The organism is Pseudomonas sp. RIT-562 (genome assembly GCF_026241895.1).
Lineage (GTDB): Bacteria > Pseudomonadota > Gammaproteobacteria > Pseudomonadales > Pseudomonadaceae > Aquipseudomonas > Aquipseudomonas mandelii_F.
In genome coordinates, this window is sequence record NZ_JAPJIV010000003.1 from 56428 (window position 1) to 114098 (window position 57671).

Here is a 57671-nt window from a genome sequence, read left to right on the forward strand (position 1 = left end):
CTCGATGGGCTGTTCATCGGCGCTACGCGGGCTCGGGAAATGCGCAACGGCATGCTGTTGACGGTGGCCCTGCTGCTGCCCTGCGCCTGGGCGCTGCAAGGCTTGGGGAACCACGGCCTGTGGCTGACGTTTCTGCTGTTCATGTTGCTGCGCAGCCTGACGCTCGGCGCGTTTGCCTGGGCGCTGCAGCGCAACGATGGCTGGTTTGCCGGCAAGGCGCACTAAGCCAATGTCGCCACATTTCAGGGTTGGTTGTTCTGCCACAGGTGGCGCAGGCATGCGAGCTGTTCCCGCGGGGTCAGTCCCGACAGGGTGCGGGCCGGTGTGCGCGCAGGGTATTGCAAGCGCAGCCACAACCACTCGTCGAGCACTGTTCGCTCGCTGAAACCCAGCGCCAGGCCTTCCTGAAGATGGGCCCACAGGCGCTCGTAATCGGTCCTGGTGGTTTCACTCCATCGCCAGGCATGCTGCTCCAGCAAGCAGGTTTGCAGCTTGTCCAGCTGGCGCTGACTCAGGCTTTCCTGGATCGCCAGGGGGGCGGTTGCGAGCCCCGGGTTATTCAGCTGCTGCCAGCCCTCGCAGCCAATTGCCCGGTCCGCCCAGGTTCCACCGAACCAGCGCAGCTGGCTTATCGGCCCGAGCCAGCGACTCAATTCGCGGGCATCGCAAGCGTCGAAAAAGTAGCTCGCGGTGTGCGGACTGTAATAACTCAACAGCGCCCGATGATGCAGCCCGACCGATACCGTCATCATCCGCCGCAAATGCCTCAGCAACTGTGCGGTCGACGCTTCGCTGCACAGCAACAGGCCGCGCCAGATGTGCGGTTCGTTGCCGCAGCGCTCAGCCAGTACCGGGTAATCGTGCAGATCAACCAGCGCCGGACCTTGTTCGCGCAGCGCGTGCAGCTCGGTGCCCTCGAATAACCAGGCGCGCGATACATCTGCGAGCACGGCGTCTGCCTTGGGCGTCCCCGCCACGTCGAGCAGTAACCAGCGTGCAGTCGGGCCGCTCATGGCAATTCCCCCGCGCCCAGCCGCATGGTCAGCCGGCATGTACAAAGTGTCTGCGCGCAATGATTAAAACTGCCGCCGCCTGGCAGCATGCACAGCAACAGCAGCGGCTGTCCCGAGCGCAACTGTTGTATAAGGCCCTCGGTACTTGCACACTCGTCAACAGGGCGCTGGGCTTGCTGCGCCGTGGGTGAGTGGAGAAAGCCGGTGATGAGTGGGCGATCCGGGTCACCTTCGATAAAGCTCACCACCACCTCGTCCCCTTCACTCAGTTGCAGCAGCGAATCACTGCATAGCTGTTCGGACACTGGCAGCCAGCAATGACTGGGCGCTGCGCCCTCGCCCTCATACACCCAGTCACACTGCACCGCCACTGGCCTTGACGGATCAGTCCGGGCTTCATCAACCTCGACCACCCAGGCTCGCTGCAGGCTGTGCATGCGAGGTTTGACCGCGACTGCGGGTGATGCCGGCCCTTCGACAAACACCAGGCAATGGCCGCGCTTGTGGTGCTCGAAGTAGTAATGAATGTTTTCCTCGGCGCACAGGCGTTGCAGGAGCTGCAGGTCCGACTCGCGATTCTGCATGCAGAAATCCCGCAGAGGATAATCCCCACGCAAATCGAAACGCCGATCCTCCTCGGTGATCCCGTGTTCCTTGAGCACCTGGGCGAGAATCTGCGGCACCGAACGGGCACTGAAAATACGCTGGTTGTGGCGTTGGGACAGGCCGCTGAGCTTGGGCTGCAAGCGTACATGGCAGCGCCTCGGCCCCGGGCCATACTGCGACTGGACCAGCTCGTGCAACTGTCCGTGAACACCATTTCCAGGCGCACCGAGGTGCAGATATGCCGAGCGGTACAGCAGGCTGGCAAGGTCCAGCTCGGGATCATCGAGCAGCACTTCCAGCTCGTAGACGAACGGCTGGCTGATGGCTTCAGTACCAGTGAAGTCCAGGACTTCGAAGGAATGGAACAGACCTGCTACATCCAGACGAATTGCAGGCTCGGTGGCTGGATTGGACATCGGCGATTCTCTACTGGAGGGGTGCAGCCTGGATTCTCGCTGAGAGAGATGGCTGAGTAGAGTGCCGAAGTGCAACTTGGGAATTGGACTACGTGAAATGAGGAACAAACGCTTTTGATCGTAGGAAAGCTGCGTTTTTCGGCAGGGATGGAGAGAAACGTCGCACCGAGCTAACTGAAACTTCCTACGTTGCGCAGGAAGATTTCAGACAGTCTATCCGTATCGGCCAGGTGTGTCCGCGGCAGGCCAACCGGCCAACACACGAACACGACCTGGCACCCCTCACTCAGGACGACAAGTAGGACGAACGGGTCAGGCCCAGACGCAAGGCGTCGAGGAACTGGGTGCGCTCGGCGGCAGTGATGCGCGCGCTGGCGCACTTGTCGCGGTAGTGGGTCATCAGCTCTTCAGGCGACAAGTGCACATAGCGCAGCATGTCTTCGATGGTGTCGTGGGTTTCGATACCGGCGTGGTACACACTGCCGTCAGCGTTCTGGTAGATGTTCACCGAGTCGGTGTCGCCGAACAGGTTGTGCATGTCGCCGAGAATCTCCTGGTACGCGCCAACCAGGAAGATGCCCAGCAGGTAGTCTTCGCCCTCGTTCAGACCGTGTACCGGCAGGCTGGTCTCGATGCTCTGCTCGTCGACGTACTGCTTGATCTTACCGTCGGAGTCGCAGGTCAGGTCTTGCAGCACGGCGCGGCGCAGCGGCTCTTCGTCGAGACGGTGCAGCGGCAGGATCGGCAGGACCTGGCCGATCGCCCAGGTGTCCGGCAGGCTCTGGAATACCGAAAAGTTGCAGATGTACTTGTCGGCCAACTTGTCGTTGAGTTCGTCGAGCACCTGGCGGTGCGAACGCTGGCGGGCCTTCAACGAGTTGTGCAGGCGACGGCACACGGCGAAGTAGCATTGCTCGGCCAGGGCTTTTTCAGCCAGGGTCAGCTTGCCATCGGCGTACTGGGTAGCCACGTCGCTCATGTAGTGAGTAGCGCGCCAGTAGGTTTCGGTGACCATCTCGATGTCGGTCGGACCCAGCAGGTCCACCAGCCACTGCACGGTTTCCGGCAGCGCTTCCTTGTTCTCGATCTGCGGCACGTCGTCGTTGTGTTTCTCGACGTCGGTGACCTGCACCACCAGCATGGCGTGGTGCGCAGTCAGCGAACGACCGCTCTCGGAGAAGATGTTCGGGTGCGGCAGGCTCTGCGCATCGCAGAACTCCTTGAGCATCCCGACCACGACTCCGGCGTAATCGTCCATGTCGTAGTTGATCGAGCTGGCGTTGCGCGAGTGGGTACCGTCGTAGTCAACGCCCAGACCGCCGCCAACGTCGATGTGATCCACCGGCAGGCCGAGGTTGCGCAGTTCGCCGTAGTAACGAATCGCTTCCTTGAAACCGTGCTGGTAGTCCGCCAGGTTGGCGATCTGCGAGCCCATGTGAAAGTGCAGCAGGCGAATGCCCTGGTCCAGGCCGGCGGCGCGGAAACGCTCGACCACAGACAGCAGTTGTGCTGCCGACAGACCGAACTTGGATTTTTCGCCACCGGTGTCGGCCCATTTGGACGATGCCAGGGAGGACAGGCGCACGCGCAGGCCGACCTGGGGCTTGACCTTCAGCGAGGCGGCCTCTTCGATCACCAGCTCAACTTCGGATTCTTTCTCGATCACGATGAATACGTTGTGGCCGAGTTTCTGCCCCATCAGCGCCAGGCGGATGAACTCACGGTCCTTGTAACCGTTGCAGACAATGGTGCCGCCCTTCGGTGCCAGCGCCAGCACAGCCAGCAGCTCTGGCTTGGAGCCGGCTTCCAGGCCGATGGAGACATTCTGGGTGGCGATGATGTTTTCGATCACCGCCTCCTGCTGGTTGACCTTGATCGGGTACAGCGCGGTGTACTTGCTCTGGTATTCCAGGCGTTCGATGTTCGAATCGAAAGCACCGGTCAGCTGACGCACGCGGTCTTGCAGGATATCCGGGAAACGGACCAGCAGTGGCAAGGACAGCCCGCTCTTGCGCAGCTGGTCGACTTGCTCGAACAGGTCGATAGGCGAACTGGCAGGGCCGTTCGGACGAACCTCGACGCGACCGGCGTCATTGATCGCGAAATACCCGGCCCCCCAATGGCGGATCCCGTAAACACTGCGGCTGTCCGCAACTGTCCATTGGCTGCCATCGTCTTTGCGTGTGCGTCGTACGGACATTGAAGTCCCCTATAAAGAAGTCATAGAGCGTCGCCTGGGTTCAGGCCGGCGCAGTCTAAAGAATGAAAATGACGGTTCGTCAACGAGGGGGTAGACCTCGCCAACTGCAGTGAGTTTAGAAACCGGTCAGAACAGGCTCTGTGAAAACCATGTGGACGACACCAACCCTGCTGTCAGGGCTGGATCAAGTCGAGGGTGGTTTTCACAGAGGCTGCTAGCCGCCGGACTTCTTTGCCTTGAAACCGAGCTTGATCAGTTCGGCCAAGAGTAGCTCGACATGATCGCCCTGGATTTCAATGATTCCGTCTTTCAACGCGCCACCGGTCCCGCAACGTTTCTTCAACGTGGTCGCCAGGTCCTTGAGCGCGTCTTCTGCCAGCGGCACGCCGGTGATGGTGGTCACCGTCTTGCCGCCACGGCCCTTGCTTTCGCGACGCACGCGAGCAATGCCGTCGCCGGCCGGGATCACGGTCTGTTTGCAGATGCAGGCGTCCACCGGTTTACTGCACTCGGGGCAATGACGACCTGCGTCGGTGGAAAATACCAGGCCACCAAGGGCGGCGAAGGATGCGGCTTTTTTGGCCACCGGCAATCCTCTTGGGAGGACAAAGACTGGTCGCAGCGCATGGCTATCGACCGCGAAGCCCCACTCAGGCAGGGGCAGCGCTACTGAACCGAATAAACCGACGTAGGAGCTGACGAGTGCAACGAGGCTGCGATCTTTTGACCTCGAATCAAAGGCGAAATCAAAAGATCGCAGCCTGCGGCAGCTCCTACGCTGGACAATGCCGGTTCAGCTTTAAAAGGTCGCGCAGTGTAACGGCAAAAACGCCGATTGCTAAGAGCCAATCGGCGCCAATTTATAGCTCTTTTGCGACGTCTTTCCCGCAGGCGCGAAGATAGCGCTTCAATGCTGCCAGCGAGTCCGGGCAGTAAGGCTTCTGCTGGATTTCCTGCATGACCTGATCGATGGGCAGAAAACGCGCTTCAACCACCTCCTCCGGCTGCAGGACCAACGGCCCGTCCCACACTGCGGAGAACGCCGAACACCACAGGCGATTGCCGGTGTCTTCGAAAAAGAAATGGTCGTGGGCGGTCAATTCCACCCCGCTCACACCCAGTTCTTCCTCCAGCTCCCGTGCGGCTGACTCGGCGTAGGTCTCGGTGGCCAGCACCATGCCGCCAGCAGCGACGTCCCAGTAGCCGGGGTAGATCGCTTTGCTCAAGGTGCGGCGGTGCACGCACAGTTCACCTGCTGAATTGAACAGCATGATGTACGTGCCACGCCCGATCAGGCCACGTTCGCGCAGATCGGACCGCACCAGGGCGCCGAGCAGGTTGTCCTGCTCGTCGACCCAGGCAATCTGTTCGGCGTCCGAGGCCGCGCGGTGGGCGGCCTCATTGTTGCTGTCGACCATGACTCAGCCCTGGTTGAGCAATTGACGCAAGTCGATCACTGCGGCGTTCGCCCGGGAAATGTAGTTGGCCATGACCAGCGAGTGGTTGGCCAGTACGCCAAAGCCGCTGCCGTTAAGGATCATCGGGCTCCAGACAGGCTCCTGCGAAGCTTCCAGCTCACGGATGATCTGACGCACGCTGACCGTGGCATTTTTCTTCGCCAGCACGTCGGCAAAGTCGACTTCGATGGCGCGCAGCAGGTGGGACAAGGCCCATGCCTGGCCGCGTGCTTCGTAGAATACGTTGTCGATCTGCATCCACGGGGTTTCGACGATTTCCTCGTCAACCTGCGGCACCTGGCCTGGGGCCACGACTTCGGTTTTCAATGCGGTGTTGAGCTTGACCCGGCCAACACTCGCCGACAGGCGCTGCGACAGCGAACCCAGGCGTGTACCTACATCCCCCAACCAGTTATTGAGGTTGTCGGCACGGGCGTAGAACAGCGCATTTTTCTGCGAAGGGTCGGACAGGCGAGCCTGGTAGCGGCTCAGGGAATTGATGCCTTCCTGATACTCGGACTCGCTGGACGGCAGCACCCAGCTCTTGTTGTCGAAGTTGAAACGCGGCTCGGCCTTGGCCAGGTCGGAGTCTTCAGCCGACTGCGACTGCGAGCGGGCGAAGTCTTTACGCAAGGCGCGCGTCAGGTCGCGAACCTGCACCAGCACCCCGTATTCCCAGCTTGGCGTGTTGTCCATCCACAGGCCTGGCGGGAAACGGTCGTTGGAAATATAACCACCCGGCTTGGTCAGCAAGGTGTCGGCAACGGTCTTGAGGGTTTCAACCGTGGTGTAGCCGATGACCATCTGCTTGCCTTCCTTCTCGGCAGCGACCTGGGCGTTCTGCTGGACCGGAAACAGCGCCGGCTCCTGGCTCCAGTACCAGCCAAGGGCGATGGCCACCAACAGGTACAAGCCGATCAACGTGGCCAGCGCCCGGCTGAACAACAGGCCACCTATATAGCTGCGGGTGGCCGATTTTGGTTCAGCGGCACGTTCAGGGGCGCTGCCCGCGCGGTTCTTCCAGTCCAGCATGGCGATATCCTTTCAATCACTTGAGTTCATCGGTTCGACCACAACCCTACGCCATCGTGCCTCGTTTGCCGCGCATAATCTGGTCGATGCACAACTATAAATGAACCACGCGCCTTATGTCCGCGACTCGCCGGTCACAAACTGAATAGGCTCGCTTTGCAGATTATTGACATGCGACACTGATCCGCGCTCGGAAGAGATGCTAGCATAGAGCCACCAGTCGATCTCAGCATGCACCCTAACTAGTAGTCAGGATATGACCGAGCCAGAAGACCCCAGCCGTGAGCGCCTCAAGCACCACTTTGCCCAGCGGGTAATTCATCAGGCACGTCAGATTCTTGAGATATGGCAACGCCTGCAGCGCAGCGAGTGGTCGGCCACCGACCTGGCAGAGCTGGGCGAAGCCAACCTGCGCCTGCTGCGGTTCGCCGAGCGCTTCGAGCAACCGGAACACATGCAGCTGGCCCGCCAGATCGGTCTGTCCCTTGACGCGGTCGAGACCAATCGCGGTCGCCTCAGCAGCAGCCTGATCACCGACCTCAACCGCCTGATGCAGCGCCTCTCGCGTACCGGCCTGCGCCAAGGCGATCAGCTCGATCAAACGTTCCTGCCGCCACTGCGCAAACCGATCTACGTTTTGTTGCAAGATCACGACCGCGCCGAGCGCCTGGCCAAACAGCTGGAATTTTTCGGGCTCAGTGCCCAGCCCCTCGACAGTGTGGCGGCGTTTCGTTCCTCGATGGTCGAGCGCCTGCCCGCCGCGATCGTCATGGACGTGGACTTCAGTGGACCCGGCATCGGCCTCAAGCTGGCCGCCGAAGCCCAGGAAGGTCTGGAACAGCAACTGCCGCTGCTGTTCTTCAGCCTCAATGAAACCGACACCCCGACCCGCCTCGCCGCCGTGCGTGCCGGTGGCCAGGAATTTCTCACCGGCACCCTCGAAGCATCGAGCCTGCTGGAAAAGATCGAAGTCCTGACCTGCGTCGCCCAGTACGAACCGTTCAAAGTGCTGATCATCGACGATTCCCGCGCCCAGGCCATGCACACCGAACGCTTGCTCAATAGCGCCGGGATTGTCACGCGAACCTTGATCGAGCCTATCCAGGCCATGGCCGAACTCGCCGACTTCCAGCCCGATCTGATCATCCTCGACATGTATATGCCGGCCTGCACCGGCACCGAATTGGCCAAGGTGATCCGCCACAACGACCGATACGTCAGCGTGCCGATCATCTACCTTTCAGCCGAGGACGATCTGGACAAGCAGCTCGACGCGATGAGCGAAGGCGGCGACGACTTCCTGACCAAACCGATCAAGCCGCGCCACCTGATCACCACGGTGCGTAACCGTGCGGCGCGGGCGCGCAACCTCAAAGCGCGGATGGTGCGCGACAGCCTGACAGGCCTGTACAACCACACCCATATCCTGCAATTGCTGGAAGATTGCAGCTTTCGCGCGCGCCGCGAGAACAAGCCGCTCAGCTTCGCGATGCTCGATATCGACCACTTCAAGCGGGTCAATGACAGCCACGGCCATCCGATGGGCGACCGGGTGATCAAGAGCCTGGCCTTGTTCCTCAAGCAGCGCCTGCGCAAGACCGACTTCATCGGCCGCTACGGTGGCGAAGAGTTTGCCATTGTGATGCCCGACACAGACCTCGAGTCCGCCCACAAGGTGCTCGATGAAATCCGCCAGCGCTTCGCCGAAATTCACTATCCGGCGCAGCCCCAGGACCTGTGGTGCACCTTCAGTGCCGGGGTGGTGGACCTCGGTGAGCACTCCGACAGCCTGATGATGGCGAGCCAGGCTGACGAGGCGCTGTACCGGGCCAAGCATGCCGGGCGCAACCGCGTGCAGTCTTCGCGGGAATCAAAGCAAAAGGCCATCATTTCATCCGAATCCACCGAACTGGTCATAACCCTGTAACAGAAACGCAATAACTTCAGGCGCTTACCATTCTGCCGTTGGTAGTCCCGCGATGCGCCTGAAGTTGCTGACCAATCTCAACACCCTCCTTTTAGTCGCCGTGTGCGCCGCACTGGGCGCCACCCTCTGGTGGTCGCAAAAAGCCCTGGAACGCCCCTATTTATTGATGGAGCGCTACCTGGGCCTGTCCCAGCAGTTTCAGAACCAGGTGGCGCGCAACGTCCAGGATTACCTTGCCAGTGGCGATGCCCTGCGCCTGAGCAGTGCTGGCCAGGCGCTCGATGAGCTGAAAACCCAGCTGGATCAACTGCCGCCATCCCTGGCCGACTCCGTACGCCCCAGCCTTGCGGATCTTGAAGGATTCAGCAAAACCGAACTGCTGGCCGCCGGCAAGCTCGCAGGCGACCCCCAGGCATTGTTACTGCAGGCTGAGCGGGAACTGGGGGCGAATCTTGACCAGCTCAGCCAATATGCCAGCCGCAATGCGGACTACCTGACGCCCTTGCTGGCGGCCTCGCAACACTTGGGCAAACTGTCGTTGGCTCGGGACAAACTGGTTGGCAGTGGCCGCAGCGAACTGGCCGCGGAGGTCGAGCGCGAAGTCGGTAATATCCGCGCCCAGGCCACTACCCTGGAGGCCCTGCCGTTGCTGGGCATCGCCGTAAGCAGCGAATCGAACACCGATGATTTTGCCGCCATGATGGGCCTGGAGAACACTGAAAAGTCTGCCGCCGAAGATGCCGGCGTCGCACTTAAACGTGAACTCAACAGCCTGTTGACCCGTTACCCCGCCGAGCTCGCCCGCACTCGCGAGCAGATCGAAAAACGCAGCGAGCTCAGCGCTGCGACCCATCGAAAAATCACCGCCGTGCAGCAGTCCATCGCCGATCTGGAGCCGACAGTCCGCGCACAACATGGCCAGATCCAGAGTGAAGTGCGGCTGTTGCAAGGGTTGATGATCGGCCTGATCCTGCTGATTGCATTGCTCATCGACACCCTGCAAAGGCGCCTGGCGCGCACCCTGACCAACCTCGCACCGGCCCTGTCGACTTGGGCCGAGGGCGATTTCAGCCGGGACATCGAACTGGGCAAGACCAATCGCGAACTGCATGACATTCAGGCCTCACTCAACCGCCTTCGGGCTTACCTGGTTGACCTGGTGGGGACTATTCGCCTCAACGCCGAGCAAGTCGCTGGCAGCAGTCGCACCCTGGCCGAGTTGAGCAACGAACTGCACAGCGGCGCGGAGGATCAGGCGGGCGACACCGCGATGATTCGCGATTCTCTTGGCGAACTGGAGGCCACGATCCAGCAGGTTGCCGGCGATGCCAGCCAGGCCGCCGACGCCAGCCGCCATGCCGGACTGGCGGTGGAGCATGGGCAGAAAGTCATCGGCCTGAGCCTCGCCGGGCTGCATTCCCTGGTAGGAGAGGTGCAAGGCAATGCGCAGATGATTGAACATCTGGCCGAGGAGTCGGCCACTATTGGCGGAGTGCTGACGGTGATCCGCTCGATTGCCGACCAGACCAACCTGCTGGCCCTGAACGCGGCCATCGAGGCTGCTCGTGCCGGGGAGATGGGGCGCGGGTTTGCCGTGGTCGCGGAGGAAGTGCGCTCACTGGCGCAACGCACGGCGGGTGCCACGGCGCAAATTCAGACCTTGATCGCCGGGTTGCAAAGTGCCGCACGGCAATCGGTCGAAGGCATGCGCACCCAAGTCGAACATGCGCAGTCCACGGCCAACCAGGCCCAGGCGGCCGATGGCGCGCTGGATAAAATCGTCGGCGCAATCCAGACCATTTCCGACACGGCTGTGCGCATTGCCGATGTGACTGCGCAACAGAGCGGCGCTGTCAGCGAGATCCGCGATCACAGCGAACGGATTCACCAGTTGGGTGGGGATAACTTGCTGCGAATTGGCGAAGGGCGCGAACAAGGGGAGCATTTGCTGGTGCTGGGTGGGCGCTTGCGTACGGCCGTGCAGGCCTTTCGCGTCTGACAGTCCGCTATCGCGAGCAGGCTCACTCCTACATGGAGCAGCGCACGCCCCTGTAGGAGTGAGCCTGCTCGCGATAGCGTCAGCACATTCACCATAAATGACTGGTTTCAACAGGGCAGTCACATATCTGGCGCAATCATCGGCCATCGTGCTGGCTATTGCATAGAACTGGACAGTCACAAAGTCTTTGCGGCATAGTCGCCGGGTTCTGACAATTGCACTCGGATAACAAGGAACAGCACATGGCGACCTTCCTGGTTCTGCACGGACCCAACCTGAACTTGCTCGGCACCCGCGAACCGGGCACTTATGGCGCCACGACGCTGGCCCAGATCAACCAGGACCTGGAACGTCGAGCCCGCGAAGCCGGCCACCATTTGCTGCACCTGCAGAGCAATGCCGAGTACGAATTGATCGACCGCATCCACGCTGCCCGCAGTGAAGGCGTGGACTTCATCCTGATCAATCCAGCAGCTTTTACGCACACAAGTGTCGCTTTACGTGACGCGCTGCTGGCGGTGAGCATCCCATTCATCGAAGTGCATTTGTCTAACGTGCACAAACGCGAACCTTTCCGCCATCACTCTTACTTCTCCGACGTAGCGGTGGGAGTGATCTGCGGCCTTGGCGCCAGCGGTTATCGACTGGCCCTGGAGGCCGCACTAGAGCAGCTTGAAAGACAGGCAACGACTTGAACAACAAGCGTTAAACGCCCCTGACCGACCCTTGGGAGTTGATGATTCATGGATATCCGTAAAGTTAAGAAACTGATCGAATTGCTGGAAGAGTCCGGCATCGACGAGCTCGAGATCAAGGAAGGCGAAGAGTCCGTACGTATCAGCCGCCACAGCAAGACTCCAGCTCAACAGTACTACGCACCGGCTCCAATGCACGCTCCGGCTCCAGCGCCTGCCGCTGCCGCCCCGGTTGCCGCCGCCGCGCCTGCTGCTGCAGCAGCTCCAGTACTGAACGGCACCGTCGCCCGTTCGCCAATGGTGGGCACTTTCTACCGCAAATCTTCGCCAAGCTCGCCGTCCTTCGTTGAAGTCGGGCAGACCGTGAAGAAAGGCGACACCCTGTGCATCGTTGAAGCGATGAAGATGATGAACCACATCGAAGCTGAAACCAGCGGTGTGATCGAATCCATCCTCGTCGAAGACGGCCAGCCGGTTGAGTACGACCAACCGCTGTTCACCATCGTTTGAACCGCGGAGAAACTTTGATGACTGCGAAGTTGGAAAAAGTTCTGATCGCCAACCGCGGTGAGATTGCCCTGCGGATCCTGCGTGCCTGTAAAGAAATGGGCATCAAGACTGTCGCCGTTTACTCCAAGGCTGACAAGGAGCTGATGCACCTGGGCCTGGCAGACGAATCCGTCTGCATCGGTCCGGCATCGGCCGCCCACTCTTACCTGCACATCCCGGCAATCATCGCCGCAGCCGAAGTGACCGGCGCCACCGCCATTCACCCAGGTTACGGTTTCCTTGCGGAAAACGCTGATTTTGCTGAACAGGTCGAGAACTCCGGCTTCGCCTTCATCGGTCCGAAAGCCGAGACCATTCGCCTGATGGGCGACAAGGTATCGGCCAAGCACGCGATGATCGAAGCAGGCGTACCCACCGTTCCAGGTTCCGACGGCCCACTGCCGGAAGACGAAGAAACGGCGCTGCGCATTGGTCGTGAAGTTGGCTACCCGGTGATCATCAAGGCCGCTGGCGGCGGCGGTGGTCGCGGCATGCGCGTGGTGCACAAGGAAGAAGACCTGATCTCCTTCGCCAAACTGACCCGCACCGAAGCAGGCGCGGCGTTCGGCAACCCGATGGTGTATCTGGAAAAATTCCTGACCAACCCTCGCCACGTGGAAGTCCAGGTACTTTCCGACGGCCAGGGCCACGCCATCCACCTGGGCGACCGCGATTGCTCGCTGCAACGTCGTCACCAGAAAGTCCTCGAAGAAGCGCCGGCACCGGGCATCGACGAGAAGGCTCGCCAGGAAGTCCTCGCTCGCTGCGTCAAAGCGTGCATCGACATCAACTACCGTGGCGCAGGGACTTTCGAGTTCCTGTACGAGAACGGCGCGTTCTATTTCATCGAAATGAACACCCGCGTTCAGGTTGAGCACCCGGTTTCGGAAATGGTTACCGGCATCGACATCGTCAAGGAGATGCTCAGCATCGCCGCTGGCAACAAGCTGTCGTACACCCAGGAAGACGTGGTCATCCGCGGTCACGCACTTGAATGCCGGATCAATGCCGAAGATCCGAAAACCTTCATGCCGAGCCCGGGCACGGTCAAGCATTTCCACGCTCCAGGCGGCAACGGCGTTCGCGTCGATTCGCACCTGTACAGCGGTTATGCGGTTCCGCCGAACTACGACTCGTTGATCGGCAAGCTGATCACCTACGGCGCAACCCGTGACGAAGCGCTGGCGCGCATGCGCAATGCGCTGGACGAAATCGTAGTTGACGGGATCAAGACCAACATCCCGCTGCACCGCGATCTGGTCCGCGACGAAGGCTTCTGCAAGGGTGGAATCAACATCCACTACCTGGAACACAAGCTGGCTGGCGACAAGCACTAAGCTTTAGCTGGTAATCAACAAAGCCGCCTTCGGGCGGCTTTGTTGATTCTGGACGTTTCGATTTATGGACCACCACGCACACTACAGGGGGTGTCGCGTTTCAACCGAGCGGCGTTCGGAGCTGTCTACTCCCACAAACCCTCCGCGCTCGCGTAAACTTGCGCGCTTCTCGCAGCCCGCTAGGCTGCAATCTATATTTTTCAAAGGTGCCCGCCATGCCTTGGCTGCAAGTCCGTCTCGCCATCAGCCCAGAACAAGCCGAAACCTACGAAGACGCTTTCCTCGAAGTGGGCGCCGTGTCGGTGACCTTCATGGACGCTGAAGATCAGCCGATCTTCGAACCGGAACTCAACACCACCCCACTGTGGTCGCATACGCACCTGCTGGCCCTGTTCGAAGGTGGCACTGAAGCGGCCAGCGTGCTGGCTCATCTCGAGCTGCTGACCGGCAGCCCGCTGCCCGAGCATCACAGCGAAGTGATCGAAGACCAGGATTGGGAACGCAGCTGGATGGACGATTTCCAGCCAATGCGTTTTGGCCAGCGCCTGTGGATCGTTCCAAGCTGGCACGCCGCCCCCGAACCCGACGCCGTGAACATTCTGCTGGACCCGGGCCTCGCGTTTGGCACCGGCACCCACCCGACCACTGCGCTGTGCCTGGAATGGCTCGATGGCCAGGACCTGAAGGGTTGCAACGTGCTCGACTTCGGTTGCGGCTCGGGCATCCTGGCGATTGCCGCCCTATTGCTAGGCGCCAAGGAAGCCGTGGGCACCGACATCGACGTGCAGGCACTGGAAGCGTCGCGCGACAACGCCGGGCGCAACAACATTGCCGAGGCGCTGTTCCCGCTGTACCTGCCAGAAGACTTGCCACAGGTGCAGGCAGACGTATTGGTCGCCAACATCCTCGCCGGGCCGCTGGTTTCCCTGGCCCCGCAACTGTCCAGCCTGGTCAAGCCCGGCGGTCGTCTGGCACTCTCGGGCATCCTCGCCGAGCAAGGTGAAGAAGTCGCCAGGGCGTACGCCCAGGACTTCGACCTGGACCCAATTGCCAATCGCGATGGCTGGGTGCGCATCACTGGCCGTCGGCGCTAGAATGAGCGCCTGCATAAACCGGATCGACGCATGACCGACAGCTTCGTCACTCAGTGCCCGCATTGCCAAAAGAGCTTCCGCGTCAGCCATGCCCAGTTGAGCGTGGCCCGCGGGGTAGTTCGTTGCGGCTCGTGCCTGCAGGTGTTCAATGCCGCCAAGCAGTTGCTGGAGCAGCAGGCCGGCAAGGATTCAGTTACTACGCCGATGCCAGTCAGCGTCGAGCCGCCAGAGCAACGGGCCATCAGCCTGAAACAATGGACGGCTGCCGAGCTGGATCTGGACAGCATGGACCTGGACGAAGAACTGGCACGACTCGAACAGCGGGAGATCCAGCCGACCACCGAGTTCGGCCGGCACCGCGAAGACTCGTTGAGCGCACGACGGGACAGTGTTGAACATGACGAAGCGTCGTGGTCCGACAGCCTTTACAGCGAGTCGGCTGCCGACCGCGCCCAGGTCACGCACATCGATGAAGAGCCCGCACCGGTATTCTCCCCGCTGAAACCGGCCCGCACTGAACCTTCACTGACCTTGGAGCTGGTCGAGCTCGACGACGAGCCGCGCCCTCCCCTGGTACGCCAGGAACTGCTGCTGGAGCCCGAGCCCGCGCCGCAACGCCTGTCTGCAGTATCGGCAACTGATGATCTGGATGACGATCTGCCGTCAATCGAGCCGCTGCGTAAAAAGCGCAGCGAACCAGCGATGCGTGCCGAAGTCCTGCAGGACCTCACCGACGATCCGCTGCAACTCGACTGGCAAAAGCGCCGTTCGCCCTGGGGCCGCCGTTTCATCTGGCTGTTCCTGGTGGTGCTTGCCGCACTCGCATTGGGCGGCCAATACGTTGCCTATCATTTCGAAGAACTCGCGCGCCAGGACCAGTACCGCCCCTGGTTCCAACAGCTGTGCCCGCAGATCGGCTGCACCGTGCCGTCCAAGGTCGACATCGCGAAAATCAAGAGCAGCAACCTGGTAGTACGCAGCCACCCGGAGTTCAGCGGAGCCCTGGTGGTCGACGCGATCATCTACAATCGCGCGCCGTTCTCCCAGCCATTCCCTCTGTTGGAGCTGCGCTTTGCCGACCTCAACGGTCACCTCATCGCCAGCCGTCGGTTCAAACCCGGCGAGTACCTCAACGGCGACCTCGAAGGCATGGCGGAAATGCCCCCGCAGACGCCGATCCACATCGCGCTGGATATCCTTGATCCAGGCTCGAAAGCGGTGAACTACAGCCTCAGTTTCCATTCGCCAGAGTGAAACGGTTCACTGATCCGCCCTTGACGGCGGATTTCTGACTTCACCCGTCCGAACCAAACCGCTGGCGATAACAGAATAACTGTTCAGATTTTGTTCAATTCAGCCTTTATCCAGTCATCGAGAGCGGGTATCATGCCAACCCTTTTTCGAACTCTCATGATCCGGCCCCACAACAGGGAAGTCCTATGTCGGCGGTACGCATCGGTCCATATACATTGCACAACGGCTTGATTCTCGCCCCCATGGCGGGTGTCACCGACCAACCCTTTCGTCAGCTGTGCAAGCGACTGGGCGCCGGGCTGGTAGTTTCGGAAATGGTCACCAGCGACATGAGTTTGTGGAACACCCGCAAGTCACGCATGCGCATGATCCACGAAGGTGATCCCGAGCCCCGCTCGGTACAGATCGCCGGTGGCGATGCGCAGATGCTGGCCGATGCGGCACGGGCCAACGTCGAACTGGGCGCACAGATTATTGACATCAACATGGGCTGCCCGGCGAAGAAGGTCTGCAACAAGGCCGCCGGCTCTGCACTGTTGAAGGATGAAGCGTTGGTGACCGAGATCCTGCAGGCCGTCGTGGCCGCAGTCGATGTGCCGGTCACCCTGAAGATCCGAACCGGCTGGGACCGGGACAACAAGAACGGCCTGACGGTGGCGAAGATCGCCGAGCAGGCAGGAATCACGGCGCTGGCGGTGCATGGCCGCACCCGTGCCGACCTGTATACCGGTGAAGCCGAGTACGACACCATCGCTGCGATCAAGCAGGCGGTGTCGATCCCGGTGTTTGCCAATGGCGATATCGATTCGCCAGAAAAGGCCCGGTATGTGCTTGACGCCACCGGTGCCGATGGCCTGCTGATAGGTCGGGCTGCCCAGGGGCGGCCATGGATTTTTCGTGAGATCGAGCATTACCTGCGCACCGGTGAAAAACTTCCGGCGCTGGAACTGATCGAGGTGGAACGCATACTGCTAGAGCATTTGGCCGCGCTGCACGTTTTCTATGGAGACGTCATGGGTGTGCGCATTGCTCGCAAGCATGTGGGCTGGTATCTCGCAACCTTGCCGGGCGCCAGGGAGTTTCGCGCCCACTTCAATCGTTTGGAAGATACGGAAGCACAATGCGCCAACGTTCAGGGCTTCTTCGCCGAACGTTATAAGAGCCTGACAGGGGACGGAGAAGGGGTGGCCGCATGACGATGATGACCGAGACTTTAGTGAGTGGAACAACACCCGTGAGCGACAACGTGAATTTGAAACAGCACCTCAATACGCCTAGCGAAGAAGGCCAGACCCTTCGCGGGAGTGTCGAGAAGGCGCTGCACAATTATTTCGCCCACCTTGAGGGCGCTGCCGTCACGGATGTGTACAACCTGGTGCTCTCCGAAGTCGAGGCGCCCCTGCTCGAGTGCGTGATGAACTACGTCAAGGGCAACCAGACCAAGGCCAGCGAGCTGCTCGGACTGAACCGGGGCACGCTGCGCAAGAAACTCAAGCAGTACGATTTACTGTAAGCATTCAATCAAACCAGAAAGGCGCCCGCGTAAAACCGGTCGCCTTTTTTGCTGACTTCCTTTGCTTTTGATGGAAATTGAGATGACCGACCAGACTACCCGCCTGCCGATCCGCCGCGCCTTGATCAGCGTCTCCGACAAGACCGGGATCCTCGAATTCGCCAAGGAGCTTGAAGCCCTGGGCGTCGAGATCCTCTCCACCGGCGGAACGTTCAAGCTGCTGCGCGACAACGGCGTTGCCGCAGTGGAAGTCGCGGATTACACCGGTTTCGCAGAAATGATGGACGGTCGGGTGAAAACCCTGCACCCGAAAATCCACGGCGGCATCCTCGGTCGTCGCGGCATCGATGACGCCATCATGAGCGAGCACGGCATCAAGCCGATCGACCTGGTGGCCGTCAACCTGTACCCGTTCGAAGCCACCATCAACAAGCCAGGCTGCGACCTGCCGACCGCGATTGAAAACATCGACATCGGCGGCCCGACCATGGTCCGTTCTGCGGCCAAAAACCATAAAGACGTGGCCATCGTGGTCAACGCCAGCGACTACGCCAGCGTGCTTGAAGGTCTCAAAGCCGGTGGCCTGACCTACGCTCAGCGTTTCGACCTGATGCTCAAGGCCTTCGAGCACACCGCCGCCTACGACGGCATGATCGCTAACTACATGGGCACCGTGAACCAGGCCGCTGACACCCTCAGCACTGAAGGTCGCAGCGAGTTCCCGCGCACCTTCAACAGCCAGTTCATCAAGGCTCAGGAAATGCGCTACGGCGAGAACCCGCACCAGAGCGCGGCGTTCTATGTAGAAGCTAAGCCTGCCGAAGTCGGCATCGCCACCGCGACTCAACTGCAGGGTAAAGAGCTGTCGTACAACAACGTGGCCGACACCGACGCCGCGCTGGAATGCGTAAAGAGCTTCGTCAAGCCGGCCTGCGTGATCGTCAAGCACGCCAACCCGTGCGGCGTTGCCGTAAGCCCGGACGCCGAAGGCGGCATTCGCCAGGCCTACGAGCTGGCCTATGCCACTGATACAGAATCGGCGTTCGGCGGCATCATTGCCTTCAACCGCGAGCTGGATGCTGAGACCGCCAAGGCCATCGTCGAGCGTCAGTTCGTCGAAGTGATCATCGCCCCGTCCGTCAGCGAGGAAGCTCGCGCCATCGTCGCCGCCAAAGCCAATGTGCGCCTGCTGGCCTGTGGCGAGTGGTCGGCGGATCGCGCTGCTGCGTGGGACTACAAGCGCGTCAATGGCGGCCTGCTGGTGCAGAGCCGTGACATTGGCATGATCGGCAGCGAAGACCTGAAAGTGGTGACCAAACGCGCTCCGACCGAACAGGAAATCAACGACCTGATCTTCGCCTGGAAAGTCGCCAAGTACGTTAAATCCAACGCCATTGTCTACGCCAAGAACCGCCAGACCATCGGCGTTGGCGCTGGCCAGATGAGCCGCGTGAACTCGGCGCGTATCGCCGCGATCAAGGCTGAACATGCGGGTCTGCAGGTGCAGGGTTCGGTGATGGCATCCGACGCGTTCTTCCCGTTCCGCGACGGCCTGGACAATGCGGCCAAGGCCGGTGTTACGGCGGTGATCCAGCCGGGTGGTTCGATGCGTGATGCGGAAGTTATTGCAGCGGCCGACGAAGCCGGCATTGCCATGGTATTCACCGGCATGCGCCACTTCCGTCACTGAGTACACGATCAACTGTAGGAGTGAGCCTGCTCGCGATAGCAATTGACCAGTCAAAGCTGTAGTGACTGACACACCGCAATCGCGAGCAGGCTCACTCCTACAGAAAAGCATCTCTGCGGTGCTCCACAGAATTAGCGTCATCCGAGGTTTTTGAAATGAATGTTTTGATCATTGGCAGCGGTGGCCGTGAACACGCCCTGGCCTGGAAAGTGGCTCAGGATCCGCGCGTGCAGAAGGTCTTTGTTGCCCCAGGCAACGCCGGCACCGCCATCGAAGCCAAGTGCGAGAACGTTGCTATCGACGTACTGGCCCTTGAGCAACTGGCAGATTTCGCCGAGAAGAACGTTTCCCTGACCATCGTCGGCCCGGAAGTCCCGCTGGTGGCCGGTGTTGTTGACCTGTTCCGCGCCCGTGGCCTCGATTGCTTCGGCCCGACTGCGGGCGCTGCCCAGCTGGAAGGTTCGAAAGCTTTTACCAAGGATTTCCTGGCTCGCCACAAGATCCCGACCGCCGACTACCAGAACTTCACCGAAATCGAGCCGGCCCTGGCTTATCTGCGTGAGAAAGGCGCACCGATCGTGATCAAGGCCGACGGCCTGGCCGCCGGTAAAGGCGTGATCGTCGCCATGACCCTGGCCGAAGCTGAAGACGCCGTACGCGACATGCTCGCAGGCAATGCCTTCGGCGACGCCGGTTCCCGCGTAGTCATCGAAGAATTCCTCGATGGCGAAGAAGCCAGCTTCATCGTCATGGTCGACGGCAAGAACGTGTTGCCGATGGCCACCAGCCAAGACCACAAACGTGTCGGCGATGGCGATACCGGTCCGAACACCGGCGGCATGGGTGCCTACTCCCCTGCCCCGGTAGTGACCAGCGAAGTGCACCAGCGCGTCATGGACCTGGTGATCTGGCCGACCGTGCGCGGCATGGCCGACGAAGGCAATGTCTACACCGGTTTCCTGTATGCCGGGCTGATGATAGACAAAGCTGGTAACCCAAAAGTCATCGAATTCAACTGCCGTTTCGGTGACCCTGAGACCCAACCGGTGATGCTGCGCCTGCAGTCGAGCCTGGTATTGCTGGTCGAAGCTGCTTTGGCGCAAGCGTTGGACAAAGTTGAGGCACAGTGGGATCCACGTCCGAGCGTCGGCATCGTGCTGGCCGCGGGCGGCTATCCAGGTGATTACGCCAAAGGCGTTGCCATCAATGGTCTTGATGCTGCTGCAGCACTGGAAGGTAAAGTCTTCCACGCTGGCACCGCACTCAAGGACGGACAAGTGGTCACGGCCGGTGGTCGCGTGCTGTGCGCGACCGCCATGGGCGTCAGCGTCGATGCAGCCCAGCAGCAGGCATACCAGCTGGCGGCGCAAATCGACTGGGAAGGTTGTTTCTATCGCAAGGACATCGGCTACCGTGCCATTGCCCGCGAGCGTGGCGAAAATCAGGAATAGTCGCTCCATTCGGTCGGGCAAGGGCTTCAAGCCCTTGCCGGACTATTCCAGCGCCGCGCATAGTTATATTCTGGCATCAACCTACGAAGGGATTTCGCCGTGCGCTGGCTCAGGATTGCCGTAAGTCTCACCGTCACTCTGCTGACCTTGCTCTGCATGCTCCCGGCGCAAGCCGCGCAAGGCAGTGGCTGGGCCGTATTGCTCGACGAGCAGGGCAACCTGCAGCTCAGCGACATCCGTTCCACTCGCTACACCAATCAATTCAGCCCCATCGAACTTGAACGCCTGACGGCCGCCGAGCCCGATGGCGCACTCTGGCTGCGCTTCAAGCTGACCCCCGGCAAACACGAGCAGGTACTGAAGGTATTCGCCCCGGATCTGGCGCAACTCAATCTCTACGTGCTGGACGGCGACAAGCTCCTCGATCAGACCCATGCCGGCTCGGATCAACCGCAAGACGAGCGGCCCCTGGCCAGCAGCGATGTCCTGTTACCGCTGCCACAAAGCGACAAACCCCTGGATGTGTACCTGCGCCTGGTTTCCGAACACCAGATGCGGCCCCACATCACCCTGCAATCAGCAATTACCACCGCCGCCAACCAGACCCAGACCCTGATTTACGGTCTGTTGTTCGGTTGCATCGCCATGCTGATCCTGCACAACCTGATTCGCTATGCCTACACGCGCTCACGCAGCAGTCTCTGGCTTGCCGGGTGCGAGGCGTTGCTGATGCTGAGCCTGGCATTGTTGCTGAACCTTGCAGGCCCCTGGATGCCTGACTGGCATGCCATCCAGACACCGGGCGCGTATGTCGCCCTGCTGCTGACCGCGCCTTGCGGACTGATGTTCGCCTACCGCTTTTTTGCGCCCCTGGGTTCGCACCCGCTGAATAAACTGCTGCTGGGCGACATTCTGTTCATCATCGCCTGCGGCCTGTTGCTGCTGTTCGTCAACACGCTGCCGTTGAACATCATTACCTACGGGTTGGTCGCCCTCGCCGGCCTCAGCATGTTGTTCGCAGGCGGCTGGCACCTGCAAAAAGGCTATCGCCCAGCCCGTTTTTTTGTCGCGGCAATGGTGGTGTTCAACCTTGGCACCCTGATCATCCTGCCCGCACTGCTGGGGCTGACACTGGTGGAGCCCCAAGGCCTGATCACCACTCTGCTGGCGTTCATCTGCGTCAGCGGCTTGCTGATGAGCATTGCCCTGAGCGAGCGCCAGCGCAGCATTACTGAAAGCCGATTCAGCATCAGCCGCGACCTGGCCGCCAGCAATGCCGAAATCAATGCCAAAGCCGAATTTCTCGCCAAGATCAGTCACGAAATCCGTACGCCCATGAACGGAGTACTGGGCATGACCGAACTGCTGCTGGGCACGCCACTTTCGGTCAAGCAACGCGACTACGTCCAGACGATCCACAGTGCCGGCAACGAATTGCTCACACTGATCAACGAGATTCTCGACATCTCCAAACTCGAATCCGGGCAAATAGAGCTGGATGATGTGCAGTTCGATCTCAACGCGCTGATCGAAGACTGCCTGAGCATCTTCCGCGCCAAGGCCGAGCAGCAGAACGTCGAGCTGATCAGTTTCATCCAGCCACAAGTGCCGCGAGTCATCAGCGGTGATCCGACGCGCCTGCGCCAGACTCTTTTGAGCCTGCTGGAAAACGCCCTGAAGAAAACCGACGAAGGAGAAATCCTGATTGTCGTGGCACTGGACGAACGCAGCGCCAAACCGCGCTTGCGCATTGCCGTGCAGGACAGTGGCGAACCCATGGACGCCGAGGAGCGCGACGCGCTGATGCACGCCGAACTTCACAGCAAGCATTTCCTGTCGGCCAGCCGGCTGGGGGGCAACCTGGGATTGGTCATCGCTCGTCAACTGATACGGCTGATGCAGGGCGAATTCGGCATCAAGAGCGGCAACAGCCAAGGCAGCACTTTGTGGCTGACCTTGCCGCTGGATCCCGACCGCCTCGAACACCCAACTTCAGACCTGGATGGCCCACTCCAGGACGCGCGGGTGCTGGTGGTCGACGACAACGACACGTGCCGCAAAGTATTAGTGCAGCAATGCACCGCCTGGGGCCTGAACGTCAGTGCCGTGTCGTCCGGCAAGGAAGCACTGGCGCTGCTGCGCACCAAGGCGCACCTGCGGGACTACTTCGACGTAGTGTTGCTGGACCAGAACATGCCGGGCATGACCGGGATGCAACTGGCGGCGAAGATCAAGGAAGACCCGAGCCTCAACCACGACATTCTGCTGATCATGCTGACGGGCATCAGTAACGCGCCAAGCAAGATCATCGCGCGCAATTCCGGGATCAAGCGCATTCTCGCCAAACCGGTAGCCGGCTATACGCTCAAGACCACCCTCGCCGACGAACTGAATCAGCGCAACAAGGGCCTGGCTACCCCCTACCCGCTACCAACCGGCCCGACCCTGCCGGTGAAGGTGCCGGGGGATTTCCGCATTTTGGTCGCCGAGGACAACAGCATTTCCACCAAGGTGATTCGCGGGATGCTGGGCAAACTCAACCTGCAGCCCGACACCGCCAGCAATGGCGAAGAAGCACTCCAGGCCATGAAGGCCCAGCGTTATGACCTGGTGCTTATGGATTGCGAAATGCCGATCCTGGACGGCTTCTCGGCCACCCAACAGCTACGCGCCTGGGAGGTTGGCAACCAGCGCGTGCGCACTCCCGTGGTCGCCCTGACAGCGCACATCCTGGCCGAACACAAAGAGCGAGCGCGCCAGGCTGGCATGGATGGGCACATGGCCAAGCCGGTGGAGCTTTCCCAACTGCGCGAATTGATCGAGCACTGGGTCGCCCAGCGCGACCAGCAGAACCGCGCGACCACACAAACCACCTGAGCCGACAGACGCCACAGCGCCTGTTAGACTGCCCTTCGACTTTTTCTCTCCAGTGAGCTCGCACCATGCTCCACGTGTTGTTCAGTGTGTACCTGAAGATGCTGGTGCTCTACAGCCCGTTCTTCGTACTGTCCTGCTTTATCAGCCTGACTCGCGGTTACTCGCGTAAAGAACAACGCCGACTGGCCTGGAAAGTGGCGACCGCCACACTGGTTTCGAGCGTGTTGCTGTACCTGTTCGGCCGGGTGATTTTCGACGTCTTTGGAATCACCGTGGACGCCTTCCGCATCGGCGCCGGCAGCGTGCTGTTCATCTCGGCGTTGGGCATGGCGCAGGGCAAATCGGTGGTGCAGACCGACAACGTGCAACAGGACGTGACCATCGTCCCCCTCACCATCCCGCTGACAGTTGGCCCAGGCACCATCGGTGCCCTGCTGGTCATGGGCGTGAGCCAACCCCATTGGGACGACAAGCTGACTGCGATCGTCAGCATTGCCCTGGCCAGTTTTACCGTGGGAGTTGTGCTTTATCTGTCGAACCGCATCGAAAGAATCCTGGGCGACCAGGGCCTGCAGATTGTCAGCCGATTGATGGGGTTGTTCGTCTGTGCGCTGGCGGCACAAATCATCTTTACCGGGGTAAGAGGGTATCTGGTGACCTGAACATCAGGCACCAGCCCCTCGACCGGCGCAGGGTCATTTATTTGTGACGCTTGAACCTTTTGTTTAACTGAGTGCCCTGCTGCTGGTTAAGCACGCGTTCTATATCGTCTTTAACTTGCGAATAACGCAGCGGGTTGAAGGTGATGAACGATGCCGCGCGGAACACGTTCAGATCCGCCACCTTTGAATCGAAAAACAGCACACCCCCGTCAAGTTTGTCGGCATCACTGGAGATAGACGACAACATGATCATGATCAAGCCGTTTTTGAGTTGTTCGCAGGGCAGAATTGCCAATTTCACGCCTTTGGTCTTGGTGACTTCGTAGTTGAACACCTTGACTATCTCGGGCTGTTTTTGCACCGCATCTATCGTGGAGTCCGCGATTGCACCCAGCACCGTAGCCCCCGGAACAGCAGACTTGGCAGCTTCCACGCCCGCCTTGATTATCCCGGTAATCAGATTGGATACCGTCAGTTCCAAAGCGCTTCGATTGTGTTCCACGACTCCGCTGTCGGGGACATAACAGCCCAAATCCTCCATGCAACTCAAGAATGCCTGGTGCCATTCCTTGGGCTTTTTATCACCCGGAACCTCAAGGGTGGCCTCCAGTTTCGAGAATTTTATAATGTTCTCGATGATGGTCATGTTCTCGAGCGACACATTATCCCCGTAACCGATTAATGTATTACCCAAGACCAGGGCATCCAGTTCTTTTGTAGGACTGGTTTTTTCGGGGGCAACAAAAGACCTTGTGTAGGCGACATCAGTCGATAGAAACTGGCGCCTTTCAATACGCCAGGATATTAGATCCTTGGTTTCTTCTACACTGATAGAGCCATCAACATTTTGCATTCTGACATTCCTTATCGTCGATTAATTATGCCTCCAGGCACAATTGAAACTTAACTCACGCACACAGCTCCGCTCAAACACCTTTGAATTTCCATATGTGTTTTAGCGGATAAACATCGCAGTTAACTTGCCCGAGCCAGACGGCTCGAGCAGATTACAATTACTTGATATCGACCAACTTATCCCCGTAACTGCGCGGCGTATAAACCCATGACAAGCCATTGGCTCGGGGAAACACTCGAGTAGTGGAGGAGCCGATCAGCACCATGGTGCGCATATCAACCTGTTCCGGGCTCAACTGTCCAAGCGTCGTGACCCGCAACGTCTGACCAGGGCGCCCGATATCACGCCCCAATACGACCGGCGTCTCAGGGCTTCGGTGCAGCGCGACGATTTCCAGCGCACGGCCCAGCTGCCACGGCCTGGAGCGCGAGATCGGATTATAGAAAGCCATCGCCAGATCGGCTTCAGCGGCCAGGCCCAATCGCTTCTCGATGATCTCCCAAGGTTTGAGGTTGTCCGACAGCGACAGTACACAGAAGTCATGCCCCAGCGGTGCTCCTGCCTGGGCAGCGGTGGCCAAAGATGCCGATACGCCCGGAAGCATTTCCAGATCCACGTGATGCCATGCCGGATCCCGCGACTCGTGCAGCGCTTCAAGCACCGCTGCTGCCATCGCAAACACTCCAGGGTCACCGGACGACACCACCACTACCGAGCGCCCCTGCGCCGCGAGTTCGAATGCGTGACGCGCTCGCTGCATTTCTTCACGGTTGTCGGTGCAGTGCAGCACCTGATCCGCACGGAATGGGCCAGCCATTCGCACATAGGTTTCGTAACCCAGTACGTCATTGGCGCGTGCCAACTCTGCCTTGACTGCCGGCACCATCAAATCGGCAGCGCCCGGGCCCAGCCCGATAACGGCGAGGCGTCCGCGGGCGCGACCGATGTGCGAAGGATCCAGAGGGTGCTCAGCGACAGCCACGGTAATCGCGTTTTCGCTACGAACCATCAGCGGTGGTGCGGCCAGCTCGGCCAGTTGATCGGTAACAGTGCCCGCCCTGGAAAACCGCAATGGCAGATTCAGTTCATCGGCGGCATCTCGCAACGCCTGGCTAGCCATCAATTGCTCATTGGCCAACACACAGGCCAGTGACTGAACTGCAATTTTCGCATTGCCCAGGAGCTTGCGGATCGCATCGGCCAGGCCTGGGGTGTCTTCGTTGACCAGTACCAGCACACTTTTGGGATAAATCAGCAGCTCATTGGCGCAGGGATCGCGTTCGGCGCTGCCGACATGAATCGCCAGACGCGCCTGTGGATCCTGCGCCAGCGGGGTGCCCGCCAGCCATGGCGCATCGCCTTCAATTCGGACCGGTTCACCACCGAGCAGGTCGGAGACAAAGCGCTTGCCGAGTTCCAGGTCGCCCAAGGTGTAACCGCTAGGAGGGTTCAACAAACAGGTGCCGAAACGCAGTTCGCCGCTGGTAGTAATGGCCGCCGCGATACCCAGGCCTTGGGCAATTTCGCGGGCCAACACGTTGACACCGCCCAAGCCACCCAACAGCGGCACGACCGCGCTCGCATCTTCCGCGACCGCCAGCACAGGCGGCTCTTCGCCTTTTTCCAGGAGCAATGGCGCCAGCGTCCGGATCACAATACCGGCCGCGCACAGCGCAATGATAGGTGTGTTCGCCTGATAGAGTTCGCGCAGGGTAACGCCGAACTCCTGATACCCGACGTCTACGCCCTCAACCCTTCCAATCAATCCGTAGATAAGCGACTCGGGCAGGCTTCGTTGAATACGCTGTGCGGTCGCGAGAGCACCACTACCGAGAATGACGATTGCAGGAACTGTTCGACTCATCAGCCCTGCCACCTTTCACCTGGAACGATGATCAATGAGAAATACGGCGAAGACATCGGCTCCACCTGATCGAGCGGTACTATTTTCTGGTTAGCCATCGTTGCGCGCTCGACGTACAGCGCCCGCTCTGCCAGTCCTAGTTCCGCCAGCACTTCACGAACCTTGGGAAAGTTGCGCCCCAGTTTCATGATAACTGCGGCGTCAGCGTCGGCCAGCCGACGTTTCAGGTCTTCACGAGGCAACACGCCGGATAACACCGACAGGCTTTGATTTCGATAGACCAATGGCGCACCGAGTACCGACGCGCCGCCCAGCATCGAGCAGACACCGGGCACGACTTCGGCTTCGTAGCGCTCGGCCAGGCGATCGTGCAGATACATGTAGGAACCGTAGAAGAACGGATCGCCCTCACAGATCACCGCTACATCACGACCGGCATCCAGATGCGCCGCCAGCTCTTGCGCGGCGGTGTCGTAGAAGTCGCTGATCACCTGTTCATAGGACAATGGCGCCGGCAAAGCTTCGGTCGTCACTGGATACACGAGCGGCAGCAACGTTTGTGCATCCTGAAGGTGAGCCTCAATGATACCGAAGGCGTTGCCCTTCTTGCCCTTGGCGACGAAGTACGCGACCACAGGCGACTCGCGCAACAGGCGCAGGGCTTTGACGGTGATCAGTTCCGGATCACCAGGGCCGACGCCCAGGCCAATCAAACGACCCGATGGCTGCATCATTCCACCTCCGTAGCGAGTGCATTGACGGCCGCGGCAGCCATTGCGCTACCTCCCAGACGCCCTTGCATGATCACGAAAGGTACGCCTCGGCTGTCGGCGGCAAGTGCTGCCTTGGACTCGGCCGCGCCGACGAAACCTACCGGAAAACCCAGGATCAGCGCAGGTTTCGGCGCCCCGGCATCGAGCATTTCCAGCAGGTAGAACAACGCAGTCGGGGCATTGCCGATAACGACCACGCTGCCTTCCAGGTACGGCCGCCACAATTCAAGAGCGGCGGCGGAGCGGGTGTTGCCCAACTCACGCGCCAGATCCGGCACGCTGTCGTCGCGCAGAGTACAGATCACCTGGTTGTTGGCCGGCAAGCGTGTTCGGGTCACGCCTTCGGACACCATCCGCGCGTCGCACAAAATCGGCGCCCCGGCAGCGAGTGCATCGCGCCCCGCCTTCCCCGCGCCGGCGGAATACTGCAAACCGTCAATGGCCTCGACCATGCCGCAGGCATGGATCACTCGAACCGCGAGTTTTTCCAGGTCAGGCGGGATCCGCTCGAGGTTGGCCTCGGCGCGAATGATCGCGAAGGAGTTGCGATAGATCTCCTGACCGTCGCGGATGTAATCAAGCATCAAGGGGGCTCCGTGGGCGGGCATCAAGCAATGCACCCGCCGCTTCAATAGTGAGATTGCGTGCTTGCAGCGCGCCGAAACCCGGCAGAGCTGCATCGCGAAAATAGACATCGTAGCGACCGTTACTGGACGCGAGCAAAGTAACGGGGGCGGTATGTGCGCAAGCGCATGAGCGCGCACAGCCGGTCAAGTGAACCTGATCCTGGCTGCGCTCATTTTTGCGCAGGGCTCCCAGCAACCGCGCATCGCCCTTGGTATCCGCCAGCCCTTTGCTGCAGCCGGCCGAGCCGGTGCAAGCCACCAGATGAGTCAGCGGCTCAGCGGCGTCGATCAGATAACCCAAGTCCTGCAATTGCCGGGTGACCAACGAGGCATCGGCCTGGCGGACATTGGGCAGCAGCAGGCTTTGCCAGGGAGTCAGGCGCAGGCTGGCGTCACCGAACTGTTCGGCCAGGCGTGCAGCACCGTTGAGCATCGACGGATTCAGCCGGCCCAAAGGCGGCATGACGCCAACGTGTACCAGGCCCTTTTGCAGCTGTGCATAAGTGCCCAGGTGCAATCCCGGCGCAGTCACCCGGCGCCGCCATTTATCGACAGATCGTAGCGGCACTCGCTTGGCCAATATCTGCAGCAACTGCTCCGGCGAGCGCTCGGCGAGCACATGCCGCATGCGGGTCTGGTCCGGCCGTGCGAGTTCAAGGAAGGTCTCCAGTACAGCGATCACCAACGCATGTCCGTCCTGCAGGGATACCGCAGCGACCGGCCGGTCTGTGGGGCAGCCCGCAAAACCGAACACCAGCGACAGTTCCCCGCCCAAGTCAGCCGCGCTTAGCCACAGGTCATGGGGGTGCGCAAGCATCGCCAGCGCCTCGCCGCCGTCCAGTTGCACGGCAAACTTGGCGGACAATTCATGGAAGCGCGCATGGGTTTGCAGGCTGGTGAGAATTTCCCGTGCCAGCGGGCGGGTGTCGACCAGCATATGTCGATCAATACCGGCGCTAGGGCTCAGCATCAGGTTGCGGACGTCATCGCCTGCGGCAGTGGCAGGACCCAAGTCGGCGGCCAGAAGGCTGTCGATCAGTGCGGCCTGGTGCACTCCAATGCCGCGGATTTGCAGATTGGCCCGGTTGGTTGCTTCTATCTCCCCACCGGCATACAGCTGCGCTGCCTGCGCGACAGCCCTGGCCTGATCCGAGCGAATGGACCCGCCCTCAAGTTTTATCCGGCAAATACCCCCGTCCAAAGCCTGGACGACACGCAGCAACCCCGGGCAGGCCGAAGGACGCAAGGGACTGGTGGTCGGTGGTGATTTCACGGAATAGCCGGTAAGGATACGAAGGTCGGCATTATGCCTGCTTTGCACAGCCGGATGAAAAGCCCATGAAAATTGACGACGAAACGCGAAGGTCTTGTGCCCAATGATATCAACCCACCGCGCAAACATCATTTGGCAGTCTGCAGGACTATTTAAGATCGGGAATCAATTTCTAAAATCATACTGATATCCAATGTGCCCGATCCCTTGTACTTTTTGTTCAACTCATTGAAGAGTTAGTTATATACAAGGAGTAGCGCATGGTTAACGGTAAACCCTCCGGCATGTTGACAGGTCCCAATCTGGTTTCATGCATCGACGAACTTTCACTGCAAGACTTTGATGACCTCACACGCTGCACTCAGCTCGCCACCCGATCCGCCGACCTGGGCTATAGCCGTTTCCTCGACTCGGCGCAATGGATGGATGAGTACGTATCGACGCTGAATTTCCTGGGTTGGTCCGTCTATGGAGATTCCATCTTTACCCGCACGCGACACTGGCTGGGCAAGACGGTTGCCGAGTTCCTGGTGGACGGCGCTCAAGCAATGCCTGACACCCGGCAAGGCAATGCCATGATTGACACACTCGATGCGCTTAAACGCGACGAGCCGGCGCAGTTCTCTCTGGATGAGCAAAGTCTGATGGGCGAGCGGTTCCAGGTTATTCCAGCGCGATACAACTCAAAGGGCGTCATTGAAATGGCGGTGTTTAACCTTGAACTGATTGCAAACTCCAAGACCAGCAAATTTATCTACCGGGATCTGGAGGGACACTCGGCCCAAATTGTACAGCGGCGGGCCTACCTGAAACTTGATAAGGAAAAATTCAACAGTGTCAAAGCGGTCATGGAGAAAAAACTGCGCGAAGTGACCATGACCCGATTTCAACTGCAAAAATTTCGTCCGTAAAAAGTTAGGCACCTGCACCCTCCAGACATCGCCAGGGTTGATATCGTCAGGCGGGGCCAAGCGACACCGCGCTATGATGCACGGCACACAGGGCGACTCAGACCTGGGCAGCACAATGATTTGGCTTGGTTCAACAAAAGAGGAACAGCATGACCCCCTGGCTGACGGTGGTAGGTATCGGTGAAGACGGCTTCAAGGGGCTGGGCAAAAACTCCCGTCACGCGCTGCTGGGCGCGGCACGGATCATTGGCAGTGAACGGCAACTGGATCTGTTGCCGCCCTGCATACGTGGCGAACGCCAGTTCTGGCCAAGCCCCTTCTCCCTCGAACCACTGCTGGCCCTGCGCGGCGAACCGGTTTGCGTGCTGGCCAGCGGCGACCCGATGTTCTATGGCGTCGGCGCCAGCCTCACCCGACAATTACCCAGCGACGAAATGCTGATCCTGCCCGCCCCTTCCTCCTGCTCCCTGGCTGCTGCACGAATGGGTTGGCCATTGCAGGAAGTGGTCACACTTTCAGTGGTCGCCCGCCCGCTCGCCGCACTGAACGCGCATTTGTTCAGTGGCACCCGCCTGCTGGTACTCAGCAATGACGGCCAGAGCCCAGGCGCCATTGCCGCGCTATTGCGCGAGCGCGGATTCGGCCCCAGTCGCCTGAGCGTACTGGAACATCTGGGCGGTGACGCCGAACGGCGGATCGATGCAGTGGCCAATGACTGGAACGATCCGGTCATCGCCGATCTCAATCTGGTCGCCATCGAATGCCTCGCCGAACCCGACGCCCCGCGCCTGTCGCGCTTGGCCGGATTGCCGGACACCGCCTTCAGGCATGATGGTCAGCTGACCAAGCGTGACGTCCGGGCAATCACCCTCGCCCGCCTAGCGCCGGTCCCGGGTGAGCTGCTGTGGGATGTCGGCGCGGGCAGCGGTTCTATCGGAATCGAGTGGATGCGCGCGCACCCAAGTTGCCGCGCGCTGGCGGTAGAGGCCGATGCAGGGCGCCAACTGTTGATTGAACATAACCGCGACACCCTGGGCGTGCCTGGCCTGCAGCTGATTCGCGGCAGCGCACCGCAGGCGCTGCATGGACTGGAACGCCCTGATGCCATTTTCATCGGCGGTGGCGTGACCCGCGAAGGCGTGCTGGACACCTGCTGGGCCGCGCTCAAACCTGGTGGTCGGCTGGTGGCCAACGCGGTCACGTTGCAGAGCGAAATGACCTTGATGAACTGGCGCGAGCAGTACGGCGGCGAACTCACGCGCATTCATATCGCCCAGGCGCAACCCCTGGGTGATTTCGATACCTGGCGCCAGGCGCTGCCGATTACCCTGCTGGACGTGGTCAAGCCCTTCGATGCGTGATGAAACTGCCGAGCAACCCGCCCCCCTGCGCAGCGGCCTGACCACCGGCAGTTGCGCCACCGCCACCAGCCTCGCCGCCGCCCGATTGTTGCTGGGTGGCCTGGGCGCGGACGCTGTGGATATTGTGTTGCCCAAGGGCAAGCAAGTGCAGATGCGCCTGGAGTTCTGCCGGTTGACCGAAGACGGCGCGGAGGCCGGTACCATCAAGGATGCCGGAGACGATCCGGATGTCACCCACGGCGCCCTGCTCTATTCCCGGGTGCGCCTGGACGCCGACCCGGGCATTCGTTTCAGGGCCGGCCGAGGCGTCGGTACCGTCACCCGACCGGGACTGGTACTGGGCGTGGGCGAGCCGGCAATCAACCCGGTACCGCGCAAGATGATCAGCGACCACCTGACTCAGCTGGCGGCTGAATTAGGTTACAGCGGCGGTTTTGAGGTCACGGTAAACGTCGAGGGTGGCGAGGCCCTGGCGTTGAAAACCATGAACCCGCGCCTGGGAATTCTCGGCGGACTGTCGATTCTGGGTACCAGCGGCATCGTCCGGCCATTCTCCTGCGCCGCGTACATTGCCTCGATTCATCAGGGCATCGACGTCGCCAAGACCAACGGCTATCTGCACATTGCTGCGTGCACCGGCAACGCCAGCGAAGACACCATGCGCCGGGTCTACAACCTGCCGGAAATCGCTTTGATTGAAATGGGCGACTTCGTCGGCGCGGTGCTCAAGCACCTGCGCCGCGTGCCTGTGGATAAACTGAGCCTGTGCGGGGGATTCGGCAAGATCAGCAAGTTGGCGGCCGGGCACATGGACCTGCACAGCCGGCATTCGAGCATCAACCTGTCGCAATTGGCGGAGTGGGCCGCTGCCATCGGCGCCGACCAGGCGTTGCAGCAGGCGATCCGCCAGGCCAATACCAGCCAGCAAGCCCTGGCGATGGCCAGCGCAGCTGGGATCGCCCTCGGTGACCTGGTCTGCCAGCACGCACTGGATTTTGCCCGCAGCGTGGTGCCGGCCCAGGTGCAGGTCGAGGTATTTGCTATTGACCGCCAGGGCGGAGTGGTCGGCCATGCAGGGGGCTTCCAATGAAACGCATCTTGTTGCTCGGCGGCGTCACTGAAGCACTGGCCATTGCCCGAACCCTGGGGCCGCAACACATCTACAGCCTCGCCGGCGTCGGCCGCGTGCCCACGGATCTGTCCTGTCAGGTGCGCGTCGGTGGCTATGGCGGTGCGCAAGGCCTGGCGCAGTTCATCGACGACCAAGCCATCGACCTGCTGCTGGACGCAACCCATCCCTACGCTGCGCAGATCAGCCAGAACGCGGCCACTGCGGCGCGCATGAGCGGCATTCCCTGCTGGGCCCTCAGACGCCCGGCCTGGCAGGCGCAGGCCGGTGATAATTGGCGAGAAGTCAACGACTGGCCCGATTTGATCAGCGCCCTGCAACCCTTCAGTCGCCCGCTGTTCACCCTCGGCCGCGAGCCTCTGCAACACCTGCACGAAATCCCGCCCGAGCAGTTCTGGACTCTGCGCGCACTGGACGTCTACCCCGGCAACGAACGCTGCGAAGTGATCGGCGCCCGCGGGCCCTTTCTGATCGACGACGAACGCCAACTGTTCGAACGCCGGCAGATCGACGTGTTGATCAGCAAGAACAGCGGTAGCACCGCCACCGAACCGAAGCTGGAAGTGGCGCGGGAGCGTGGGGTGCCGGTGCTGGTGTTGAAAAGACCGGTGTTGCCGAGAGTGGATAGGGAGTTTGAGTCGGTGAAGCAGGTGTTGGCGGCCCTGTCGTCGTAGGACGCCTCCTATATTCCTTCGAAACTCGTGACTTTGCCGACAACGTTTTCGGAGAAGGCCGTCTATCCGGCCTATCGCGCCAAACTTATAGTTCGGCAGCTGTTTCTATTTCGCACAAAGCTCCACAACTTACGGAGCTCAATTAAGGTCGCCCCGAAAAAGTGCTACTTGCCAACATGTATCCCAAGGAATACGATCAACATGGTCGACTTCAAACGCTCCCAGGCATTTGCCCACTGGCTTAATGCCCTTAAGGACACCGTCGGCAAAGCTCGCATCTTAGCCAGGCTGCGAGCCGCCGAGCACGGCAGGTTTGGCGACTGCGAGCCGGTAGGTGGGTCTGTTTACGAAATGCGCGTGCATTACGGCCCCGGCTACAGGATGTACTTTACTCGTCGAGGAGAGGTCTTCTATCTGCTTCTTGTCGGTGGAGACAAGTCGACTCAAAAACGCGATATAAAACGCGCTATTCAAATGGCGCAGGACATCGGTAATGAGGAGTGAGTCATGGCCGAACAATTTACCCGTTTCGACGCCGCCGAGTTTCTAAACACGCCTGAAGAAATGGCTGCTTATCTGGATGCGTGCTTTGATGAAGACGCAGGGGACGGTGTTCTGATACGAGCTGCTCTCAACGACATAGCGAGGGCACAAGGAATGACACAGGTCGCTCGGGAAACAGGCCTTGGTCGTGAAAGTTTGTACAAGGCATTGAGCAGCACTGGCAATCCGGAATTCGCGACTATCATGAAGGTTATGAAAGCCTTGGGCCTGCGCCTGCATGCCACGGCGCTCTGACTGCGCTGCGACACCACACCGCAGCCGGGCTTTTTACTTATCGGCCCTGATCAGGCTAAATAGCCGCGCCTGATCGCCCACCCACCGGATTTGTCCCATGTCCCGACAACGGCTCGCAATTGCCTGGATCGCCTGCTTTGCAGTGCTGTTCAACATGCTCGCCATGCCGATGTCCGGTGCACTGGCGCAATCGGCAAAATCGCCGGCCGAACAGGTGTTGTGGGGTAGCTTCTGCACTTCCAGCGGCACCAAGATGGTGGCGATTTCCCTGGGTGCCGTCGACCAGAAAGCCCCGCAGGGTGACGAGCATTCCAACATGCAGCATTGCTGGTGCTGCTCCGGTTCCGCGCCATTGGTGGCCTTGCCCGGGCATGTGCCGCAGCTGTATTTCGCGCATTACCAGGCCAATCAGAGCCTGCCCGTTGGCTCTCTTGAACTGCCGACACCTCGCCAGCAATGGCCTGCCTTGAACCCCCGGGCCTCTCCTCTGGTGTGATTCTTTCTCGCAATTAACCTGCGTCTCGAATCGTTCCGGAGAACCGCCATGTTGAACAAACTCATCGTCCTGGCCGCGTTGCTGTTGCCTGCCTGCTTCGCCCATGCCCACGAATACAAGGCTGGGCAGCTCGACATTGCCCACCCCTGGTCCCAGGAGTTACCGCCCAACGCGCCGACTGTGGCGGCGTATTTCGTGGTGACCAACAAAGGCGACACTGCTGATCGCCTGGTCAGCGTCGACTCGCCAATCGCCGGCATTGCCCAGTTGCACGAGCATATCCAGCAGGGTGACCTGATGAAAATGCAGCAGGTCCAGAGCGTGGCAATCCCGGCCGGCGGAGCAGTCACCTTCGCCCCCATGGCCTATCACGTCATGCTGCTGGAGCTGAAAGACCGCGCACTGTTGAGTGATGGCCAGCAGTTTCCGCTGACCATGCACTTCGAAAAATCCGGTGAAGTAACGGTCCAGGTCACGGTGCAGAAGCAGGCACCGGATGGCGCGCCAATGCACGCCCACGCCCAGTAAACGACCGAGCTCGCACGCCCATGCGCCCGCTTAGCGCCAGGTCACCCGCCACCCGCCGTCAGCCATTGCGCCTGACTCGCGGCAGCTGGGTCAGCCTGTTCGCCATGTTGATGATCTTTATCGGCCCGCTGATTTCCCAGTCGATGCCGATGGATCAGCGCGCCTCGATGTCCATGAGCATGTCCATGAACATGCCGATGGACATGCCGATGGACATGAGCCTGGACAAGTCGACGATGCAGCACGCCGAGCATGGCGCGCAGGTCGACGACGAGCATTGCCCGCCGAAAACCGATAACCATGCGCTTTGGGAACGATGCGGCTACTGCAGCCTGTTGTTCAATTGCCCGGCACTGACGGGTGGTCAATCCTTCGCTGCATTCGACATCCCCAAAACAAGCACCTTCTCCACCCCCGCCACACGCCTTGGCCATTCCCGGCCGAGCTTTTTCCCCGGCGCCCGCACCCGCGCTCCGCCAGCCGTCTCGTAAACACCTGCCCAATCCCACACGGCTATAGAACAGCAAAGCAATCTGTGGGAGCGGGCTTGCTCGCGAAAGCTTTGCGCCAGACGACATTGATGCGGCTGGCACGCCTTCTTCGCGAGCAAGCCCGCTCCCACAGTAGATGCGATGCGTTGCTGCCGGCCGTGTCGTTTACGACTGTTTGACGGAAATTTTCATGTCCAGGTTTTCTGCTGACACACGCCTGAGCGCCGCCCAGGTTTCTTTCGCCCTGAACCCAACCAGCGTTCGGTTAACACACGCGACCGCGATCCTTTGCGGCGCGTTGCTCACGCCCCTGGCGCTGGCCGATGAACACGCCGGGCACAGTGAAGAACTGAGCCCCACGGTCATCACCGCGATTGCCCCGAGCTCACCACTGACTATCGTTACCAACCCCAAGGACCCGCGCCAACCGGTACCCGCCAGCGATGGCGGTGACTATCTGAAGACCATCCCCGGCTTCGCCCTGGTGCGCAACGGTGGCACCAACGGTGATCCGGTACTGCGTGGCATGTTCGGTTCACGCCTGAACATTCTCACCAATGGCGGCATGATGCTCGGTGCCTGCCCCGGCCGCATGGACGCGCCAACTTCCTACATCTCGCCGGAAACCTACGACAAGCTCACTGTCATCAAGGGTCCGCAAACCGTGTTGTGGGGCCCCGGCGCATCGGCCGGGACCATCCTCTTCGACCGCGAGCCGGAAAACTTCGGCGAGCTTGGCACCCGGGTGAATGCCAGCCTGCTGGGCGGCTCCAACGGTCGTTTCGACAAGGTGGTGGATGCGGCTGCAGGCGGGCCCCTGGGTTACGTAAGGGTGATCGGCAACACTGCCCATTCCGACGATTACCAGGATGGCAACAACGATACCGTGCCGTCGCGCTACGACAAGTGGAATGGCGACGTGGCCGTGGGCTGGACGCCGGATGCCGACACCCTGCTGGAGTTGACCGCCGGCAAGGGTGACGGTGAAGCGCGTTACGCCGGGCGCGGCATGGACGGTTCGCAGTTCAAGCGCGAAAGCCTGGGCCTGCGCTTTGAGAAGTCGAACATCGGCGAGGTATTGGACAAGGTCGAGGCACAGATCTACTACAACTACGCCGACCACGTGATGGATAACTACACTCTGCGCACACCCTCCGGCACCGGGATGATGGCCGGCCCCATGGCCTCGAATGTCGATCGCCGGACCCTCGGTGCGCGTATCAAGGGCACCTGGCGCTGGGCCGACGTGCAATTGATCAACGGCTTTGACGCGCAGACCAATGAACACCGCCAGCGCAGCGGCATGGGCATCGATACCTACAAGGACGTACCGTTCACCAAGGACGCCGACTTCCACAACTACGGAGTGTTCAGCGAATTGACCTGGTTCGCCACGGACAGTGACCGGCTTGTCAGCGGTGCCCGCCTGGACCGCGCTTCGGCCAAGGATTTTCGCCAGACCACCGGTTCCGGGATGATGACCCGGCCCAATCCGACCGCCGACGATACTCGCGCCGATACCCTGCCCAGCGGGTTCATCCGCTACGAGCATGACTTGGTCGACAGCCCGACCACCCTCTATGCCGGTCTTGGTCACACCCAGCGCTTCCCGGATTACTGGGAGCTGTTTTCGCCCAACTCCGGACCGGCAGGATCGGTCAACGCCTTCGATTCGATCAAGCCGGAGAAAACCACCCAGCTCGATTTCGGCCTGCAGTACAAGACCGCCGAACTGGAAGCCTGGGCGTCGGGTTACGTCGGCCAGGTACGTGACTACATCCTGTTCAATTACACGCCTGGGATGATGGGCATGACTTCCCAGGCAGAAAACATCGACGCGCGAATCATGGGCGGCGAACTCGGCGCGGCCTACAAGCTCACGGACCAATGGAAAGCTGACGCGACCCTCGCGTACGCCTGGGGCAAGAACAGCAGCGACGGCAACGCACTGCCGCAAATGCCGCCGCTCGATGCACGGTTCGGCCTGACCTACAGCGAAGACAACTGGAGCGCCGGAGCACTGTGGCGGGTGGTTGCTGCGCAAGACCGTATCGACCGGAACAAGGGCAACGTGGTTGGCAAGGACTTCGACAAGACCTCCGGTTTTGGCGTGTTCTCGCTCAATGGCGCCTATCGGATAAACAAGCACTGGAAGGTCAGTTCAGGCGTGGACAACCTGTTCGGCAAGGCTTACGCCGAACACTTGAACCTGGCTGGCAACGCAGGCTTTGGCTACCCGGCCAATGACCCGCAGGCCATCAAGGAGCCAGGGCGCACGCTCTGGACCAAGATTGATATGAGTTTCTAACAAGAAAAGTCAAAAGATCGCAGGCTACGCCAGCTCCTACAGGGCGTGCACCCCGTAGGAGCGTTGTAGGAGCTGTCGAGTGAAACGAGGCTGCGATCTTTTCAAAGACAATCGATTCGCCAAGCGGAGCACAAACCATGAAACAGCCCAAAGTGAATTTCTACAACCTGGCCTGGCGCTGGCATTTTTACGCCGGCCTGTTCGTCGCCCCATTCATGGTCATGCTGGCGCTGACCGGGGTCATCTACCTGTTCAAGCCACAGCTTGACCCATTGATGTACGGCAGCCTGCTGAATGTCCCGGCCGGCCATCACAGCCTGCCAGCCGACGAGTTGCTCAAGCGCGTGAAAACTGCCTATCCCCAAGGCCAGGTCACGCAGTACCTGCCACCTGTCAACGCCGAACGTAGCGCACAGTTTGTGGTCACCCAGGCCGACCAGGAGCTGAACATCTTCGTCGATCCTTATCACGGCGACATTCTTGGCGAGCAAGACGCCAAGATGAATCTGCAAGCCGTGGCCAGGGCGATTCATGGTGAGCTGATGATCGGTACCCTGGGTGATCGCCTGGTGGAACTGGCCGCAGGGTGGGGGATTGTGCTGGTGGTGTCTGGCGTCTTCCTCTGGTGGCCACGGGGTCAGGCCGCAGGCATCCTGTGGCCACGCCTGAGCAGTCGCGGTCGAGTGTTGTGGCGTGACTTGCACGCCGTCACCGGGTTCTGGGGCGCGACTTTTCTGCTGGTGATGTTGCTCAGCGGCATGACCTGGACCGGCTTCTGGGGCAAACAATACGCGGGAGTGTGGAACGTCTTTCCGGACGCGATGTGGAATGACATGCCCAAGTCCGACGTCGAGGCTCGCAGCCTCAACACCGCCACTCGCCAGACTGTGCCATGGGCAATGGAGAACACACCGATGCCGATGTCCGGCGATCACGCCGAGCACATGAATCATGGTGAAAAGGCTGCCGGCCCTGCAGCACCGATCATCAGCTTGCAAGACGTGCAGAATGTCGCCGAACAACGCAAGGTCGAGCCTGGTTACAGCATTACCCTGCCAACCACCGACACCGGCGTGTTCACCATCGCCGTGTTCGCCGACGACCCGCGCAACGATGCGACCCTGCATGTCGATCAATACACCGGCAAGGTGCTCGCCGATGTGCGCTGGGAACACTACGGCAATGTGGCCAGGGCCACGGAAGTCGGCGTGATGTTGCATGAGGGTAAAATGTTCGGGGTGATCAATCAGATCGTCGTGCTGCTGATCTGCCTGATGATTCTGCTGAGCGCGGTCAGCGGCGTGGTCATCTGGTGGAAGCGTCGCCCCCAGGGCAAGTTCGGCGTGCCGCCGCTGCGCCACGACCTGCCGAAATGGAAAACCGCAATGGTCATCATGTTCGCGCTGGCGGTGGCATTTCCCTTGGTGGGGGCATCGTTGGTAGTGGTCTGGTTGCTCGACCGACTGCTGTTTTCGCGATTCAGCAGACAGACTGAATCGGCCTCCACTTCCTGAATCTTGCTGCCCCTGTAGGAGCGAACTCGCTCCTACAGTCCTGCCCTGTTGTGGCGCGCCTCGGTGCACCAACGCCCTGACCTCGACCCTTCCTGGTGCGCCACCTCAACGCGCAACCGCTCTAAACCGACATTTTCCTGCCTTATGCCGACCAGGCACAGCCCTTGCTAAAGACCCTTCAGTAGTCCGCATCTGCCAACCAAAAAAAATCACGAGTTCATGGAGATCGCACAATGAAGCGTCGCAGCTTGATCAAGGCTTTCACACTCACGGCAAGCATTGCCGCGATGGGCATGACCTGGACCGTCCAGGCCGCCGAGACCATCAAGGTCGGTATTCTGCATTCGTTGTCCGGCACCATGGCGATCTCCGAGACGTCCTTGAAAGACATGGCCTTGATGACCATCGACGAAATCAACGCCAAGGGCGGCGTGAACGGCAAGATGCTCGAACCGGTGGTGGTCGACCCTGCGTCGAACTGGCCGCTGTTCGCCGAGAAGGGCCGCCAATTGCTGACTCAGGACAAGGTCGCCGTGGTTTTCGGTTGCTGGACTTCGGTGTCGCGTAAATCGGTGTTGCCGGTTTTCGAAGAACTCAACGGCCTGCTGTTCTATCCGGTGCAGTACGAAGGCGAGGAGATGTCGCCGAACGTGTTCTACACCGGCGCCGCGCCGAACCAGCAGGCGATCCCGGCAGTGGAATACCTGATGAGCGAAGAAGGTGGCAGCGCCAAGCGTTACTTCCTGCTGGGCACCGACTACGTCTACCCGCGCACCACCAACAAGATCCTGCGCTCGTTCCTGCACTCCAAAGGCGTGGCGGACAAGGACATCGAAGAGGTCTACACCCCGTTCGGCCACAGCGATTATCAAACCATCGTCGCCAACATCAAAAAGTTCTCCGCGGGTGGCAAGACAGCCGTTATCTCCACCGTCAACGGCGACTCCAACGTACCGTTCTACAAAGAGCTGGCTAACCAGGGTTTGAAAGCCACCGACGTGCCTGTGGTTGCGTTCTCGGTGGGCGAAGAAGAATTGCGCGGCATTGACACCAAACCGCTGGTGGGCAACCTCGCGGCCTGGAACTACTTCGAGTCTGTGGAGAACCCGGCGAACAAGAAATTCGTCGCCGACTGGAAAGCCTACGCGAAGAAACACAACCTGCCGGGCGCCGACAAAGCGGTGACCAATGACCCGATGGAAGCCACCTACGTCGGCATCCACATGTGGGCCCAGGCCGTCGAAAAAGCCAAGTCCACCGACGTCGACAAGGTTCGCGAAGCGCTGGCTGGCCAGACTTTCGCCGCGCCGTCCGGTTACACCCTGACCATGGACAAGACCAATCACCACCTGCACAAGCCAGTGATGATTGGCGAAATCCAGGCAGACGGTCAGTTCAACGTCGTGTGGCAGACCGAAGGTCCGATCCGCGCCCAACCGTGGAGCCCGTTCATTTCGGGTAACGACAAGAAGCCGGATTATGCGGTGAAGAGCAACTAAGCCAGCGAAGCGCAATTCCCCTGTAGGAGCCGGCTTGCCGGCGATCCGCATAACGCAGTCTGCCTGACAGACCGCCATCGCTGGCAAGCCAGCTCCTACAGGGTCCGCGTATGACCAGGACATTTGATATGCCCAGCGCCCTTTACCGCTTCATTTTTGCCATCGCACTGTTACTGCCGATGACCACTTTCGCCGGCGACGCCGAAGACTTCGTCGCCGCCAATCCCGTGCAGCAAGCCAAGCTGCTCGAATCCTGGGCCGCGCAGCCCGACCCGGCCCGAGTCGAGCTGATCAACGCCTTGCAACAAGGTGAACTGACGGTCGACGGCCAGCCGAAAACCCTGCGCCTGAATAACCGCCTGCGGGGTCTGATCGACACCGCGCTGGCCAGCCATCAACTGCTCGCCGCCGATGCCAAACTGCGTCTGGCCGCCGCCCAACAATTGCAGAAAAGCGCCAAACCGGCGCAACTGAAATTCCTCGATCAGCAACTGGCCGCCGAGCAAGACGAAAGCGTTCACGCTGCCCTGAGCCTCGCACTGGCCAATTTGCAGCTGGTCGATACAGACCCCGCCGTACGTCTCGCCGCTGTGCGCCTGCTCGGTGAAACCGGCGACCCGCTAGCCCGCACCCGCCTTGAAAGCCTGCTGGAGCCGGGAGTCGAAGCCGATGCCGGGGTGCGCACCGCCGCCGAAACCAGCCTGGCTCAAGTCAAACGCAAGCTGCTGGTCGGCGAAGTGCTCGGCCAGGCTTTCAGCGGCATGTCCCGGGGCTCGATTCTGCTGCTCGCCGCCCTCGGCCTGGCGATTACTTTCGGCCTGCTGGGCGTGATCAACATGGCCCACGGCGAGATGCTGATGCTCGGCGCGTACTCGACCTATATGGTGCAGCTGATGTTCCAGCGCTACGCCCCGCAAGCTATCGAGTTCTACCCGCTGATTGCCCTGCCGGTGGCGTTTTTTGTCACCGCGGCAATCGGCATGGCACTGGAACGCACGGTGATTCGTCACCTCTACGGTCGCCCACTGGAAACCCTGCTCGCCACCTGGGGCATCAGCCTGATGCTGATCCAACTGGTGCGCCTGGTGTTCGGCGCCCAGAACGTCGAGGTGGCCAACCCGGCCTGGTTGTCTGGTGGCATTCAAGTGCTGCCCAACCTGGTGCTGCCGTACAACCGCATCGTCATCATCGCGTTCGCGCTGTTCGTAGTAGTGCTGACCTGGCTGCTGCTGAACAAAACGCGCCTGGGGTTGAACGTGCGGGCGGTCACGCAAAATCGCAATATGGCCGCCTGCTGCGGAGTGCCGACCGGGCGCGTCGACATGCTCGCCTTCGGGCTCGGTTCCGGTATCGCCGGGCTCGGCGGCGTGGCGCTGAGCCAGATTGGCAACGTCGGCCCCGACCTGGGCCAAAGCTACATCATCGACTCGTTCCTGGTGGTGGTGCTCGGCGGCGTGGGTCAACTGGCCGGGAGCGTGTTTGCCGCATTTGGCCTGGGTATCGCCAACAAGATTCTCGAACCGCAAATCGGTGCGGTACTCGGCAAGATCCTGATCCTCGCGCTGATCATTCTGTTCATCCAGAAACGTCCGCAAGGCCTCTTCGCACTGAAAGGACGGGTGATCGACTGATGAACCAGCCCCTGCTCGTTACCGCGACACAAAAAGCCGGCCCGAAGGCCACGATCGCCATCGGTGTGGTGATACTTGCAGTGCTGCTGGCGTTGCCGTTGCTGTCGTTGCTGGCACCAGACAACGCATTGCACATCTCCGCCTACACCCTGACGCTGGTGGGCAAGATTCTCTGCTACGCCATAGTCGCCCTGGCACTCGATCTGGTCTGGGGCTACGCCGGCCTGCTCTCGCTGGGCCACGGCCTGTTCTTCGCCCTCGGTGGCTACGCGATGGGCATGTACCTGATGCGCCAGGCGTCGGGCGACGGCTTGCCGGCATTCATGACGTTCCTGTCATGGACCGAGTTGCCGTGGTACTGGACCGGCACCAGCAGCTTTCTGTGGGCCATGTGCCTGGTGGTGCTGGCGCCTGGATTGCTCGCCCTGGTGTTCGGCTTCTTCGCCTTCCGCTCACGCATCAAGGGTGTGTACTTCTCGATCATGACCCAGGCGCTGACGTTCGCCGGCATGCTCCTGTTTTTCCGCAATGAAACCGGGTTCGGTGGCAATAACGGCTTCACCAACTTCCGCACCATCCTGGGCTTTGGCATCACCGAACCCGGCACCCGCGCGGTGCTGTTTAGCGCCACAGTGCTGTTGCTGGTGACGAGCCTGTTCATCGGCTGGCGCCTGGCGCAAAGCAAATTCGGCCGAGTGCTGACCGCGCTGCGCGACGCGGAAAATCGCCTGATGTTCTGCGGTTACGATCCCCGGGGCTTCAAGCTGTTTGTCTGGGTGTTGAGTGCGGTGCTGTGCGGCCTGGCCGGTGCACTTTATGTTCCGCAAGTGGGGATCATCAACCCGAGTGAAATGTCGCCGACCAACTCCATCGAAGCCGCAGTCTGGGTAGCGCTGGGCGGCCGCGGCACGCTGATCGGGCCGCTGTTGGGCGCCGGCGTGGTCAACGGCATGAAGAGTTGGTTCACTGTGGCCTTCCCGGAGTACTGGCTGTTCTTCCTCGGCGCACTGTTCATCGTCGTGACCCTGTACCTGCCCAAGGGCGTGATCGGCTTGCTGAAGAAAAGGGGTGAACAATGAGAATCACACCGACGGCGCAATTCATGCTCGAACCTGCGTTCTTCCCACCCGAACCCAACAAGGATGCCGGCAGCAGCCGGGACGCCATCGGCCTCGGCCAGCGCGTAACGCCTGGCCTCGACACCCGCCACGGCACCATCCTGACCCTGGAGGACATCAGCGTCAGCTTCGATGGCTTCCGGGCGTTGAACAACTTGAACCTGTACATCGGCGTCGGCGAATTGCGCTGCATCATCGGCCCCAACGGTGCAGGCAAAACCACCTTGATGGACGTGATTACCGGCAAGACCCGCCCCAGCCATGGCAAGGCGTGGTTCGGTGAAACCCTCGACCTGACGCAGATGAGCGAAGTGCAGATTGCCCAGGCGGGCATCGGGCGCAAGTTCCAGAAACCGACGGTGTTCGAGGCGTTGAGCGTCTTTGAAAACCTTGAGCTGGCGCAGAAAACCGACAAGTCGGTATGGGCCAGTTTGCGAGCTCGTTTGAGTGGCGAACAGCGAGATCGCATCAGCGAAGTGCTGGACACCATTCGCCTGACCAGTTCGGTCAATCGTCCGGCGGGGCTACTGTCCCATGGGCAGAAGCAGTTCCTGGAAATCGGCATGTTGCTGATGCAGGACCCGCAACTGCTGCTGCTCGACGAGCCGGTGGCTGGCATGACCGATGCAGAAACCGAATTCACCGCCGAGCTGTTCAAGCGCTTGGCCGGCAAGCATTCACTGATGGTGGTTGAGCATGACATGGGCTTTGTCGGCTCGATCGCCGACCACGTCACGGTGCTGCACCAGGGCAGTGTGCTGGCCGAAGGTTCGCTGGAGCAGGTGCAGGAAAACGAGCGGGTGATCGAGGTTTATCTCGGACGCTGAACCTGTAAATACATCCCCCTGTGGGAGCGGGCTTGCTCGCGAAGACGGCGGCACATCCAACATCTTTGCGACAGATACACCGCATTCGCGAGCAAGCCCGCTCCCACAGGGGATTGAGGAGAACTTTGAACATGCTGCAAGTCGACAAGCTGCACCAGTACTACGGCGGTAGCCACATCCTGCGCGGCCTGACATTCGAGGTGAAAGTCGGCGAAGTCACCTGCCTGCTCGGGCGCAACGGGGTGGGCAAGACCACCTTGCTCAAATGCCTGATGGGACTGCTGCCGGCCAAGGAAGGCGCAGTCAATTGGGAGGGCAAGCCGATCACCCTGTTCAAGCCGCACCAGCGGGTGCACGCGGGGATCGCCTACGTTCCCCAGGGCCGTGAGATCTTCGGTCGACTGACCGTGGAAGAAAACCTGCTGATGGGCCTGTCGCGGTTTCCTGGCAGTGAGGCGAAGGAAGTCCCGGCGTTCATTTACGAGCTGTTTCCGGTATTGCTGCAAATGAAGCAACGCCGTGGCGGTGATTTGTCCGGTGGCCAACAGCAGCAACTGGCGATTGGTAGAGCCTTGGCCAGCCGTCCGCGCCTGCTGATCCTCGACGAACCCACCGAAGGCATTCAGCCGTCAGTGATCAAGGAAATCGGCGCGGTGATCAAGAAGCTTGCCGCTCGCGGCGACATGGCGATTTTGCTGGTGGAACAGTTTTACGATTTCGCCGCCGAACTGGCCGATCAGTACCTGGTGATGTCCCGGGGCGAGATCGTGCAACAGGGTCGCGGTGAAAATATGGAAGCCGAAGGTGTGCGCGGACTGGTTACGATCTAGTCTGTAGCGTCCTAACGATAATAAGACGATATGAATTTACCTGTTCCCACTGTCCTGTTTACCCCGAGCTGGCACGCCGAGCTGGAGCTGGGCTACGCCCGCTTCGGCGATAGCACGCGCCCGGTTCTGCGCCGGCATCAAGGCCCGTTGCGTGTGCAAAAACACCTGTACGCCGAAGGACCCGAGGTATGCCAGCACATCATCGTCCACCCACCGGGCGGGATTGCCGGGGGTGATCGGCTGGACATCAACGCCAGCGTCGGCCGCGATGCCTGGGCGCAAATCACCAGCCCCGGCGCCGCCAAGTGGTATCGCGCCACCGGACCCGCTTATCAGCAGCTGGACTTGAACGTAGCGGCTGGTGCGACACTGGAATGGTTGCCCCAGGAGACGATCATTTTCAGCGCGGCCCAGGCCGAACTCAGCACCTCTATCAACCTTGAAGGCGATGCCCGGCTGTTCTACTGGGACGTGGTAGCACTCGGTCGCCCGGCCAGTGGCGAACGCTTCGACCTCGGGCATTTCCAGGCACAGCTCGACATCCGCCGCGACGGCCAGTTGCTCTGGCACGAACGCCAGCGCATTGTCGGGAACGATGGCTTGCTCGACTCACCGATCGGGCTGGATGGCCAACCGGTGTTTGCGACGTTGCTGGTAACCGGGGAGATCGACAGTGATTTGCTGCAAGCCTGCCGCTCACTGCCCAATGACGTGCGCGGGGATCTGACCCAGTTGCCGGGGCTGTTGGTGGCGCGGTGCCTGGCCGGCGAGGCCCTGCTGGCCCGCGGCTGGATGATTGATTTATGGCGATTGCTCAGGCCGGTGTTGTTAGGCCGAGAAGCAGCCCCACCCAGAATATGGAACACCTGATCACCGATGCCCTGCATTTTTTATTCTGCCCAGATGGATTCCCAACGATGGACCTGACCCCACGCGAAAAAGACAAGCTGCTGATCTTCACCGCCGGCCTCGTTGCCGAACGGCGGTTGGCGCGCGGCGTGAAACTCAATTACCCGGAAGCCATGGCTTACATCTCCGCAGCGCTGCTCGAAGGTGCCCGCGACGGTCAGACCGTGGCCCAGCTCATGCATTTCGGCACTACCCTGCTCAGTCGCGAACAGGTGATGGAAGGCATCCCGGAAATGATCCCGGAGATCCAGGTTGAAGCGACGTTTCCCGACGGCACCAAACTGGTCACCGTTCACCAACCCATCGCCTGAGGACGTGTCATGACCTACCACATCCGCGATGCCATTCACGCCGACCTGCCAGCGATCCGCGACATCTACAACGATGCCGTACTGAACACCACGGCCATCTGGAACGAACAGGCGGTCGACCTGGGTAACCGCCAGGCCTGGTTCAGTGCCCGGCAATCACAGGGTTATCCGATCCTGGTCATCGTCGACGGCGATAACACCGTACTGGGCTACGCTTCATTCGGTGACTGGCGGCCGTTCGACGGTTTCCGGCACACGGTGGAACACTCGGTGTATGTGCGCAGCGACCAGCGCGGCAACGGCCTCGGCCCGCGACTGATGAACGTGCTGATCGAACGGGCCAAAGGCTGTGACAAGCACATCATGGTGGCCGCCATCGAAAGCGGTAACGCCGCCTCCATTCGCCTGCATGAGCGCGCCGGTTTTATCACCACTGGCCAGATGCCCCAGGTGGGCACCAAGTTCGGCCGGTGGCTGGACCTGACCTTCATGCAACTGACGCTCAATCCTGGCGCGCAACCGCCGATCGCCAGCAAGGAGTAACGCCCGATGAACGCCGCCCAATTGCGCCGCGTCAATGTTGAAAGCTTCGCGCATTATCGCCAGGGCCTCATCGACCTGCTGCTCGACGCAGTGGGTTATGGCGCCAGTGTCGGATTCATGGCCGACCTCGATGCCGTGCAGGCTCGCGCTTATTTCGATGAAGTCCAGGAGAACCTGAACAAGGGCAATCTACTGCTTTGGGTGGTGGTCAAAGACGAACAGGTGCAAGCCAGCGTACAGCTGATGCTGTGCCAGAAAGCCAATGGCCTGAACCGTGCCGAAGTGCAGAAACTGTTGGTGCGCGAGCACGCGAGGCGCCGTGGCCTGGGCCAGCAATTGATGACGGCCCTGGAAACCGCCGCGCTGCAGCACAAGCGCGGCATGCTGTTTCTCGATACCGAGGCGGGCTCCCCCGCTGAAGACTTCTACAAGACTCTGGGCTACACCCGTGCCGGTGAAATCCCCGACTACGCCTGCGATCCGAGCGGCCGCTACAAGCCGACCGCTCTCTACTACAAGATTCTTCAAGGAGCCCATTGATGATTCCCGGTGAATACCAGATCCAGCCCGGCGACATCGAACTCAACGCAGGCCGCCGCACGATCAGCCTGAAGGTGGCCAACAGTGGCGACCGACCGATTCAGGTCGGCTCGCACTACCATTTTTTTGAAACCAACGACGCGCTCACCTTCGACCGCGCGGCCAGCCGTGGCATGCGCCTGAACATTCCAGCCGGCACCGCCGTGCGCTTCGAACCGGGGCAGAGTCGCGAGGTGGAATTGGTCGATCTCGCCGGGCATCGGCGGGTGTTCGGGTTTGCCGGGCGGATCATGGGTGACCTTTGAGCAATGCGGTGCTTGCAATGGCCCCATCGCGGGCAAGCCTTGCTCCCACAGGTGAACCTACAACACAATTGAACCCCAAGGCATGCGCATGAAAATTTCCAAACAAGCCTACGCCGACATGTTCGGCCCCACCGTCGGTGACAAGGTTCGCCTTGCCGACACCGAACTGTGGATCGAAGTGGAAAAAGACTTCACCACCTACGGCGAAGAAGTGAAGTTCGGCGGCGGAAAAGTCATCCGCGACGGCCAGGGCCAAAGCCAGCTGCTGGCCGCTGAAGTCGTCGATACGGTGATCACCAACGCGCTGATCATCGACCATTGGGGCATCGTCAAAGCCGACGTCGGTCTCAAGGACGGTCGCATCGCCGGCATCGGCAAAGCCGGCAACCCGGACGTGCAACCGAACGTGACCATCGCCATCGGCGCCAGCACCGAAGTCATCGCCGGCGAAGGCATGATCCTCACCGCTGGCGGCATCGACACGCACATCCACTTCATCTGCCCGCAGCAGATCGAAGAGGCGCTGATGAGTGGCGTCACCACCATGATCGGTGGCGGCACTGGCCCAGCGACTGGAACCAACGCCACCACCTGCACCTCCGGGCCGTGGCACCTGGCTCGGATGCTTCAGGCGGCGGATGCGTTCCCGATGAACATCGGTCTCACCGGCAAGGGCAACGCCAGCTTGCCGGAGCCGTTGATCGAACAGGTCAAGGCCGGCGCCATCGGCCTCAAACTGCACGAAGACTGGGGCACCACGCCGGCAAGCATCGACAATTGCCTCAACGTCGCCGACCAGTACGACGTGCAGGTGGCGATTCATACCGACACGCTCAATGAGTCCGGCTTCGTCGAGACCACCCTCGGCGCCTTCAAGGGACGCACCATCCACACCTATCACACTGAGGGCGCAGGCGGCGGCCATGCGCCAGACATCATCAAGGCTTGCGGCTTCGCCAACGTGCTCCCGAGCTCGACCAACCCGACCCGGCCGTTCACCCGCAACACCATCGACGAACACCTGGACATGCTGATGGTCTGCCACCACCTGGACCCGAGCATTGCCGAAGACGTGGCCTTCGCCGAAAGCCGCATCCGCCGCGAAACCATTGCCGCCGAAGATATCCTCCACGACCTCGGGGCGTTCTCGATGATCAGCTCCGACAGCCAGGCCATGGGACGCGTCGGTGAGGTGATCACCCGCACCTGGCAGACCGCCGACAAGATGAAAAAACAGCGCGGCCCCCTTCCCGGAGATGGCCCCGGCAACGATAACTTCCGCGCCAAGCGCTACATCGCCAAATACACTATCAACCCGGCGATTACCCATGGCGTCAGCCATGAAGTGGGCTCAGTTGAAGTGGGCAAGTGGGCCGACCTGGTACTCTGGCGGCCGGCATTTTTCGGGGTCAAGCCGACGCTGATCCTCAAAGGCGGCGCGATTGCGGCCAGCCTGATGGGTGACGCCAACGCCTCGATTCCTACGCCGCAACCGGTGCACTACCGACCGATGTTTGCCAGTTATGGTGGCTCGCTGCATGCCACCAGCCTGACCTTTATCAGCCAGGCGGCACAGGACGCGGGGTTGCCTGAGGCCCTCGGTTTGAAGAAGAAAATCGCCGTGGTCAGAGGCTGCCGCGATGTGCAGAAAACCGACCTGATCCACAACGATTACCTGCCAACTATCGATGTCGACCCGCAGACCTATCAGGTAAAGGCCGACGGTGTGTTGCTGTGGTGTGAACCAGCGGATGTGTTGCCGATGGCGCAACGCTATTTTCTGTTCTGACTCAGGAGAAACCCTGCCAAAGGCTAGACAAACAACGACTAGCCATCATTGTCAGACTTGGTCGCTAAAGTTTTGCCCGAGCCATCGCTTCCTGGGTAAGTTTCTTGAGCAGGCTTATTTCTTCGACATTGATGGCCGTCAGCAGAGCGCCGTACTCAAGGTCAGTCATTATCCGGCCAGGTGCAACTTCACTGTCTTGTTTGCCCAGCACTTTGGCCAGGGTCGTTATCCTGTTACGCAATTGCTCCCGCCGGGTCACGTCAGTAGTAGCTGCCCACTCTTTTTGGGCAATTTGCAAATCGAGGGCTGCGTCGATTCTGCGCCGAAAATTCTTGAAAGCGCTGCGGTTCGACCCTTGAATGTAGGACGACCAGAACTCCTGCTCGATGATAGCGTCGCGCAGCTGCCCACCCTCCTCCAACGCCAACACCCGAGTGAAGGCATCTTCGATATTGAGCGGTGTGACATCAGGCTCGGCAAAAAACATGTCCCGTGATTGCCAAGGCAGATCCAGACGCTCAGCCAGCTTTGTTGCGTAGGCAAGATGGATTTCAACCTCATCGATGGACCTGACGCTGTTGCCCTCCGCATCCCGCTGAATGATCAAATCGCCATCTTCATCATATGCAGGAAACTTGCGGCCCTGGCGTAGCAATTCGGCCACTCGTCCTCGGGCGATTTTGCCCAGCTCATCCAGACGGGCTTTACCTTTGGCCAGGGTCACCAGTTCAGCCTCCACCAGATCCTTGCTGACGAGGTCATAAGCTTCCTGCACCAGTACTTCGACCCCCATGGCATTAAACAGCTGGGCCCCGCAATCAACGCAGGTGGTGGGAGCGGCGGCCATTGTGAACAGCTTTTCGCGTAAGTGAGTATTGCCGGCCATGGCTTCAAGCATTCGCCAGACCTTATTACTCAGGTCGGACCTGAAGGCCTCAGATGCGTCTGCCGACCCCTCAAGCTTGCGTATCTCCCTGAAAAATCCTTCAGAGCCGAACTCATCGTCCACCGCACTCCAGATCGTGCGCTTCAACTCTCGCTGTTCAGGTGTCGCCCGCTGTTCGTTCGGCAAGGCGCGAATCCAGAATCTGCTATCCGAGATTGCGCTGGAGGGTAAACGTCGGTCTGGATCAAGACCGACGGACTCAATGTAAGTCTTGAGCGTCTGCAGGCTTTCGGCTGAGAGCCATGGAGAGTCACGATTGAGCAAGGTCCGCGCGACGATTTCGGCGCGAAACGAGCCAGGGGCTACCTGGGGAATTTGCGTGATTGGATTACCCATCAACCTCACGTCGAAATGCAGAGGCCGGGGCTGGGAAAAGATTCCGATTGGCCAGGTGACGAGACCCGTGTTCGATAAATTCAGGATGTGCAGGTCAGGCATTCGACTGACGTCGGGCAGTAGGGTCAGTGGATTGTTTTCCATCCCCAGAACCTTCAACCGAGTCAGGCTCTTGAGGGTACTCACGGCTTGCTCCGTCAATACGATCAGGTTATCGCCCACGTGCAGCTCCAGCAGGTGGGGCATGTCGCCCAGTACCGCCGGGAGGCGAGTCAGCTGGTTGCCGACCAAATTGAGGGCGCGCAGTTGGCGGAAGTGTCCGAGAAAGCTCTCCCCCCCATTGCCGAATCCTGAACGACTGAGTTTCAGCCGGGTTACGTGATCAAAATTGGCGTCCAATGCCGGCAGGCTCAGCAGCTGCCACTGCAACGATGTATCACTCAAGTCGAGGCTCTGGCCGCGATAATTGCCATAGGCGTCATGATCCCGTGCTCCGGTTCTTTGCCAGGCCTGTTTGAGTGCTTTGATGATTTTAATCCGCGCCCCCCACTCCCTGTGGAACTGCGGGCTATCTCTTTCGCCGGCCCACGGATTCGGTGCCCTCAGCCAGGTTTGCAGGCTGTGATCAAGTTTCCTGTACTCACTTTCAAGCTGCTGCAACTGCCGGTCCGGTGAGCCCTCTTGCGCTTTCAGGGTTTCGACGAATTCATTGATCTGCGCGGTGCTCATATCGGGGTACAGCTCGCTGACCCGGGTCTCGACAGTTCTCGACCATCGACCCAGGCCGCGACCGCTAAGTGGGTACCCACGTCGACCGTCAGGCAAAACCGACTGCGGTTTGAAGAACGGCTTCCTGACTGGCTGCATCTTCAGGACCGAGCGCAGTTCATCACGCGCGAGGGCCTGTTCCTGGATGCGCAGTTCCAACTCGATTCCCTGCCCGACATGGGGCAAGCCCAAGGCTTTACGCGTCTCATCCGGTAGTGCGTGCTGCAGGGCGGCAAAAAGGTTATCGCTGCCATGCAGGTGATTGTCCTGCGCGTCGCGAGCTTCGTATTGCCCATCCCCCACATGAACCAACACCTTTCGTACGGGAGCATCGTGGATACCGACTGTGGCTCGAAGCAATCCAGAAAAAGAGTTTTCACGGACTTCAATGCACATATTGCTATCCCACCCCGGGAGCTTTTCCAGGGTATGCAGCACAAGCCTTTCGGTGTCCGGGTTGGCCAAGTCGTTCAGATACAGCCCTTCATACGCCCGCGCCAGCCGCACCTGTTGCTGCAGCAGGCGAGCGGCTTCGGCCAACCTTAACGGAACTCGACCCTTGCTCATTTGGGCTAATTCCGCGGCAGATGCATCAACCAGCACTGCCTTGGCCATATTCGAAGGCAGGTTGGAAAAGTTGCGCTTTATCAGTTGAACGTTACGATCGCCTTCCGCACTGCGATCACTGTACAAACGCTTGAAGATCCGACTGCTGGCCATATTCGCCCGATCAGCAAGCCTGCTTTTTAAGGCCTCGATGCGCGCATCCGCAGTCTGTGGAGGATGCTGCCCAAGCAGCCCCTTGATTTGTATTTCATTGAGGGATTCGACAGCGCGCCTGGGCAAGACGCCCGCCATGAGTTCGCTTCGGCTAATATGAACAATGGTTGAACGCGCCGCGTGCGGAGCACCGTGGGAAACCGAGATCGAACCGGACGCAGTGGTTTCCACCACTTCGATGGCGGCATCACCAGGCCATCCGAGCAGTTCAACCATCAGGGAGGCTGCGTAGTCACAAACATCACGCGGCAGAGCTCCGCGGCTGATCTGCCGCGAGAATCCCTTGGCATCGGCGTACGCATTAAAGCGTTTAACGACGTCGACCAACATTTCCGGCATCGGCTCACGGTCGGCATGCATTCTGCGCAGGACATCCTCAGAAACATCACTCACCCTGCGAATCTGCTCCAGTTCGGTATCGCTGAATGCTCTTACCGAGTGCCCCAGACGCCTGACCAAACGCGCGCCCTCCCACGTCCGAGGCTGTTCCGCTTCATGAGCCCAGGCCCCGCTACCGTTGTGGTTCAACTCGGGGGCATAAGCGTCCGGGCGGGTTGGGTGCTGGATCCGGTATTGGCCGGTAGCCGGCTCCTTTTTCACCGCGTAGGTTTTATCTTCCAGCGTTAACAGGCGCTGTTCATCGTAATGATGCAAGCCCAGATCATCAGGGGGTATTTCTGGAAGCGGGACTTTTTGTTCGTAGGGCTGCAGGTCGGGTTTCCACAGAAGGCTTTTGCCGCCAGGCATTTCGACGAGTTTCAACCGATTGACGATTCCTGGAGCGTTGATCGCGGGTATGACTTTAGAACCGGCTGCAACAAAAGCCACATTTAACGCGACACTCGAAAAATGCTCCCACATCTCCTTGTATTCGCCTGCCTCGCTGGCCTCGATTCCTTCGAATACCTCCGACATCATTTGCGCGGCGCCAACCGCCAGCATGATTTCGCCAAGACCGGGGACCACAAAGGCGGCGAGATTGAACACACTCTCCACCGCCCCGAGGTAACTCTCCATTCTCTTGAGCCGTGCCTGTTGGTCTTCATCACCGGTAGGAACCGCCAGGGCCCGAGCATCGTTGATGATTTTGTCGACACGATCCTGGCGTAGATGCTCCCAGACATTACCCTGAACGGACTTTTCCCCGAATAACAGACGGACCCTGCGCTGATTCGCCAGAGGCGTGTAGTCCTCGGAGTGTGAATGGCTCTCAGACGGGTCGAGGTGCTTGGCTAATGAGCGGAGAAATTCGCCTTGCTGTCCTTGCGGAATAAAACGACTAAAAAAAACACGATAGGCCGCCTGATGTAAACGCGCCTTCAGATCAACCTCAAAATCCGTCGAGGAGGCGTACTCCTTGAGCGGCTGAACCGGATCACCGGGAATATAGACGACCAGGCGCTCCACACGATCGCTGCTTTGGCGATCAGGCCCGATCAGCAAAATCGCGCTCAGGTCCACATCGAGCATCTTCAGTCCGGCATAACCCACCGCTTGCCCATCCAACGTAATACCGGATTTGTCACCCACTATCTGCAGCACCATCCGGTACGCTTCGGCGCTGATGCCTGACCTGACCTCAGGCGCTTGCGGCGTCAGATATTGCATATAGGCGGTATGAGCCGACACGGCCAGCATGTGCTGCTGGTTGCGAGTTATTGCGGCGTTTACTGCTGCACGCTTTTCGGGGTCATCCGGCGTGAGAATGGCACTGATGTGCTCCTGATAGCGTCGGCCCAGATCCAGGTTGCGACAGAGTTGGGCAAAGGCCTCAGGGGCGATTGGCACCGCCTGCTCCTTGACCGCATCCCACGTCGCAATGACCTCTGAATCGTAAGAACTCCACCGGGTGATCACTTCACAATCACCACAGCTATTTTTTATTGTTTCATCGAGCTCGAAGTTACCCAGCGCGGCCTCCAGCAAAGTAATGCCGCGGTAGACATAGTTCAGTGGAGAGTCAGTCACATGTTCCATAACAAGAAACTGATAGTAGTCGTTTCGCGGCGGTGTCCCTAAACGGTATTTGCGGGCAAAAAACACCTGTTTCACATTCAGCTTAAGTTTGAATTCAGCCTGAATCGCCTGGACCAGCAATGGCTCGGCAAACTCAAGGACATCCTGAATGCCACTGAGGATTTTTTCGACGCTACTCAGTGAGTTACGAAAAGCTGCATGACTTTCTTTTGAAGCGGCTCTCAATATTGAAGATGCTTTTCTATACCAGTGCGGAAGATCAAGCTGATGAGAGCCAAGTTCTTTTTGTCTTGCCAGGGAAGAATCCTTGTACCAGCGGGGAATATTGACCTGCAAAAAATCATGGTGAAGCCCTGAGGATTGCTTAGGAAAAGTCTCACTTATTTGTAAAAGCTCATGCTCTGACATTTTGTTACGGCCTTAGACACTGAATAAGTTATTCAGCTTACTCATCGACATCTCAAATAAAAAACCGAAAGCGCCGATTTTTATAGTCATGAAAACACTCATAACACTTCGGAATAACTGTCGTGAACAACAACTAAATACTACCCATCGCGAAACAATCAACGAAGCGAGCACTTAGGCATACCGCTTTTGAACAACGACAACGGCGCCCGAATGCGCCACAATTCATGAAATTTCCAGCCCCTTAAGGTCACCGGCCATGCGCCTACCCGAATTCATCAGGCATCACGTAGACCGCATCGTCGATGAATGGGAGGAGTTCGCCAGAAGCATCACCCCCGCAGCGGAGCATATGGATAGCGTCGCTTTGCGCGATCATGCAAAGGTCATCCTGCTGGCTGCGGCGCGGGATATGACCACCGCGCAAAGTGCCAGCGAACAAATGGCCAAGGCCAAGGGTGACGGCCACGAAAAGACTCCCAGCCTCGATCGGGCCGGTGCCAGTCATGGCGAGTTGCGGCACACCGTCGGATTTGACCTGGTGCAGATGACCAGTGAATTCCGGCACCTGCGCGCTTGCGTCATACGCCTGTGGGTCGAGAGCCTGGATTCTCCGGACGTTGCTTACTTCCAGGACATGATCCGCTTCAATGAAGCCATTGATGAGGCGCTCGCGGAGTCAACGGCGGCGTATGCCGAGCAGGTCAACCGCTCACGGGATATCTTCCTGGCAATACTTGGGCATGACCTGCGGGCGCCTTTGCAGGCGGTGAGCATGTCCACGGAGATGTTAATGCGCAAGGCAACGCTGGAGGGTGATGCGCTGGCCTGTGCCAACAATATCAAGCGCGGTGCCCGGCACATGGCCGTGATGGTCAGTGATCTGCTGGAACTGGTACGCAGTCGCCTGGGCAAGAGCCTGCCGATCGAGCGCGCGGCGATGGATCTGGCCGATACGGCACACACTGCGATCGCCGAAGCCTGCGCCGGTAACCCGGAGTGCGATCCGAAGTTAACGATACGGGGCGACACGCGAGGACTCTGGGATGGTGCACGCCTGAGTCAGCTGCTGCAAAATCTGATTGGCAACGCGCTGCAACATGGTTCGATCAAACAGGATGTCACTGTCACCCTCAGCGGCGAAGCCGACACGGTTCGCCTCACGGTGCACAACTACGGAACGCCAATTCCCGAAGACGCGCTCGGCACGATCTTCGACCCGCTTGTTCGTAGCTCCGACGAAGAACTTGGTCAGCCCTCCACCAGCCTTGGCCTGGGGTTGTTTATCGTCAAGGAAGTGGTCAACGCCCATCAGGGCACGATCGAGGTAACGTCGAGCGAGGCTGATGGCACGTTGTTTACGGTGACCTTACCTAAAAACGCGTCAGCTGCTTAGCTGCGCCGGGACACAGGGTGTCCTCAACTGAGTGGATAAGTCCCTTCCTTGAGGCAAGGCCCTTATGGAAATTTGCGTGCGATTTGATTTTCTGAATATCGGTAATTCAAGCGTAATTCCGTACCCGCGGGGATATCAGCAGTCGCAAACATTGCATTCAAGCTGTATTGCCTCCTGACCAATTTGTCGCCCAATTGCAGGTCAGCTCCACATTTGAACGAAATGTTATCAACGTTGTAGCCGGCAGCCGCCTGGCGTATCGGCTTCCCGGCAGCGTCGTATTCGAAATTGGTATTGATTCGGGAAATGATAGTGTCTCCCACGACGACGATCGGTTCTTGCTCGAACCTTCCTTCCCCGTACGTCGTGCTGAAACCTGCGAGCATGGAGAACGTGCTCTCGTCAGCATCAAGGTAACTGATCAGGCGAAGTGTTCCGCCGTAAACACCAACGATTTCACCCTCGGTAATGCGCTTATTGGCAACCACCATGAATTGGCCTACCAAGGCCCTTTCACCGGGCACCTGTACATCTTTATCGGTAAACAGGCGCAACTCCAGTTTTTCTTCGTAGAGTCTGGCGACATCTTCATACCCGCCAAATTTAATATAAGGCTTGATCGGTTCCGAAGTGTAGTGATGACCATTCGCAAGTGTGACTTTCGTCTCAAGCGTCCGAATGCGTACCGGTCTACCTCGCAGATCCCTGAGTGGGTACTTTCCGTTGTTTGCGCGATTATAGGTTCCCAGTTGATTGTTTCGGGACAAGTAAGGATCTTCACGTCGCATGGATTCCAGTTCCGCCGAGGTAAAGGGCTTCAGCGGCATCGATTCTGATGCCAGATGGAATTCATCATCAGACAATTCGGACATATATTCATCGAGGACATTTTTGCGACGCCAGATGCCATCCTTATCCGGTCCGGCAATGATTCCACTGCTGAGCAGTTCGGGCGAATTATCCGGATTGATAATTCTCAACAGGTAGTGTTGTCCGTCACCAGCGTCAGGAAAACTGGCAATAAAATAATGTCCGCCATCGAACTCTATTGCTTGCGCAGCGGACACTCGCAGGGGCGGCGCCGCGCTCATGGCCAAAGACGAGTCCGTGCGGGGTGCGGCCAACCGAAAGTGGCTGGGGCCGGCGGCGTCCACCGCAAACCAGAGTTTCAGTTCAGAATCGCGCACCAGCACCGGGCCGGAAGGTGTCAGCTCACTGAGCAGTTTGGCCCTAAGCTGAGCTGTTTGCGGATCCGTTCCGACAGGCACGATTCCATCGCGCACATCAACAAACCGCCGCCCGTTCAGCGTCCTGAATCCTTGGGCATCAGGCTCAGGAAGTGGGGCACGAGGGGTGATTAGGTAATGTTGCAGCGTTCGAGGCG

General features: G+C 59.8%; 49 protein-coding genes and 1 pseudogene (1 of these 50 running past the window's edge). 37 read left to right on the forward strand and 13 right to left on the reverse strand.

Features of this window, described 5'->3' with window-relative positions; genetic code table 11:
• A protein-coding gene (locus ORL50_RS05180; protein WP_266010729.1) for an MATE family efflux transporter crosses the window boundary here: on the forward strand, positions 1-225 show its 3' portion. It extends 1125 nt beyond the left edge of the window; 225 of the gene's 1350 nt are visible here — the last part of the coding sequence; the start codon falls outside the window, past its left edge; it ends in the stop codon at positions 223-225.
• A gap of 17 nt (positions 226-242) precedes the next feature.
• On the opposite strand, the gene ORL50_RS05185 is transcribed toward ORL50_RS05180, so the two are convergent.
• The 6 genes from ORL50_RS05185 to ORL50_RS05210 form a co-directional block, all read right to left on the reverse strand.
• On the reverse strand, positions 243-1013 hold the full coding sequence (locus ORL50_RS05185; protein ID WP_266010731.1) for a DUF4123 domain-containing protein: 771 nt from the start codon (positions 1011-1013) through the stop codon (positions 243-245).
• Positions 1010-2035 (reverse strand): contractile injection system protein, VgrG/Pvc8 family, encoded by a 1026-nt coding sequence (locus ORL50_RS05190; RefSeq protein ID WP_266010733.1) that lies wholly within the window; start codon positions 2033-2035, stop codon positions 1010-1012. The genes ORL50_RS05185 and ORL50_RS05190 overlap by 4 nt, the downstream gene beginning before the upstream one ends.
• 286 nt (positions 2036-2321) lie before the next feature.
• Positions 2322-4235 carry an arginine decarboxylase gene (gene speA, locus ORL50_RS05195; RefSeq protein WP_122841623.1) on the reverse strand — a complete coding sequence of 638 codons (1914 nt, stop codon included), beginning with the start codon at positions 4233-4235 and terminating at the stop codon, positions 2322-2324.
• A gap of 214 nt (positions 4236-4449) precedes the next feature.
• The gene (locus tag ORL50_RS05200; RefSeq protein ID WP_045060325.1) at positions 4450-4821 is read right to left on the reverse strand and encodes a translation initiation factor Sui1; all 372 of its coding nucleotides are present in this window, start codon (positions 4819-4821) and stop codon (positions 4450-4452) included.
• Between the two features lie 274 nt (positions 4822-5095).
• Positions 5096-5653, reverse strand: a complete 558-nt coding sequence (locus tag ORL50_RS05205) for an NUDIX hydrolase (RefSeq protein ID WP_266010738.1) — start codon at positions 5651-5653, stop codon at positions 5096-5098.
• Between the two features lie 3 nt (positions 5654-5656).
• Positions 5657-6724 (reverse strand): DUF2333 family protein, encoded by a 1068-nt coding sequence (locus tag ORL50_RS05210; RefSeq protein WP_266010740.1) that lies wholly within the window; start codon positions 6722-6724, stop codon positions 5657-5659.
• Positions 6725-6980: 256 nt separating this feature from the next.
• On the opposite strand from ORL50_RS05210, the gene ORL50_RS05215 reads away from it, so the two are divergent.
• The 13 genes and pseudogenes from ORL50_RS05215 (at position 6981) to ORL50_RS05275 (ending at position 23772) form a co-directional block, all read left to right on the forward strand.
• Positions 6981-8651 carry a response regulator gene (locus ORL50_RS05215; protein ID WP_266010742.1) on the forward strand — a complete coding sequence of 557 codons (1671 nt, stop codon included), beginning with the start codon at positions 6981-6983 and terminating at the stop codon, positions 8649-8651.
• 1483 nt (positions 8652-10134) lie between these two features.
• Positions 10135-10650 (forward strand): annotated as a pseudogene (locus tag ORL50_RS29025) (methyl-accepting chemotaxis protein); the annotation flags it as partial.
• Between the two features lie 242 nt (positions 10651-10892).
• Positions 10893-11345 carry a type II 3-dehydroquinate dehydratase gene (aroQ, locus tag ORL50_RS05225; RefSeq protein ID WP_247293490.1) on the forward strand — a complete coding sequence of 151 codons (453 nt, stop codon included), beginning with the start codon at positions 10893-10895 and terminating at the stop codon, positions 11343-11345.
• 48 nt (positions 11346-11393) lie between these two features.
• Positions 11394-11855 carry an acetyl-CoA carboxylase biotin carboxyl carrier protein gene (gene accB, locus ORL50_RS05230; protein WP_266010749.1) on the forward strand — a complete coding sequence of 154 codons (462 nt, stop codon included), beginning with the start codon at positions 11394-11396 and terminating at the stop codon, positions 11853-11855.
• Between the two features lie 17 nt (positions 11856-11872).
• Positions 11873-13231 carry an acetyl-CoA carboxylase biotin carboxylase subunit gene (gene accC, locus ORL50_RS05235; RefSeq protein ID WP_266010751.1) on the forward strand — a complete coding sequence of 453 codons (1359 nt, stop codon included), beginning with the start codon at positions 11873-11875 and terminating at the stop codon, positions 13229-13231.
• A gap of 215 nt (positions 13232-13446) precedes the next feature.
• Positions 13447-14325 carry a 50S ribosomal protein L11 methyltransferase gene (gene prmA, locus ORL50_RS05240; protein ID WP_266010753.1) on the forward strand — a complete coding sequence of 293 codons (879 nt, stop codon included), beginning with the start codon at positions 13447-13449 and terminating at the stop codon, positions 14323-14325.
• Between the two features lie 30 nt (positions 14326-14355).
• Positions 14356-15579: a DUF3426 domain-containing protein gene (locus ORL50_RS05245; protein ID WP_266010755.1), complete on the forward strand. Its 1224-nt coding sequence runs from the start codon at positions 14356-14358 to the stop codon at positions 15577-15579.
• Positions 15580-15764: 185 nt separating this feature from the next.
• Positions 15765-16775, forward strand: a complete 1011-nt coding sequence (dusB, locus tag ORL50_RS05250; protein WP_266010757.1) for a tRNA dihydrouridine synthase DusB — start codon at positions 15765-15767, stop codon at positions 16773-16775.
• Positions 16772-17092 (forward strand): DNA-binding transcriptional regulator Fis, encoded by a 321-nt coding sequence (gene fis, locus ORL50_RS05255; RefSeq protein ID WP_007907419.1) that lies wholly within the window; start codon positions 16772-16774, stop codon positions 17090-17092. The genes dusB and fis overlap by 4 nt, the downstream gene beginning before the upstream one ends.
• Positions 17093-17174: 82 nt before the next feature.
• The gene (purH, locus tag ORL50_RS05260; RefSeq protein WP_266010775.1) at positions 17175-18782 is read left to right on the forward strand and encodes a bifunctional phosphoribosylaminoimidazolecarboxamide formyltransferase/IMP cyclohydrolase; all 1608 of its coding nucleotides are present in this window, start codon (positions 17175-17177) and stop codon (positions 18780-18782) included.
• A gap of 155 nt (positions 18783-18937) precedes the next feature.
• On the forward strand, positions 18938-20233 hold the full coding sequence (purD, locus tag ORL50_RS05265; protein ID WP_266010777.1) for a phosphoribosylamine--glycine ligase: 1296 nt from the start codon (positions 18938-18940) through the stop codon (positions 20231-20233).
• Between the two features lie 99 nt (positions 20234-20332).
• Positions 20333-23110, forward strand: coding sequence for a hybrid sensor histidine kinase/response regulator (locus ORL50_RS05270; protein WP_266010779.1), 2778 nt, complete (start codon positions 20333-20335; stop codon positions 23108-23110).
• 65 nt (positions 23111-23175) lie between these two features.
• A complete protein-coding gene (locus ORL50_RS05275; protein ID WP_266010781.1) occupies positions 23176-23772 on the forward strand; it encodes a MarC family protein in 597 nt (198 codons plus the stop codon).
• Positions 23773-23809: 37 nt separating this feature from the next.
• Here the strand turns inward: ORL50_RS05275 and ORL50_RS05280 are convergent, their stop codons facing one another.
• From ORL50_RS05280 to cobG, 5 genes are all read right to left on the reverse strand, one after another.
• Positions 23810-24625 carry a hypothetical protein gene (locus ORL50_RS05280; protein ID WP_266010783.1) on the reverse strand — a complete coding sequence of 272 codons (816 nt, stop codon included), beginning with the start codon at positions 24623-24625 and terminating at the stop codon, positions 23810-23812.
• Between the two features lie 160 nt (positions 24626-24785).
• The gene (gene cobJ, locus ORL50_RS05285) at positions 24786-26492 is read right to left on the reverse strand and encodes a precorrin-3B C(17)-methyltransferase (protein ID WP_266010785.1); all 1707 of its coding nucleotides are present in this window, start codon (positions 26490-26492) and stop codon (positions 24786-24788) included.
• A complete protein-coding gene (locus tag ORL50_RS05290) occupies positions 26492-27223 on the reverse strand; it encodes a precorrin-2 C(20)-methyltransferase (RefSeq protein WP_266011452.1) in 732 nt (243 codons plus the stop codon). Before ORL50_RS05290 ends, cobJ begins: the two co-directional genes overlap by 1 nt.
• Positions 27223-27849: a precorrin-8X methylmutase gene (locus ORL50_RS05295; protein WP_266010787.1), complete on the reverse strand. Its 627-nt coding sequence runs from the start codon at positions 27847-27849 to the stop codon at positions 27223-27225. The genes ORL50_RS05290 and ORL50_RS05295 overlap by 1 nt, the downstream gene beginning before the upstream one ends.
• Entirely contained in the window at positions 27842-29164 is a 1323-nt protein-coding gene (cobG, locus tag ORL50_RS05300) for a precorrin-3B synthase (protein WP_266010789.1), read from the reverse strand. The genes ORL50_RS05295 and cobG overlap by 8 nt, the downstream gene beginning before the upstream one ends.
• Positions 29165-29424: 260 nt before the next feature.
• On the opposite strand from cobG, the gene ORL50_RS05305 reads away from it, so the two are divergent.
• The 22 genes from ORL50_RS05305 (at position 29425) to ureC (ending at position 49676) form a co-directional block, all read left to right on the forward strand.
• Positions 29425-30075 carry a hypothetical protein gene (locus ORL50_RS05305; RefSeq protein ID WP_266010791.1) on the forward strand — a complete coding sequence of 217 codons (651 nt, stop codon included), beginning with the start codon at positions 29425-29427 and terminating at the stop codon, positions 30073-30075.
• 149 nt (positions 30076-30224) lie between these two features.
• A complete protein-coding gene (gene cbiE, locus ORL50_RS05310) occupies positions 30225-31436 on the forward strand; it encodes a precorrin-6y C5,15-methyltransferase (decarboxylating) subunit CbiE (protein WP_266010793.1) in 1212 nt (403 codons plus the stop codon).
• Positions 31429-32526, forward strand: coding sequence for a cobalt-precorrin-5B (C(1))-methyltransferase (locus tag ORL50_RS05315; RefSeq protein WP_266010795.1), 1098 nt, complete (start codon positions 31429-31431; stop codon positions 32524-32526). Before cbiE ends, ORL50_RS05315 begins: the two co-directional genes overlap by 8 nt.
• Positions 32523-33239 carry a cobalt-precorrin-6A reductase gene (locus ORL50_RS05320; RefSeq protein WP_266010797.1) on the forward strand — a complete coding sequence of 239 codons (717 nt, stop codon included), beginning with the start codon at positions 32523-32525 and terminating at the stop codon, positions 33237-33239. Before ORL50_RS05315 ends, ORL50_RS05320 begins: the two co-directional genes overlap by 4 nt.
• Positions 33240-33440: 201 nt before the next feature.
• The gene (locus tag ORL50_RS05325; protein WP_266010799.1) at positions 33441-33743 is read left to right on the forward strand and encodes a type II toxin-antitoxin system RelE/ParE family toxin; all 303 of its coding nucleotides are present in this window, start codon (positions 33441-33443) and stop codon (positions 33741-33743) included.
• A gap of 3 nt (positions 33744-33746) precedes the next feature.
• Positions 33747-34037: an addiction module antidote protein gene (locus tag ORL50_RS05330; protein ID WP_266010801.1), complete on the forward strand. Its 291-nt coding sequence runs from the start codon at positions 33747-33749 to the stop codon at positions 34035-34037.
• A 97-nt stretch (positions 34038-34134) separates the two neighbouring features.
• Entirely contained in the window at positions 34135-34533 is a 399-nt protein-coding gene (locus tag ORL50_RS05335) for a DUF2946 domain-containing protein (protein WP_266010803.1), read from the forward strand.
• A 48-nt stretch (positions 34534-34581) separates the two neighbouring features.
• A complete protein-coding gene (locus tag ORL50_RS05340) occupies positions 34582-35061 on the forward strand; it encodes a copper chaperone PCu(A)C (RefSeq protein ID WP_266010805.1) in 480 nt (159 codons plus the stop codon).
• A gap of 20 nt (positions 35062-35081) precedes the next feature.
• Positions 35082-35552: a DUF2946 domain-containing protein gene (locus tag ORL50_RS05345; protein ID WP_266010807.1), complete on the forward strand. Its 471-nt coding sequence runs from the start codon at positions 35082-35084 to the stop codon at positions 35550-35552.
• A 190-nt stretch (positions 35553-35742) separates the two neighbouring features.
• Entirely contained in the window at positions 35743-37860 is a 2118-nt protein-coding gene (locus ORL50_RS05350) for a TonB-dependent copper receptor (protein ID WP_266010809.1), read from the forward strand.
• A gap of 137 nt (positions 37861-37997) precedes the next feature.
• Positions 37998-39374, forward strand: coding sequence for a PepSY-associated TM helix domain-containing protein (locus ORL50_RS05355; protein ID WP_266010812.1), 1377 nt, complete (start codon positions 37998-38000; stop codon positions 39372-39374).
• A 233-nt stretch (positions 39375-39607) separates the two neighbouring features.
• Positions 39608-40873, forward strand: a complete 1266-nt coding sequence (urtA, locus tag ORL50_RS05360; RefSeq protein WP_266010814.1) for an urea ABC transporter substrate-binding protein — start codon at positions 39608-39610, stop codon at positions 40871-40873.
• Between the two features lie 128 nt (positions 40874-41001).
• A complete protein-coding gene (urtB, locus tag ORL50_RS05365) occupies positions 41002-42504 on the forward strand; it encodes an urea ABC transporter permease subunit UrtB (RefSeq protein WP_266010816.1) in 1503 nt (500 codons plus the stop codon).
• Positions 42504-43583, forward strand: a complete 1080-nt coding sequence (gene urtC, locus ORL50_RS05370; RefSeq protein WP_266010818.1) for an urea ABC transporter permease subunit UrtC — start codon at positions 42504-42506, stop codon at positions 43581-43583. The genes urtB and urtC overlap by 1 nt, the downstream gene beginning before the upstream one ends.
• Entirely contained in the window at positions 43580-44449 is an 870-nt protein-coding gene (gene urtD / locus ORL50_RS05375; protein ID WP_266010820.1) for an urea ABC transporter ATP-binding protein UrtD, read from the forward strand. Before urtC ends, urtD begins: the two co-directional genes overlap by 4 nt.
• Before the next feature lie 131 nt (positions 44450-44580).
• Entirely contained in the window at positions 44581-45279 is a 699-nt protein-coding gene (urtE, locus tag ORL50_RS05380; protein WP_266010822.1) for an urea ABC transporter ATP-binding subunit UrtE, read from the forward strand.
• A 30-nt stretch (positions 45280-45309) separates the two neighbouring features.
• Positions 45310-46149 carry an urease accessory protein UreD gene (locus tag ORL50_RS05385; RefSeq protein WP_266010824.1) on the forward strand — a complete coding sequence of 280 codons (840 nt, stop codon included), beginning with the start codon at positions 45310-45312 and terminating at the stop codon, positions 46147-46149.
• A gap of 47 nt (positions 46150-46196) precedes the next feature.
• Complete coding sequence (locus tag ORL50_RS05390; protein WP_045060358.1) at positions 46197-46499, forward strand: urease subunit gamma; 303 nt, start codon at positions 46197-46199, stop codon at positions 46497-46499.
• 9 nt (positions 46500-46508) lie between these two features.
• A complete protein-coding gene (locus tag ORL50_RS05395) occupies positions 46509-47042 on the forward strand; it encodes a GNAT family N-acetyltransferase (RefSeq protein WP_266010826.1) in 534 nt (177 codons plus the stop codon).
• A 6-nt stretch (positions 47043-47048) separates the two neighbouring features.
• Positions 47049-47582 (forward strand): GNAT family N-acetyltransferase, encoded by a 534-nt coding sequence (locus ORL50_RS05400; protein WP_266010828.1) that lies wholly within the window; start codon positions 47049-47051, stop codon positions 47580-47582.
• Positions 47582-47887 carry an urease subunit beta gene (locus tag ORL50_RS05405; RefSeq protein ID WP_266010831.1) on the forward strand — a complete coding sequence of 102 codons (306 nt, stop codon included), beginning with the start codon at positions 47582-47584 and terminating at the stop codon, positions 47885-47887. Before ORL50_RS05400 ends, ORL50_RS05405 begins: the two co-directional genes overlap by 1 nt.
• Before the next feature lie 88 nt (positions 47888-47975).
• Positions 47976-49676, forward strand: coding sequence for an urease subunit alpha (ureC, locus tag ORL50_RS05410; RefSeq protein WP_266010833.1), 1701 nt, complete (start codon positions 47976-47978; stop codon positions 49674-49676).
• A 64-nt stretch (positions 49677-49740) separates the two neighbouring features.
• On the opposite strand, the gene ORL50_RS05415 is transcribed toward ureC, so the two are convergent.
• The gene (locus tag ORL50_RS05415; RefSeq protein ID WP_266010834.1) at positions 49741-54891 is read right to left on the reverse strand and encodes an NEL-type E3 ubiquitin ligase domain-containing protein; all 5151 of its coding nucleotides are present in this window, start codon (positions 54889-54891) and stop codon (positions 49741-49743) included.
• Positions 54892-55150: 259 nt separating this feature from the next.
• Here ORL50_RS05415 and ORL50_RS05420 point away from each other — a divergent pair, with 259 nt between their 5' ends.
• Entirely contained in the window at positions 55151-56287 is a 1137-nt protein-coding gene (locus tag ORL50_RS05420) for a sensor histidine kinase (RefSeq protein WP_266010836.1), read from the forward strand.
• Between the two features lie 62 nt (positions 56288-56349).
• On the opposite strand, the gene ORL50_RS05425 is transcribed toward ORL50_RS05420, so the two are convergent.
• Positions 56350-57570 carry a hypothetical protein gene (locus tag ORL50_RS05425; RefSeq protein ID WP_266010838.1) on the reverse strand — a complete coding sequence of 407 codons (1221 nt, stop codon included), beginning with the start codon at positions 57568-57570 and terminating at the stop codon, positions 56350-56352.
• Positions 57571-57671: the final 101 nt, after the last annotated feature.

Coding starts and splice junctions, on each gene's coding strand:
- ORL50_RS05185 (WP_266010731.1), bottom strand. CDS start 1,013: ATGAGCGGCCCGACTGCACGCTGGTTACTGCTCGACGTGGCGGGGACG.
- ORL50_RS05190 (WP_266010733.1), bottom strand. CDS start 2,035: ATGTCCAATCCAGCCACCGAGCCTGCAATTCGTCTGGATGTAGCAGGT.
- speA (WP_122841623.1), bottom strand. CDS start 4,235: ATGTCCGTACGACGCACACGCAAAGACGATGGCAGCCAATGGACAGTT.
- ORL50_RS05205 (WP_266010738.1), bottom strand. CDS start 5,653: ATGGTCGACAGCAACAATGAGGCCGCCCACCGCGCGGCCTCGGACGCC.
- ORL50_RS05210 (WP_266010740.1), bottom strand. CDS start 6,724: ATGCTGGACTGGAAGAACCGCGCGGGCAGCGCCCCTGAACGTGCCGCT.
- ORL50_RS05215 (WP_266010742.1), top strand. CDS start 6,981: ATGACCGAGCCAGAAGACCCCAGCCGTGAGCGCCTCAAGCACCACTTT.
- aroQ (WP_247293490.1), top strand. CDS start 10,893: ATGGCGACCTTCCTGGTTCTGCACGGACCCAACCTGAACTTGCTCGGC.
- accB (WP_266010749.1), top strand. CDS start 11,394: ATGGATATCCGTAAAGTTAAGAAACTGATCGAATTGCTGGAAGAGTCC.
- accC (WP_266010751.1), top strand. CDS start 11,873: ATGACTGCGAAGTTGGAAAAAGTTCTGATCGCCAACCGCGGTGAGATT.
- prmA (WP_266010753.1), top strand. CDS start 13,447: ATGCCTTGGCTGCAAGTCCGTCTCGCCATCAGCCCAGAACAAGCCGAA.
- ORL50_RS05245 (WP_266010755.1), top strand. CDS start 14,356: ATGACCGACAGCTTCGTCACTCAGTGCCCGCATTGCCAAAAGAGCTTC.
- dusB (WP_266010757.1), top strand. CDS start 15,765: ATGTCGGCGGTACGCATCGGTCCATATACATTGCACAACGGCTTGATT.
- fis (WP_007907419.1), top strand. CDS start 16,772: ATGACGATGATGACCGAGACTTTAGTGAGTGGAACAACACCCGTGAGC.
- purH (WP_266010775.1), top strand. CDS start 17,175: ATGACCGACCAGACTACCCGCCTGCCGATCCGCCGCGCCTTGATCAGC.
- purD (WP_266010777.1), top strand. CDS start 18,938: ATGAATGTTTTGATCATTGGCAGCGGTGGCCGTGAACACGCCCTGGCC.
- ORL50_RS05275 (WP_266010781.1), top strand. CDS start 23,176: ATGCTCCACGTGTTGTTCAGTGTGTACCTGAAGATGCTGGTGCTCTAC.
- ORL50_RS05280 (WP_266010783.1), bottom strand. CDS start 24,625: ATGCAAAATGTTGATGGCTCTATCAGTGTAGAAGAAACCAAGGATCTA.
- cobJ (WP_266010785.1), bottom strand. CDS start 26,492: ATGAGTCGAACAGTTCCTGCAATCGTCATTCTCGGTAGTGGTGCTCTC.
- ORL50_RS05290 (WP_266011452.1), bottom strand. CDS start 27,223: ATGCAGCCATCGGGTCGTTTGATTGGCCTGGGCGTCGGCCCTGGTGAT.
- ORL50_RS05295 (WP_266010787.1), bottom strand. CDS start 27,849: ATGCTTGATTACATCCGCGACGGTCAGGAGATCTATCGCAACTCCTTC.
- ORL50_RS05305 (WP_266010791.1), top strand. CDS start 29,425: ATGGTTAACGGTAAACCCTCCGGCATGTTGACAGGTCCCAATCTGGTT.
- cbiE (WP_266010793.1), top strand. CDS start 30,225: ATGACCCCCTGGCTGACGGTGGTAGGTATCGGTGAAGACGGCTTCAAG.
- ORL50_RS05315 (WP_266010795.1), top strand. CDS start 31,429: ATGCGTGATGAAACTGCCGAGCAACCCGCCCCCCTGCGCAGCGGCCTG.
- ORL50_RS05320 (WP_266010797.1), top strand. CDS start 32,523: ATGAAACGCATCTTGTTGCTCGGCGGCGTCACTGAAGCACTGGCCATT.
- ORL50_RS05325 (WP_266010799.1), top strand. CDS start 33,441: ATGGTCGACTTCAAACGCTCCCAGGCATTTGCCCACTGGCTTAATGCC.
- ORL50_RS05330 (WP_266010801.1), top strand. CDS start 33,747: ATGGCCGAACAATTTACCCGTTTCGACGCCGCCGAGTTTCTAAACACG.
- ORL50_RS05335 (WP_266010803.1), top strand. CDS start 34,135: ATGTCCCGACAACGGCTCGCAATTGCCTGGATCGCCTGCTTTGCAGTG.
- ORL50_RS05340 (WP_266010805.1), top strand. CDS start 34,582: ATGTTGAACAAACTCATCGTCCTGGCCGCGTTGCTGTTGCCTGCCTGC.
- ORL50_RS05345 (WP_266010807.1), top strand. CDS start 35,082: ATGCGCCCGCTTAGCGCCAGGTCACCCGCCACCCGCCGTCAGCCATTG.
- ORL50_RS05350 (WP_266010809.1), top strand. CDS start 35,743: ATGTCCAGGTTTTCTGCTGACACACGCCTGAGCGCCGCCCAGGTTTCT.
- ORL50_RS05355 (WP_266010812.1), top strand. CDS start 37,998: ATGAAACAGCCCAAAGTGAATTTCTACAACCTGGCCTGGCGCTGGCAT.
- urtA (WP_266010814.1), top strand. CDS start 39,608: ATGAAGCGTCGCAGCTTGATCAAGGCTTTCACACTCACGGCAAGCATT.
- urtB (WP_266010816.1), top strand. CDS start 41,002: ATGCCCAGCGCCCTTTACCGCTTCATTTTTGCCATCGCACTGTTACTG.
- urtC (WP_266010818.1), top strand. CDS start 42,504: ATGAACCAGCCCCTGCTCGTTACCGCGACACAAAAAGCCGGCCCGAAG.
- urtD (WP_266010820.1), top strand. CDS start 43,580: ATGAGAATCACACCGACGGCGCAATTCATGCTCGAACCTGCGTTCTTC.
- urtE (WP_266010822.1), top strand. CDS start 44,581: ATGCTGCAAGTCGACAAGCTGCACCAGTACTACGGCGGTAGCCACATC.
- ORL50_RS05385 (WP_266010824.1), top strand. CDS start 45,310: ATGAATTTACCTGTTCCCACTGTCCTGTTTACCCCGAGCTGGCACGCC.
- ORL50_RS05390 (WP_045060358.1), top strand. CDS start 46,197: ATGGACCTGACCCCACGCGAAAAAGACAAGCTGCTGATCTTCACCGCC.
- ORL50_RS05395 (WP_266010826.1), top strand. CDS start 46,509: ATGACCTACCACATCCGCGATGCCATTCACGCCGACCTGCCAGCGATC.
- ORL50_RS05400 (WP_266010828.1), top strand. CDS start 47,049: ATGAACGCCGCCCAATTGCGCCGCGTCAATGTTGAAAGCTTCGCGCAT.
- ORL50_RS05405 (WP_266010831.1), top strand. CDS start 47,582: ATGATTCCCGGTGAATACCAGATCCAGCCCGGCGACATCGAACTCAAC.
- ureC (WP_266010833.1), top strand. CDS start 47,976: ATGAAAATTTCCAAACAAGCCTACGCCGACATGTTCGGCCCCACCGTC.
- ORL50_RS05415 (WP_266010834.1), bottom strand. CDS start 54,891: ATGTCAGAGCATGAGCTTTTACAAATAAGTGAGACTTTTCCTAAGCAA.
- ORL50_RS05420 (WP_266010836.1), top strand. CDS start 55,151: ATGCGCCTACCCGAATTCATCAGGCATCACGTAGACCGCATCGTCGAT.